The following is a 53,064-nucleotide window of genomic DNA, read 5'->3' as shown; positions in this document are numbered from 1 at the left end:
CCGCCTTCGCCAGCTCCGCACTCGTCATGCCCGGGTGATCCGCCACCGCGCCCGCAGTGACGTTCTGCTGCTGCCGGGTCTTGCCCGACTTGTCGTTGCGCTCAGCGGCTTCCCAGCTGGTCAGCGGGTCACTTGCGCGGGCGGGTAGATGGGTCATTCACTGCTCCCAGGACTTTTGAGTCCCTGAATCGGTACGACTGAGGCCTGCCGTGCCGGTAGGCGGTAGCGCCGGGTCAACTCGGCGTGCGCTGCGTGCATCACTGCTTCTTCAATCGACGAAAGCCCATGGGCCTTCGCGTACTGCTCAAACATCGCGCTCTCAGATGGCTTCAGCGCTATGTCCATAGGACCTCCCCAGGGCCTGCTTTGGCCCTTCAGGCTGCATCTGCTTCCGGCCTACCCTTCTCCATCGACGCGACAGCGGCTAACGCCAGCTCTCGCACGAACGCAGCAGGCTGCCGCCCATTGAAGTTGGCGAGCGCAACGATCAGCGCGTAGTCGGGATCGTTGAAGCGAACCTTGATCGGGTTGTCTCTCAGGTGTGTGGGGTCTGCGTACATCGTCAATTTGAGGAGTCAGTGGAATGGGGTTTTTGAAGAAGGCTGGAACGAACGTCGTTGCGCTCAAGCGGGTCGGTGGAAACTGGTTTGCTGTGCGCTGGACCGGCGAGCGCTACGACATTCGGTTATTGAGACGGGGTGAGTGAGGTGTCGACCTTTGGCAAGGTGCTCGGCTCTTTCAGTGCAAGCACGCGAGCCAGGTGCTTTCTGTCCGCCGCCGCCGCCGCAAATGACTTCGCAAGCTTTTCCTCAGCCCTGCGCTGCAACCACGCATGCGCCTCTTGCCACGTGTCGAAGTAGGGCCGCCAGGTGGAATTGCGCTGGGCATACTTGTCGACCGCGCGGCGGCAGATGCGAGCGGTGCCCACGCTTGGGAAATAGGCCGCTGGGTTCTTCTTGGCCATCTCAAGCCGCCCTCTTCCGCTTCTTGGGGGCCGGGCCGAAGACGTCGGGGCGGAGGGCCTTGGCCTGCCACTGGCGCACCTCCGGCAACGGCTCGTCTTCAGCCCAGTTGCTCACGGCGGCTTTGCCTACTCCAAAAAATCCGGCGAGCTGCCGGTCCAGGGTGAAGCCGAGGGCTTCTCGAACTGCGCGCTTGGTCATGTCCATGGCGCGAGTCTAGACCTATGAACTTACGCCAGTCAATACCTATGAACTGCGATTTTCATAGAGTCGCGCCCATGACAATGGGAACCCGGCTGAAAACCGCGCTTGAGGCTCGCCGCAAGCTGCCTACCGACCTGATCGGGGCGCTTGGGCTGGCGAAAGGCACGGTCTACAACATCCTCAACGACACCACCCGGCCCGAGAAGGTGTGGGCAGAGACGGGCATCCGGATCTGCGAATACCTGCGGATCAGGCTGGAATGGCTGCTGTATGAAAAAGGCGAAATGGAACTCGCGCCGGGCATCGCCGCGGCCAACGATGATGACTACGCCGATGTGATCGGCTACTCCCAGGCGGCCGGCCTCGGCTCGGGCGCCGAAGCGGTCGAGTACGCGGAGACGCACAGTCTGAAGTTCAAGAAGACCAGCCTGCGCCGGCGCGGAATCTTCGGGAAACCGCTTGCCGTCTACTATGGCAAGGGCGATAGCATGGAGCCGACGATCGAGGACGGCGATGCCATCCTGTTCGACACGTCGGATACGCGTGTGGTTGACGGGGTCTTGTACGTGATCCAGGTGGACGGCATGGCCAACCCCGAGTACTACGTGAAGCGAGCCATGGTGATCGACGGCTTGGTCATGTTCCAGAGCGACAACCCGGACGGCGACCACAATTGGAAGCGCCCGCGGCGGATGGACTCAAAGCGCGAGCCAATCACGGTGATCGGGCGCGTCCACTGGATTGGCGGATGGGCCGACTAATGCTGAAATTTATGCTTCTTGCCGTACTCCTGAGTGGGTGCGCCAAGCTGGGTGATCCCAATAGGGCGCCCGTCTACGGCGATAGCGGCCTGCCCAAAAATTGCAGAGCAATTGTCCAAGCGAACATTGATAGCTATCGAAGGCACGAATACAGCGCCGATGAGGTCATGGCCTCGCTGGAGCGAAACTGTGGCGCCAACGGGCACAGCTGGGATCAGTAGTCGCACATCTCGTCGTAATCCTCATCCTCGCATTGCCCGCTTTGGATCCGGTCGCGCTGTAGCTCCTGCGCGTACTCCTGACACCCCTCCACAAACGAGTTGGAATTCCCGCTGCAATCTTCGGGATCCTCAATGCCCCGTTGCTCAGCCCAGCGGGCGCCAGCTTCATGTCCAGAGCAATCGAATGTGCACCCGCTTGCCGAGTAGAACTGCGGAGCAGCGCGTGGCTGCTTCGTCGCCGGCGGTTGCCAGTGATAGTTGATCGTCTTGTAAGGGACGCCAGCCGGTGGCTTGGTGGTGTAATAGCGAACGCCGCCCTTCTCATACGAATAGACCGCGGCTGTCTCGGCGTTGGAAGTTGGCGCCGCGAGGGCGAGAAGTAGCAGCCAAAGGGATTTGCGACTCATCAGCCTGCTCCAGTTGATGCGGTTATCGTCTCACAGTCCGTCCCAAAGTAAACGCAAGCTGAATTTAGTTCATAGCTCCGAACTATTTCGGTTCATAGCTATTGACTCCACAGTTCATAGGTCTAGACTTACCTCGTCGGCCCACACCGGGCCATACGGAACGAGGACGGGGATGGCAAACAAGTCTTGGGAAGATGACGGGGTTGGTCTTGGCGGTTACTACCTTGATAGTCGCGTCCAAGGTGTTCGCGCCGGCGTGCACTCAATCGGCGAGAAAGCCGAATCCCATATCTGGACGCCTGGGTGTGGATTTTCCCCGAGTGTGAAGCTGCACGAGTCGGCGCAGGCCGCAAAGGATTTTGCCGAGCGTCGCCTTGCCGAAATCGCTGGGGAGGCCTGAGCCATGGGCCTCGCACACAACTACCACCAGCACTGCGGCTGTGCCGCCTGCTCCCGCCAGGAACTGGCAGACGAGCGCGCCGATGAGCTGGCGCTGGCGCTGCACAAGTCGGGCGACGTACTGAGCGAAACGCTGGGCGAGCTGACGACCGAGCAGCTGGCCCTGATCGCCGGACACCTGGCACAGGGCAATGATGCAGGTGCCGACGAGATCCTGCGCACTGCGATCAGCGACTACATCGCCAACGAGATCGAGCGGCGCATGGACGAGGTGGGCACCACGAAGCTGGAGACCGTGCAGCGCATGCTCATGGTGTACGAAGCCAAGCCGGCGCCGGTCGCAGTGATGCCGTGGCGGGTGGCGGCATGAGCGCCCCTGTCGATGTGATCACGGTGATGACCCGCAGCGCCAACGCGTTGGCAAATCATGGATCGTCAAAGCTTGCACGAGAGGGGCGCGTGGCATGTGCCGCCATGGCCGAGCTGATCGAGGCTGCAGAGCAGGCGCATGCTTTTTTGTGCGAGAAAGCGCCCGCGACTGCAACCGAATTCCGCCTCCGGACCGCCCTTGCCAGTGTAGGCGGTGCCGCATGAGCGCCGTCATCCCCCCAAGCGCCTGGAGCGAAATGCAGCAGGTTCGCGGATATGCGCGAGAGCTTGGCATCCCGCCGGGCAAGTGCATCAACGAATACATCGAGAGCGGCTACGCGAAATCGTACGTCAGCCACATCGCCGAGGCTGCGCGCCGTGCGCGGATGGGGCGGAATAACAACGGGCCGGAGGCGGAATGAAGATCAACGATTACAAGGTGGGGGACGAGCTATTCCGCTACGTCGATGGGGCTGGGATTTTTCGCTATGTAGTCATTGGTCGCCGTGAACGACCGGATGAGGTGCAGCTGGAGGTTGAGTGCAAGACATGCACGCACGGCTGGCAGTGCCAGTTGCTCCTGGCTCGCGATGACCGAGACCGCATCGTGGCAGTGCACATGCTCAATAACGACGAGGAAGAGGATCAGCGCCGTTGGCACGGCAACGAGGGGTATCACTTCCATGCTGATGCCGGGGCTGCCAAGCAGGAAAAGGTGGAAAAAATGATCAGCGGCGCGAAGGAGAGGCTGGCAAGCGCAAAGGATGCTCTGCGCGCAGCTGAGGATCGGCTCAAGGAATTGCAGGGCTTGGCTGATGGTGTGCAGGCATGAAGACGGCAGAGGAGCAGTTCATCAATGCATTTGCGCGCGACATGGTTCTTGTCGCGGCAGTGGCTTTTATCGCAGGCGTACTTGTTTCTGTGCTTGTGCAGGCGCTCGTCTCGTGATCGAAGACGCCGACTTCATCGAAGCAATGCGCACAGGTTTGCCCACGATCAAGGCACCCGGCATCTACGTGATCGATTGCACCGGAATCCTGCTGGGCAATGTGGATCTTGAGCTTTCCCACATCGAACGAATTGAGGGCGTCTGTGTGATGTCCCTGGAGAGTGGTCATGAGTGAAACGAAGTGGCAATGGGATGGCGACGGTAATCCCTGGGAGGATTACAACACTAAAGAACACGCGCCTTGGATTGTTGATCAAGCTGGGTCCCCGGTTCTGACTGGCGAAATTCATTGCCGCTCAGAATCGGAAGCTAGGTTACTAGCCGCCGCGCCGGAGCTGTATGAGGCGCTGGACCACTGTGAAACCCTGCTGATGCGCTATGAAATCAACCGGGTAGACGGTGACGCAATTGCCGATGAGGCGCTGACCACGATCCGTGCCGCCATGGCAAAAGCCCGAGGTGAAGCATGAGGACTTGGCAGCCGATTGAGACTGCGCCGAAGGATGGCAATCCAATTCTAGCTTGCACCGTGCTGGACGAAGCTGGATACGAAAGTTGGGGCTGGCCATCCACGATTGTTTGGGCGGCATATCACCCCAACGCACGGGGCAAAGAGTGCTGGCGCACATCCCATGTGCGCGGTAACAAGATGGAAGCAGTTACCCACTGGATGCCGCTGCCGGAGCCGCCGAAATGAACAAGGCAATTCCAGCGGAATTCAAGCCCAATAACGAAATTGAGTGCTGTGTGTGCACGCAGACGCCGACGGTGGACATCTACGTAAATGGCAGTTTGGAGAACAGCACGGAACTGTGCGGTGTCTGCACCTGGGGCGAATCTGCTTGTGCTGATCCGGAGAACTGGTGATGCGCCGCTCCTACTCCGCATTCGGCTGGTTGTGCGCAACGGTGGCCGTGCTGACTGCAATCGGCTGCTTCGCCTACTACCGCAACTCTGACCTGATCGGCTCGACGCTCACGACCATCGCGTTTCTGCTGGCGCTGCACATCCCGCAGTCGTATCGCAACGCCAGGCGCAAAGCTGCACAGGCACGTACCGCTCCGATGGTGCGACCGAACCTTCCCAATTTCCCCGAGCAGCCGCGTCGCGGCGTTCGATAACCAACCGCCCAGGAGGGCATCATGGCAACCGCAAAATCTAAGGCTCCGCGCCCCGTCATCGTCACCACCGAACATCGCGGAGTTTTCTTTGGCTACGCCAGCGATACCAAGGGCGAAACCATCGATCTGACAAATGCCCGAATGGCAATCCGGTTTGGCACTACCAAGGGGCTGATGCAGCTGGCCGAGACTGGCCCGACCAGTTCTTCGAAGATCAGCGCCCGCGCGCAAAAGATTGAGATCCGCAAAATCACCGCCGTTTTCGAAGTGGCCCCTGCCGCAGTCGAAGCCTGGGAGAGCGCGTAATGGACACTCACGCGCTGGCTTACCGGCCGCGCGTGACCGTGGTCGATGTGCTCGATTCTGGCGCATGTATTGAGGGCACGCTGGAGTTCATCGAGAAACACGCCGCTGGTCGTATCGAGGGCGATACCGAGATGCTGATGCGCAGTCAGCGCGCTGCCTCTTACATCGCTGCGGCTGCTAATGCTGACGGCAACGGCAACGGCTACGGCGACGGCGACGGCGACGGCGACGGCTACGGCGACGGCTACGGCTACGGCGACGGCTACGGCAACGGCGACGGCGACGGCTACGGCGACGGCAACGGCGACGGCGACGGCTACGGCTACGGCTACGGCGACGGCGACGGCTACGGCGACGGCAACGGCTACGGCTACGGCTACGGCGACGGCGACGGCTACGGCGACGGCTACGGCAACGGCGACGGCTACGGCGACGGCTACGGCAACGGCGACGGCAACGGCTACGGCTACGGCTACGGCGACGGCGACGGCTACGGCGACGGCTACGGCGACGGCTAAAAATCCCCAGAAGGGCCTCCCCGCCCTGCACTTCGCGCTGTGAAGCGCCATGTTTCGCCGCCGATGGCCGATTGGTCCACGTCACGGACTTTCCATAGATCTGCACCTCAATCTCTGACCTGGTGGGTTGAAGGATGTGGTGCCACCTGGGGTGCAGATCTATGGAGGCAAATGCGCAGGCTGATGCGCAGCGGCCGAGAAATCGGAAGCGTATCGCGGGTGGACCTAAGACAGCCCACAAGCCGGAGATCAGCGCCGGCCCCTCCACCAAACGCCGCAGGTCGTCTACCTGCCGCCTTTGCCGGTGCGTCATCGCGGCACGCAGTGAAAGCTCATGCGTAAACGAGTGGTGCTGTTGCAACACAGCTGACAGCCTGGAAAGACAGGCACTAATTCAAAACGCCGGCGCCGCCGGCAGGACGTGAAAGATGTTCCTCCGTAGCGAAATTGAAGAGCGTTCAACCCCAGTTCCTGAAGCGGGTTGCCATCTGTGGCTTGGGTCGCCGGGTGCAAATGGATACGGGCAGATCAAGAAAAATCAGGTCGTTTATTCCGCACATCGCGCTTCATACGAAGCTTTTATTGGCCCTGTCCCAAGTGGCGCTGTTGTCATGCACAAGTGCGATACCCCTCTTTGCGTGAACCCGCTGCACCTTGCTGTCGGGACGCAGGCCCAGAACATGCGAGACCGAGATGCAAAGGGGCGCGCCAGGACACGGAACATTCCTCGCGAGACTATTTTGGCAATCCGCTCTTTCCCAGGAACTCACCGCGAGATAGGTCAAAAATTTCGAGTGAGTGTCGGATGGGTTAGCGCAATCAAAAATAAAAAATGCTACGGAGACATTCAATGAGCAACATCGCCGTCATCGAGCAGGACATCTACGGCACCAAGGACTCGTTTATGTCGGTCCTTGTCGATCGCTCGATCAACTTCGATCGCGAAGCCGAATTCGCCATGCAGGTGCTACAGGGCAACGACTACGCGCTGAAAATCGCATTGAGCAATCGGCAGTCGGTCGTGGCAGCGGTGATCAACATTGCCGCTATCGGTATCAGCTTGAACCCGGCGAAGCGCCAGGCCTATCTGGTCCCGCGTGACGGGAAAATTTGCCTCGACATCAGTTACATGGGCCTGATGGATCTGGCCATCGAATCTGGATCGATCCGCTGGGGGCAAGCCAAACTTGTGCATGAGGCAGACGTCTTTGCACTGAATGGACTCGATCAGGCTCCGCATCACCAGCATGACCCGTTCGGCAAGGATCGCGGCGAAGTGATCGGCGCCTACGTGGTTGTGAAGACGCCTGAAGGAGACTATCTGACCGAGACCATGAGCCGCGATGAAATCGACGGCATTATGCGGCGCTCCCAGTCTGTGAAGTCGGGCAAGTCTTCGCCGTGGAAAAGCGACTGGGGCGAGATGGCGAAAAAGACGGTCGTGAAGCGCGCTTACAAGTACTGGCCGAAGACCGACCGTCTCGATCAAGCCATCCATCACCTCAACACCGAATCCGACGAAGGACTGGCGACGCTGGTCTCGCAGCAACAGCCGCAGCAGCGTGGCGCGCTTCCGCCGCCGGCAGACAGCCCTGAGCGAGACCAGCTGTATGCGAGCCTGCAGGACATCGCCACAGCCGGCCTGATCGCCTACGGCGAGGCGTGGGCGAAGCTGACGAAGGAGCAGCGGACCATGATCGGTCAGGCAGCTCACGCAGGGTTAAAGGCGCAAGCAGAGCAGGCTGATGCAGAGGTGGTCGAGTGATCATCCTGACCTGCGCCCAAGGCAGCGAAGCCTGGCACCGCGCCCGCGCCGGCGTGGTGACGGCTAGCATGTTTACCACCGCGCGCAAGCGCGTTGGCGAGTTGGACGAGCGGCAACAGGCCTACGTGGATGGCGTGCAGTCGGGGCTGGACGAGAAGACGGCGGCCAAGGCGGCCGGCTATGCGGCCGTGCCCAAGGCTGCAGGCATCGCCAAGGCCCTGCGCGGCGAGCCAGTGGGCGACTACAGCGAAGAGGCCAAGAACTATGCCTTTCGCTTGGCCATCGAGCGTATCAGCGGCGAGCCGTTGGATGAGGGCTTCGAGACATTCGCCATGCGTCGCGGTCACGATCTTGAGCCAGACGCACGCGCTGAGCATGAGGTGCAGTCCGGCCTGATAGTGCAGCGTGCCGGCTTCGTGCTGTCGGAAGACGGTTTCGGCTGCTCGGCTGACGGCCTGATCGGCGATGACGGCGGTAGCGAGTACAAGTGCTTTATCAACCCGGAAAAGCTGCGCTCGTTCCACATCGATAACGACGCCAGTGAGGTATTCGAGCAGGCACAGGGATGCATGTGGATCACCGGCAGGAAGTGGTGGCACATCGGCCTGTACTGCCCTGCTCTCGCCCCGGTCGGCAAGCAACTGTGGTGGAAGCGCTTTGAGCGCGACGAGGAATTCATCGAGAAAATGCGCGCCGACCTCTTGGCATTCCGCAGCGTCGTCGATGCCTACGAACAAAACCTAAAGCGCCAAGCCGCCTAAGCCGCGCCAACTATTGGAGAAAGATATGAGCGATTTGAACGAAAGGCTTGAAACAGCCGCGCGAGTTTTGAGCAGCAGCGGGTGGTCCGATTCGGCCGCAGCGGTACGTGATGCAATCGCCTTGCAAGGCGCGCTGTCCGAAGAGGCAGAGGATAACGTATGTCTTCGCGAGCGCGTTTTCCGGCTTGAAGAGCAGCTGCAGCCCGATGCGGGGAGCGGTGGGGATGCGCGGGCGCAGTTTGAGGCTTGGGCAAAAAATAAAGAGATGTCTGTCGTTATCTATCCGGGGAATGTTTTGTACAATCACCCTGTTACCCGTGGCGCATGGATGGCTTGGCGGCACCTCGCTGCACGCCAGCCGGTGGATACGGGCTTTGTTGGCATGCTTCTGAGCGTAATCAACGATGTGCAGGAAGAGCTAGGATTCACAGAAGACGACAAGGAATGTGGGAACGGGAGTGCCGAAATAGTTGGCGCAATTCGTGAGCTGAAAGAGGCCGCCCGCCAGCCGGTAGGGGTGGAGCCGGCGCCTGTAGAAATCCCGCAGGGTGCAATCGTAAACGGCGCTGCATTCGCGGACAGATTGGAGCGCGATTACCAGTTTGAGTGCCCGGCTGGGCCGTTGGTGAATTGCACGGATTACATTGAGTTTCGTCGGTGCTTCGACTATTTGGCGCAATGGGCGTCCAGTCTGCCGCCGCTCTACACCACCCCGCCCGCGCCTGCTGCTGTGCCGGAGCGTGACCAGTTCACAGAAGGTGATTTGCTCTACCGAATTGACACCTACTGCCTGATTGGCGGTATTTCAGATTCTGATTTCAGGAATAATGCCGCCCCTTTGCTGGAAGACCTAAGGGCATATCTCAGTGGGAATGGCAGTTATGAGATCCAGCCAGAAATCGAGCGTGATGTCGATGGCGACCGATATCGCTGGCTGCGAGACGTGCACATTGGCGATGAGCCGCATTACGTCAACCTAGCCAGAGGTCCACAAGATGGACTTGATTCGGCCATCGACGCAGCCATGCTCGCCGCCCACCCCCAGCCGGCAGCGGCGAAGGAGCAGGACGATGCGTGAGCGCCCCATCCTTTTCAACGGCGCCATGGTGCGCGCCATCCTGTCCGGCACAAAGTCGCAGACGCGGCGCGTGGTGAAGATGCCGCCGGGCTTCGATTTCATCGGCGGCTCCGGAGACGACCTCAACGATCCCGCCAACTGGGGCGCAGAAGATGAGGATGCACGGTGGTGGGCGCTGGCCGCTGGCCCGGGCACCGATCATGTGCTGCCCTGCCCCTTCGGCAAGCCCGGCGACCGGCTGTGGGTGCGGGAGACGTGGATGGACCTCACGGGCACGGGGGTCGAGCACTATGACATGGAGACTGGCAAGCGGACGCGGTACGCGTATGGTGCCGAAAGCCCCAAGGGCAGCGCCAGCGACGAAGCACGCAAGGATTTCGGCCTCAAGTGGCGCCCGAGCATCCATATGCCGCGCAAAGCCTGCCGCTTGGTGCTGGATATCACCGACGTGCGCGTCGAGCGCCTGCATGCGATCAGCGAGGCCGATGCACTGGCTGAGGGCGCCATGGAGTGGGCCGGCGAGCAAAACACGCCGATCCGCGACCTCAACACCGGTGACGAGCGCATTGCCTTCAAGGCTCTATGGCGAAGCACCGGCGGCGACTGGGACGCCAACCCCTGGGTGTGGGTCATCGGGTTCAAGGTCGTCGACCAGCACGCCAAGGCGGAGGTGGGTAATGGGGGCAGCTGAGAACCTCAACATCGTCGGAAAGGATTGGCTGACAGTCGACGAAGCCGCCCACTACTGCGGCGTCTCAGAATCCCAGTTCCGCAAGAACGCTGTCGCCTATGGCCTCACGCCGAAGCGATTCATGGGCAAGCAGCTCTACGAGAAGTCGGCGTTGTACGCCGCGATCTACGGATCACAGGAATGGCAAGGGTCACGATCTACTGGCGCAACGGCGTCGCATACCTCAACTGGCGCGAAGGCGGTCAGCGGCATCGTCCGTCAATTGGGCGGGTCAGCGAGCGAGATGCTGAGGAAGTACGAGCAGCGAAGGAAGCGGAGCTAAGGCACGGGGTCAAGATCCTGGCCAGGCTGCCCCTGGTCCGAATCTACTTGGAGTGGTATCTGGACTGGTACGAGGCCGAGCACCCGACCACCGCCGGCAAGGCGCGCAGCGAGATGAAGCGCTTCATCGCTCAGTTCGGACACCGCCCGATCGACACCATTCGGCCCATGGAAATCGAGGGCTACAAGCGCCAGCGACTGGTCACCGACAAAGCAGCGCCGGAGACGGTCGGCAAGGAGATCCGCCGGCTGCATGCAGCGTTCAATCGCGGCGTCGAGTGGAAAGAACTGGACGTCAACCCCTTCGAAGTGGTCAAGGCGCCGCGAGGCGTGCGCAGCGTTGCCGTGCGCTTCTACGACCGCCAGGCGATGCGGCGGCTCTACCGCGCCAACCCTAAGCGCGCGCCGCTGTGGATGTTCCTGGCGCACACGGGCCTGCGTCGTGGCGAGGTGGTCGCCCTGGGCAAGGCGGCGGCCGTGTCGGGACGCCTGCACATCGAGAGCGTGCCCGACGAGACCGGCGCGGGACGGACCAAGTCCGGCAGGTGGCGCGAGGTGCCGCTGAATCGCTACGCTAAGTGGGCGCTGCGAAGGCTTCCCGATCCCATCGTCTCCGTGCACCAGGACACGGTGTCGGACTGGTTCGCCAAGGACGCGGCAAAGGCCGGCATCGGCGGCAGCCTGCACCGGCTCCGGCACACCTTTTGCGCCCACATGGTGATCGCTGGGGTGCCGCTGCGGCGGGTGCAGATCCTGGCCGGCCATGCCGACTATGCGACCACGGAGAAGTACTATGCGCACCTGACGCCAGAGGGTGACGACGGAGCTGTCAGAAAGCTGCGCTTCTAGACTGTGACCACTGTGACCGTTCGGTCCAAAACAGTGCGCACATATGCCAATTGCTTCGCACGGCGAATCGCCTAAGTACCTGATTTCTTGTGACCCCGGCCCGATTCGAACGGGCGACCTTCCCCTTAGGAGGGGGACGCTCTATCCAGCTGAGCTACGGGGCCAAGGGCGGCATTGTCGCATGTTCAGCCGGCTTGCCAAGCCGGCGGGCGGCGGGTGGAGCCTGCTAAAATCGGCGGCTACCCGTGTCGCTGGCTGGCCTTGGCCGTCGGGCGACCGTCCCGACCTCCAGGAGATTCCATGTCCGCTGACCTGCTCAAGGCGCTCGACCTCGCCGCGTCCAATTCCGGCACTTACCTCGGCGAGGCGACCTGGTCGTCGGCCACCGGTGCGGGCGTGCTGCAGCCGCTCAATCCGACGACCAACGCCGTCATCGCCGATGTACAGGCGACCACGCCGGAAGATTACGAACTGATCATCCAGCGCGCGCAGGCGGCCTTCAAGGTGTGGCGGACCACGCCTGCCCCGCGTCGCGGCGAGGCGGTGCGCCTGTGTGGCGAGGCGCTGCGTGCGCACAAGGATGCCCTGGGCTCGCTGGTGGCATTGGAGATGGGCAAGAGCAAGCCGGAAGGCGATGGCGAAGTGCAGGAGATGATCGACATCGCCGACTTCGCCGTGGGCCAGAGCCGCATGCTCTACGGCTACACCATGCATTCGGAGCGTCCCGGCCACCGCATGTATGAGCAGTACCAGCCGCTGGGGCTGGTGGGCATCATCAGCGCATTCAACTTCCCGGTGGCGGTGTGGGCGTGGAATGCGTTCCTTGCGGCCATCTGCGGCGATATCTGCGTCTGGAAGCCGTCCAACAAGACGCCGCTGACCGCAATTGCGACGATGAAGATCTGCAATGCGGCGTTGAAGGACGCCGGCTTCCCGGACATCTTCTTCCTGATCAACGATGCCGGCACGGCGCTGTCGCAGACGCTGGTCGAAGACCGGCGCGTGCCGCTGATCAGCTTCACCGGTTCGACCCAGATCGGCCGCGTGGTCGCCGAAAAGGTCGCCCATCGCCTGGGCCGCTGCCTGCTGGAGCTGGGCGGCAATAACGCGATCATCCTGGATGAAACCGCCGACCTGAAGCTGGCCATCCCGGGCATCGTGTTCGGCGCAGTCGGCACGGCCGGGCAGCGCTGCACCACTACGCGCCGGCTGATCGTGCACGAATCCATCTACGAGAACGTGCTGGCCACCCTGGTCAAGGCGTACAGGCAGCTCGACAGCAAGATCGGCGACCCCACCGACCCGGCAAACCTGATGGGCCCGCTCAACAGCCGTGCTGCGGTGGAGCAATTCCTGGAGTCGATCGCCAAGGCCAAGGCCGCCGGTGGCACCGTCGAAGTGGGCGGCACCGCGATCAATCGCCCCGGCAACTTCGTGTTGCCGGCGATCGTCACCGGGCTGCAGAACAGCGATGAGGTCGTGCAGCATGAGACCTTCGCGCCGATCCTGTACGTGATGAAGTACCGCACGCTGGATGAGGCCATCGACCTGCAGAACGGCGTGCCGCAAGGCCTGTCCTCGTCGATCTTCACCCAGAACCTGAAAGCGGCCGAAAAATTCCTGTCGGCGGCGGGCAGCGATTGCGGCATTGCCAACGTCAACATCGGCACCTCCGGTGCGGAGATCGGTGGCGCCTTTGGCGGCGAGAAGGACACCGGCGGTGGCCGCGAATCCGGCTCGGATGCGTGGAAGGTCTACATGCGTCGCCAGACCAACACCATCAACTACTCCGATTCGCTGCCGCTGGCGCAGGGCATCAAGTTCGATCTTTGATCGATGCCGCAAGGTGCGCCGGGCAGTGGTCCGGCGCGCTTGCGACGCAGCGATGTGAGCGCAGCCGCAGCCTGCTCGGCATCTGCGGCGACGCCGGACACGCCACTGACAACAGCATCGCGGCAATGCCAGGCGGCTGGCTGCCCTGCTCCGATAGGCCCTGCTCTAGCAAGGCACCGCGCGGCGGCCCGGCCTGCTCTTCGGCACGTCAGGACAGGCGAATGACCGGCTGCACAGGGGTTCCTACCGCACACGGCACGCCTTTTCGGCGGCCGCTCTGGGATAATCGCCTCACCAGAGACCGGCTGCCGGCTCACTCTCACGGAGTTCATGATGAACGTTGTCGTTCGACAGACCAGCGCCATGGCCATCGTCAGTCTGGTCGCAGGCATTCTCGGCTGGACGCTGATCCCCTTCCTCGGCAGCATCTGCGCCATCATCACCGGCCATCTGGCGCGCGCCGAAATCCGGCGCAATCCGCAAGGCCTGGAAGGCGACGGGCTGGCCATCGGCGGGCTGATTCTTGGCTGGCTGGCAGTGGCGATGTGGCTGGTCGGCATCGTCATCTTCATCCTGTTCTTCGGTGGCATGGCGTGGCTGGCGGCCTCCAGCAGTTGAGCATGGCTGCGCCCTCCTCTGCCCAGCGCTTCAACGACCGTGTGGCCGCTTACGTGCGCTACCGGCCAGGCTACCCGCCGCAGGTGTTGCGTTGGTTGCATGACGACCTGGGCGTCACCCCCGCCACGCCGGTGGCCGACATCGGCGCCGGCACCGGCATTTCCAGCCGCCTGTTTCTTGAAGCCGGCTACGCGGTCACTGCGGTGGAGCCAAATCCGGCCATGCGCGCGGCCGCCCAGCAATGGCTGGCGGAGTTTCCGGCCTTCCAGGCCACCGACGGCACTGCCGAAGCTACCGGCCTGGCCGATGCCAGCGTGGGTCTGGTGTCGGCGGCGCAGGCCTTCCACTGGTTCGACACGCAGGCAGTGCGCCACGAATGGGCACGCATCCTGCAGCCCGGCGGCCTGGCGGCGGTGTACTGGAACTCGCGCGAACTGGACAGCACCGCGTTCCTGCGCGGCTACGAGCAGCTGCTGCTGGAGTACGGCACCGATTATTCGGCCGTGGCCGAGCGCTACCAGGACGATGCCACGATGCAGGCCTGGTTCGGCGACGGGTTTCGGGCGATGGCGCGCTTTCCCAATGTGCAGCGGCTGGACTTCGATGCGCTGCGCGGCCGGTTGCTGTCGTCTTCGTATGCGCCGCTGGCACACGACCCGCGCAACGCGCCGATGCTGGCCGCGTTGCGCGCCCTGTTCGATGCGCACGCCCGCGACGGACTGATCGACTTCCATTACCAGACCCGCATTTTTGCCGGGAGTTTGAACTGACCCGCATGTATTCGCTTGCCCGCCCCTTCCTGTTTTCCCTCGATGCCGAGCGCGCCCACGCGCTGGCGCTGCGCTCCATCGATACCGCCTACCGCACCGGCACCACGTCGCTGCTGGCCAAGCGCCCGGTGCCGCTGCCGACCCCTGCCTTCGGCCTGATGTTCCCCAACCCGGTCGGACTGGGCGCCGGGTTGGACAAGAATGGCGAGCACATCGACGCCCTGCTGGCGTTGGGGTTCGGCTTTGTCGAGATCGGCACGGTGACCCCGCGCCCGCAGGAGGGCAACCCGAAGCCGCGCATGTTCCGGTTGCCCGAGTACCAGGCGGTGATCAACCGCATGGGCTTCAACAACCTGGGCGTGGATGCGCTGGTGGCCAATGTGCAGCGCGCGCGGCGGCGCGGTGGCCTGCTGGGCATCAACATCGGCAAGAACAAGGACACGCCCAACGAGGATGCCACCAGCGACTACCGCTACTGCATGGAGCGCGTGTATCCGCTGGCCGACTACATCACCGTCAACATCTCTTCGCCCAATACCGCCGGCCTGCGCGAGCTGCAGGAAGAACAATCGCTGCGCCGCTTGATCGCCGACCTGCGCGAGACCCAGGAAGCGCTCGCCGCCCAGCACGGCAAGCGGGTGCCGATGCTGGTGAAGGTGGCGCCGGACCTCAACGACCGCGACATCGACGCCGCCGCACGCGTGTTGGCCGATCTGGCCGTGGATGGCGTGATCGCCACCAACACCACGGTGACCCGCACCTTGATCGCCAATCACCCGTTGGCCGCCGAAGCCGGCGGTTTGTCGGGCGCGCCATTGCTGGGGCAATCCACCCTGGTGCTGCGCCGGCTGCGCGCGCGGCTGCCCGAGTCGATCCCGTTGATCGGCGTGGGTGGCATCAGCTCCGGCGCCGACGCGGTGGCCAAGATGGCCGCCGGTGCGAGCCTGGTGCAGTGCTACAGCGGCCTGGTGTATCGCGGGCCGCCGTTGATCGGCGAATGCGTGGACGCCATCCGTCGCCGCCGCGAAGCGCCGAGCGGCGGTGCGGTGTCGCCGTTATGAGCGAGGCTGTGCAACCGGGCTGGCAGTTGAGCGAACACGCGCCATTGCGTGCACTCAACACCTTTCACGTCGATGCCTGCGCGCGCTGGCTGCTGCGCATCCACACGCCCCAAGCCTTGCCGCAGGCGCTGGCAGCGCCGCAGATCGCGGGCGAACCGCTGCTGGTGCTAGGCAGCGGCAGCAATGTGCTGCTGGCCGGCGACCCGCCCGGCTGCGTGCTGTGTTTCGAGAACCGCGACATTGCGATCATTGCGCACCACGCCGACCACGCCATCGTCCGCGCCGGTGCCGGCGTGAACTGGCATGCGCTGGTGCTGTATTCGCTGCAGCAGGGGCTGTCGGGGCTGGAGAATCTGGCGCTGATTCCCGGCACCGTCGGCGCCTGCCCGATCCAGAACATCGGCGCCTATGGCGCGCAGGTGGGCGACTTCATCCAGGTGGTGGAAGCCTTCGACCGGCACAGCCAGCAGTTCGTGCGGCTGGAGGCAGCGGACTGCGCGTTCGGCTACCGCGACAGCGTGTTCAAGCAGCAGCCCGAGCGTTACCTGATCGTGGCGGTGGAATTCAATCTGCCGCTGCTGCACGAGCTGCGGCTGGACTACGCCGGCATCCGCGAGGAGCTGGCCAGCATGGGCGCCGAGCTGGCGGGCGCGGCCGATGTGGCGCAGGCGGTGATCAACATCCGCCGCCGCAAATTGCCGGACCCGGACGTGCTCGGCAATGCCGGCAGCTTCTTCAAGAATCCGCTGCTGCCGAGCGAACAGATTGCCGCGTTGCAGGCCACCTTCGCCGACATGCCGGTGTATCCGGGCGAGCAGCCTGGCCAGGGCAAGTTGTCGGCCGCCTGGTTGATCGAACAGTGCGGCTGGAAGGGCCAGCGCGAAGGCGACGCCGGCGTGTCGCCGGCGCATGCCTTGGTGCTGGTCAATTACGGCAGCGCAACCGGCGCACAGCTGCTGGACGTTGCGCGACGCATCGCCGAATCGGTGCGCGAGCGCTACTCGGTGATCCTGGAGCCGGAACCCCGCATTATCGGAGCGCATTGGTGACTGCACCCTCGGCGTCCATGCGCGCCGCTGCCTGGATGCTGATCAGCACGCTCGCCTTCGGTCTGATGGCCATCACCATCCGGCTGGCATCCAAGACCGTCGCCACCACCGAGATCGCGTTCTTCCGCAATGCATTCGGCCTGCTGGCGCTGCTGCCGCTGCTCATCGGCCGTGGCAAGACGCTGCCGCGTACCCGTCAGTTGCCGCACTATTTCGCACGCACGCTGATTGGCCTGGCCTCGATGCTGTGCGGGTTCTGGGCGATCGGCCATCTGCCGTTGTCGCAGGCAATTTCGCTCTCCTATTCCACGCCGTTGTTCGTCACCGTGCTGGCCGTGATCTGGCTGCACGAACAGGTGCGCATGCGCCGCTGGCTGGCAGTGGCAGCCGGGTTTATCGGGGTGCTGACGATCCTGCGCCCGGGCTCGTCCACCTTCAGCCCGGGACTGCTGATTGCGCTGCTCGCGGCAGTGATCAGTGCCATCGTGGCAATCCAGATCAAACAGCTTTCGCGTAACGACGATTCGGACACGGTGGTGTTCTACACCTACGTGTTCTGGGTGCCGATGTCGCTGATCCCGGCGCTGTTCCAGTGGACCTGGCCGCAGGGCATCGACTGGCTGTGGCTGGTGGCCACCGGCATCTTCGGCACCGCCGGGCAGTTGTTCTGGACGCGCGCGCTCAAGCTGGGCGAAGTCTCGGCGCTGCAGCCGATCAGCTTCATGCAGCTGCCGCTGGTGGCGCTGCTGGGCTGGTGGCTGTTCGGCGAGGCGATCGAGCGGCATACCGTGATCGGGGCGGCCATCATCATCGGCGCCAACGTCTACATCGCGCATCGCGAAGCGGTACTGGCACGTCGCGCCGCCACGCATGCGCCGGTGGAAGGCGCAAAACCCGGCGAATGAGTCCACCCGGCGCCAACGCGCAGGCATGTCCGGACCACCGAAGCATCCAACCGGCGATCACCGCCACACAGAATCGGCATACCGGTCCAGGCTGCAGGTCGCGCTAGCATGGGATGGCACGCCGCAACCGCCGTGACTGGCAGGCGCGCCACCACCCGCAACAGGACGCAGCTGCATGAACACGCATGACGCTCTTGGCACCGCCGCCGCACACCACCTGACGCGCCGCGACTACAGGACGCTGACCCTGGCCGCGCTGGGCGGCGCATTGGAGTTCTACGACTTCATCATCTTCATCTTTTTCGCGAAGGTGCTGGGCGAACTGTTCTTTCCTCCAGGCATTCCGGAATGGACGCGGCAACTGCAGACCTTCGGCATTTTCGCGGCCGGCTACCTGATCCGTCCGCTGGGCGGCATCGTGATGGCGCACTTCGGCGACCTGCTCGGCCGCAAGCGCATGTTCGCGCTCAGCATCGGCCTGATGGCATTGCCCACGCTGGCCATCGGTGTGCTGCCGACCTACGCGCAGATCGGCCTGACCGCGCCATTGTTGCTGTTGACGATGCGCCTGCTGCAAGGCGCGGCGATCGGTGGCGAGGTGCCCAGTGCCTGGGTGTTCGTCGCAGAACACGTGCCTGCGCAGCGCAGGGGCCTGGCCTGCGGCACATTGACTGCCGGCCTGGCTGCCGGCGTGCTGCTCGGCTCGCTCAGCGCCGCAGCGATCAATCGCGTCTACACCCCGCAGGAGATCGCCGACTACGCCTGGCGTCTGCCGTTCCTGGCGGGCGGGGTCTTCGGCCTGTTGTCGGTATACCTGCGGCGCTGGCTGCACGAGACGCCGGTGTTTGCCGAAATGGTGGCGATGCGTGCATTGGCGCGCGAAACGCCACTGAAGGTGGTGGTGCGCGACCATCCGCGCAGCCTGGCGCTGTCGTTATGGCTGACCTGGGTGGTGGCAGCGGCGGTGCTGGTGGTATCGCTGATGACCCCCACCCTGCTGCAGAGCGCTTATGGCTACCCTGCCGCGGTCGCCTTGCAGGCCAACCTGCTGGCGGTGCTGCTGCAGGCCATCGGCTCGGTGGTGGCCGGCGCGCTGTCGGATCGCTGGGGCAACGGCCGCGTGCTACTGGGTGGGAGCGTACTCCTGGGCGTGAGCGCATGGCTGTTCTATCGCTTCGCCGGCGACCGACAGTTGCTGTTTCCGCTGTATGCGTTGTTGGGCGCGGCGCTTGGCGTGCTGGGCGCAATCCCGCGCGTCATGGTCGAAGCGTTTCCGCCGGTGATCCGTCTGTCTGGCGTGTCGTTCGCCTACAACCTGGGCTACGCCGTGTTTGGCGGCCTGACCCCGCTGGTGGTGGTGATGCTGCTCAAGCAGCATCCGATGGGACCGGCGTATTACGTGATTTTGCTGGCCTCCATCGGAACCATCGTTGGCGCCCGGCTATGGCGACGAGAGCTTCCCCACCGCTCTTAATTTGCGAACGGTAAGCGGCCGGGCTGCTCCGCGACCTCCCGGCTCGGCTTGCGCCAATGCGGCCGCCGTGCGCCGCGGAACATCACCAGATACAGGCCGACCACCCACACCAGCGCGGCCGACCAGCCACCGAGGATGTCGGAGGGGTAATGCACGCCCAGGTAGATGCGCGAGACCCCGACCAGCAGCGCGAATGCGCTGGCCGCAATCGTCACCGGCCAGCGCCAACGGGTGCGCCAGGCCAGCGCGATGACCACCGCCGCGAGCGTCATCGAGCCCATCGCATGACCACTGGGAAAACTGAAGGTGCTCTCCGGGGCGATCGATTCCCACAGGCTCGGCCGGTTGCGCTGAAAGAACTGCTTGGCACCCATGTTCAACAGCGCCGAGCCACCGAAGCCGAGCGCGGCAAAGGTGCCCTCACGCCAGCGCCGCAATACCAGCAGCACCAGCACGATCGCGATATCTGCCGGAATCACGCCGTACTGGTAGCCCACCTTCGATATCACGCCGAACAGCGCATCCAGCGTCGGGGTGGCGATGCTGCGCATGCTCCACAGCAACGGCTCGTCGAAATAGAAATTTTCCAGCTCGTGCACTTCATCGGCCAGATCCACGAACAGGCCCAGCGGCAGCAGCACCCCGACGAACAACAGTCCCATGCGCCACGCATTGCTGCGCAACCACGCCTTGAACCCGGCCGGCGACTCAGCCGGCGCGGCGGACATAGGTGCGTTCGACGTACTGGTCGATCAGGTCGATGAATTCGTAAGCGATGTTTTCGCCGCGCAAGGTGACGCTTTTTTCGCCATCGATGAACACCGGTGCGGACGGCGCCTCGCCCGTGCCCGGCAGCGAGATGCCGATATTGGCGTGGCGCGATTCGCCCGGGCCGTTGACCACGCAGCCCATCACCGCCAGGGTCATGTTCTCGGCACCGGGGTTGGAGATCTTCCACTCCGGCATCTTGGCGCGCACATGGTTCTGCACCACGCCGGCCAGTTCCTGGAAGAACTCGGAGGTGGTGCGCCCGCAGCCGGGGCATGCGGTGACCATCGGGGTGAACGCGCGTTGCCCGGTGGTCTGCAGCAGCTCCTGCGCGACCACCACTTCCTGCGTGCGCGACTGGCCGGGCTCCGGCGTCAGCGAGATGCGGATGGTGTCGCCGATGCCCTCCTGCAGCAGCACGCTCAGCGCCGCAGCCGAGGCGACGATGCCCTTGCTGCCGATGCCGGCTTCGGTCAGGCCCAGATGCAGCGCAAAGTCGCAGCGGCTGGCCATGTCGCGATACACCGCGATCAGTTCCTGCACACCGGACACCTTGGCCGACAGGATGATGCGCTCGCGCGGCAAGCCCAGCTCCACCGCACGCTCGGCCGAATCCACGGCTGAACGGATCAGCGCCTCGCGCAGCACCCGGCCGGCATCCCAGGGCGTTTCGCGCTGCGAGTTTTCATCCATCAGCTGCGCCGCCAGCGACTGGTCCAGCGAGCCCCAATTCGCGCCGATGCGCACCGGCTTGTCGTACTTGATGGCGAACTCGATCAGCTGACCGAACTGCAGATCCTTCTTCTTGCCGAAGCCGACATTGCCCGGGTTGATGCGGTATTTGGCCAGCGCCTCGGCACAGGCCGGCTCGGCGGCAAGCAACTGGTGCCCGTTGTAGTGGAAGTCGCCGATCAACGGGACTTCAATCCCCATCATGCGCAGCTTGTCCACGATGCGCGGAATGGCGGCAGCGGACTCGGCGTTGTTGACGGTCAGCCGTACCATCTCCGAGCCGGCGCGCCACAGTTCGGACACCTGTTTGACGCTGCCGGCGATGTCGGCGGTGTCGGTGTTGGTCATCGACTGGACGACCACCGGGTGGCCTCCGCCCACGATCACGCTGCCGATCTTGACGGCCTGGGTGATGCGGCGCGGCCAGGCGGTGGCGTCGGCGGGAGGGGTTGGGCGGGTCACGGCGTCATGCATCGCGCTATTTTAGCCTGTCCGCCGTCGGCTCACAGCTGAAGCGACGCGCGGGCCGCCGCCGGCACCGATGCGACGGTTTGTCGCAGGCCACCATTCTCCTGAGCGCATAGCATTGCCGTGATGAACAGCTCCGACGCCTCCTTCCTGCGGACCCTGTGCAGCCTGCGCTGGCTCGCCACCGCCGGCCAGGCCGCCACCATCCTGGTCGCCACCGGCCTGATGGGCTTGAACCTGCCGCAACAGCCGCTGTGGGCCGGCGTCGCCGCACTGGCGGTGTTCAACCTGTACGCCCAGCTGCGTGTGGCCCACCGTGGCGCGGTGAGCCCGGCCACCGAATTCGGCCACATCTTGGTCGATGTGACAGTGCTGACCTGGATGGTGGGCTGGAGCGGCGGCATCGCCAATCCGTTCGGCTCGCTGTTCCTGGTGCTGATCGCGCTGGCCGCGTTGGCGCTGCCGCTGGGCTGGGCGATGGCGGTGGCGGCGTCGTGCGTGGCCGGCTACGTGATCAGCGCGGCGTTCGGGCTGCCGCTGCCCTACGGCAGCTTCGACCCGCTCAGCCTGCACATGTGGGGCATGGCGGCCAACTTCCTGCTCTCCACGGTGGTGGTGCTGGCCTTCGCCACCCGGCTGGCGTTGTCCATGCGCGAACGCGAGCGCGAGATCTCCACCCTGCGCGAGCGCTTCGCCCGTAATGAAGGCATCGTCGCGCTGGCCACGCATGCGGCCTCGGTGGCGCATGAATTGAATACGCCATTGGCGACGATGACCCTGCTGGTGGACGACATTGCCGACCAGTGCGACCAGGCCGAACTGCGCGAAGACCTGGACACCTTGCGCGAGCTGCTGGTGCAATGCCACGAGCGCGTGCTGGCCTTGGCGGCGCCGGCCGACAACGGCCACCTGAGCCGGGAGGTGGCGGTGAAGGAGGTGCTGGAACAATGGCGCCTGGTGCGCCCCACCATCGAGTTGCGCCGCAACGACGACGCACCGATGCGGCTGATGCTGCAGCCGGGCGTCAGCCACCTGCTGATGGTGCTGCTCAATAACGCCGCCGATGCCGGCGAACGGGCCGGGCGCCCGCAGATCGACCTTACCTTGCGCGTGGAGCACGACCATCTCAGCGGCGAAGTGCGCGATTACGGCCCCGGCTTCGACACCGCGCAAGCCATGTTGCCGGGCACCTTGTTCAACAGCGGCAAACACGACGGCATGGGCGTGGGCCTGGCGCTGTCGCATGCCACCGTCGAACGCCTGCAGGGCGAATTGTGGATGCTGCCCGCCGAAGGCAGCGGCGCCCGCGTCGGTTTCCGTCTGCCGCTCTCCGAACACGAGGCACTCGCATGACAAGCACTCCCATCCGCACCGGCCTGCTGGTCGACGACGACACCTTGTACCTGCGCACGCTGCAGCGCAGCCTGGCACGGCGCGGGGTGGAAACGCTGACCGCCACCGACGCGGCCAGCGCGCTGTCCACCGCGCGTAGCGCCTTGCCGGATTTCGCCTTGATCGATCTCAAGCTCGGTCACGATTCCGGCCTGAGCCTGATCCAGCCGCTGCGCGAGATCCGCGCCGACATGCGCATCCTGCTGGTCACCGGCTATGCCAGCATCGCCACCGCGGTGGAAGCGATCAAGCTCGGCGCCGACGACTACCTGCCCAAGCCGGCCAATATCCCCACGATCATGCGGGCGCTGGGCGAAGAAGACGACGAGCTTCCCGAGCCGGACGAAGAGGAAACCGCGCAGGAAATGATGACCCCGCTCAGCCGCCTGCAGTGGGAGCACATCCAGCAGGCCCTGCACGAGACCGGTGGCAACGTCTCCGCGGCCGCACGCCTGCTCGGCATGCATCGGCGCTCGCTGCAGCGCAAGCTGACCAAGCGCCCCAGCCCGGGTCCATTGCGCGAACCCGGGCGCTGATCGCACCCGGGTCGCACGCACGTCTGGTCAGCCTCCCCGCTACGTCAACGCTGTCGGGCAGCAAACACGCTGGCCCGGCGCGAGGTGGCACGGATGCCGTCGGAGCCTTCAATCAATGTGCGGCCCCAGCTGCTCAGACGCGTCGGGTCCCAGCCAAGCACGATATCCAGCGACTGGGTGCTGCTGTCGTTGCCCGACCACGACCAGCCCATGTAGCCCACGTTGTACTGGCGCGCGCGCCGCATGATGGCCGCCTCGTCCACCTGCGCGCCGCGATGGTCGGCACCGAATTCGCCCACCACCAGCGCCAGGCGGTTGCTCTGGAATGCACGCAGGTACGTATCCACCGTGGCATCGTTGCCGAACACTTCGTACATGTGCACGCTGAAGACCAGGTTGCGACGGCTGTCGAGCGCCAGTAACGCAGCCGCGTTGTCGCGCATGTAGAACTGCCAGTCCTGGCCCCAGTTGGGCGCGTCCACCATCAGCGCGTGGGTCAAACCGGCGTTGCGCAAGGTGGCGATCGCACGGGCATGGCCGTTGACCCACTCGCTGGCACTGAGGCGGTTACCGTACGGCTCGTTGCCGACATTGATGATGACGTAGTTCTCCTGTCCCACCAGCGCGCCACGGATGCTGGTCCAGTAGTTGGCCGCGTCGGCCAGGGTCCCGGCGGCGCCGTCCTCGCCGTAACCGGTGGTGTCGTGCACTTCCAGCACGGCGATCAGGCCCAGGCTCTTGCAGCGCGCGATGATGCGCGCCACCTCTGCTTCGGGCGTGCGGTTCCAGCGATACCCGCTGCTCAGCACCACGCGCACGCTATTGGCGCCGGTGGCGGCAATCTGCGCCAGCGCCGCATCGGTACGGTCGGCAAACCAGGCATGTGGCAGGTTGATGCCGCGCAGGACCAGCGCGTTGCCGTTGCTCTCCCGCAACTGCGTCCCCGATACGGACAAACCAGCATGTGCGGCGGACGCCAGCGCAAGGCCGGCCACCAGCAGCAGGGCGCGCTGCGCCAGACGAGTGAAGATCTTCATGGTCGCTCCAAGGTGGGTGCCGTGGACGCCTCGGCACGCAGTCGCATGTCCGGCCCACGTGCGCCCACCGTGCCCACCGTGGGCATGCGCAATCGGCGGCCAGGTCACAGAACCGACAAAAACCGCAGATGCGGACCGAGCGCGCAGACCGCGACGCCGGCCGCTGGTAACGTTAACTTCCGTGCGTTCACGGCAGTTACCGGTGTCTTCTGCAAGGCGCATCCAGCCTTGCAGAATGACGCGCGCGCGGCCTGCCGCGCTGCGCACTACGGTGCTGCAACGCGAAACCGCCGCCAGCATGCGGGCCGGTGCCGGGGCCATGCGCGCGCCACGCCTTGCGCTGCAGCACGCCACAGCGCTGCTGCCAGCTGAATAAGCCGGAGCGCACACGTCAAGAGGTGGCGGCCTGGGCCGATAGAGGCACATGCAACCCTCGCCCGCCCCCAACTCCCTGCCGTCCTCCATGACCGACGAAGCCACCCGTCTGGCCGTCTTGCGCGGTCTCTGCCTGCTGGATTCGCCGCCGGACCCGGTATTCGAGACCATTGCCGCGATGGCCTCGCGCAGCCTGGGCGCGGAAATCGCGCTGGTGTCGCTGGTGGACGAACATCGCCAGTGGTTCAAGGCACGCGTCGGCCTGGACGCGTCGGAGACCCCGCGCGACCAGGCGTTCTGCGCCCACGCGATCCGCTCCGACGAGGTGATGGTGGTGCCGGATGCGCAGCTGGACCCGCGCTTTTGCGACAACCCGCTGGTGCTGGGCCCGCCGTATATCCGCTTCTACGCCGGCGCACCGCTGAAATTGCGCGAGGGCCACAGCATCGGCACGCTGTGCGTGATCGGCACCAGCCCGCGCGATGGCCTGGATGCAGAGGCATTGACCCGTCTGGAAGGTCTGCGCGACCTGGCCGTACTGCGGGTGGAAAACCTGCGCAGCACCACCTACCGCGATGGTGCCACCGGCCTGCCGAACCGTTCGCGTTTCAGCGAAGACCTGGATACCTGGCTGTCGCAGCGCGACACCGCACCGGCCACCACCGCGGTGGCCATCGATGTCTGCGGCAGCGATTATTTTCGCGACATGGTCAAGGCACTGGGCTGGGACTACGCCGATGGCTATGTCGCGCTGGCACAGCGTCGCCTGGCCGCCTACCTGCCCGGCGGCACCCTGCTGTACCGGCTGGACCCGACTACCTTCGGGTTCATGACACCCACCGAGAACCAGCGGCTGTCCAGCCTGTGCAACAAGGTCTCCAAGGCCTTTGCCGAACCGCTGGATCATCAGGGCATCCCGCATACCGCGGTGGCCTCGATCGGCGCGGTATCGCTGCAGACCAGCTACGGCGCCGCCGACACCATCCGCTCGCTCACCACCGCTGTGGACGTCTCGCGCGAGCGCGGGCTGCCATGGAGCATGTACGAGCGCAAGCATGACGTGGCGCAACGCAATACCTTCCGCCTGCTTGCCGCCCTGCCCGCCGCACTGGACAGCGCCAGCCAGTTGCGCCTGCACTACCAGCCACGCGTAGACCTGCACGACCACCGCTGCGTGGCGGTGGAGGCCCTGCTGCGCTGGCAGCACCCGATGATCGGCCCGGTGTTGCCGTCCGATTTCGTGCCGATGGCCGAGAAGACCGCCCTGATCAACCGCATCACCGCCTGGGTCATCGACAACGGCATCGCCCAGGCCGCGCGCTGGCAGCAGCAGGGACTGGATTTCAATCTCGCCCTGAACGTGTCGGCGGCCGACCTGGACCGCCGCGGGTTTGCCGGCCTGTTGCGGCGCGGCCTGGAACGCCACAAGCTGGACCCGCGCCGGCTGGAGATCGAATTCACCGAAAGCGCGATGATCCGCCACCCCGACCACCTGGCCGAGGAGCTGGCGGCGGTGGCCGCGTTGGGCGTGCACATCGCCATCGACGACTTCGGCACCGGCTACAGCAATTTCAGCTATCTCAAGCAGTTGCCGGCCAGCTCGTTGAAGATCGATCAGTCGTTCATCCGCTCGCTGCCCGACAACCGCACCGACCGCACGCTGGTGCCGGCAATGATCCAGCTCGGCCACAGCCTGGGCCAGCGCGTGGTGGCAGAAGGCATTGAGTCGGCCGAGGCCTACGCGCAGCTGCGCGCCTGGGGCTGCGACGAAGGCCAGGGCTACTGGATCGCCAAGCCGATGCCGGCCGCCGCGCTGGAAACCTGGCTGCAGACCCCGTGGCACGAACCGCTCGCGGCACCGGTGGATCTGCTCGCAGCCAGCCTGGCTGCGGCGCGGGTCTGAGGCACGGCCATCGACAATGACGATGTCGTTGGCGGGAATCGGGAATCGGGAATCGGTGGGAGCTGAGGCGACCGCGCGCTGCACTGCAACGCTGAAACGCAGTGCGGCGCGACACCGGGGTGCCGCGCCGCACTGCGTATATGGAGTGAGCGGCTGACGCACGAGGCGTCAGCCACTTTTTTAACTGCCGCTTACCAGAACACCGCGTACAGCACGACCAGGATCGCGATCACGCCGGCGGCGCCGACCTTGAAGCCCAGCGTGGTGCCATAGGCCACATCGTCGGTGCGGATCAGATCGCGTGCCTGGGTGGCCGGCGTCATCAACGACACCAGGATAGCCAGCACCAGCGCGGCCAGGAACACCACGCCGATGCGGTCCATGAACGGCAGTTCCGGCCAGGCGAACTTGAGCGCGAACGACAGCACCACCGAACCGATCGCCGCGGTCAGTGCGCCGGCTTCGTTGGCGCGCTTCCAGAACAGGCCGAGCATGAAGATCACCACCACGCCCGGCGTAAAGAAGCCGGTGAATTCCTGGATGAACTGGAAGCCCTGATCGAAGTTGCCCAACAAAGGCCGCGCGGTGAGGATGCCGATCAGCACCGACACCGCCGCCACGATGCGGCCCACGCGCACCAGCAGCTTCTGCTCGGTCTGGGGGCGGAACTTGGCGTAGAAATCCAGGGTGAAGATCGTCGCCACCGAATTGATCTTGGAGGCCAGCGAGGCCACGATCGCCGCCACCAGCGCCGCGAACACCAACCCTAAAATACCGGTCGGCAGCAACTGCATCATGGTCGGATAGGCCTGGTCGGGCTTGGCCAGGTCCGGCGCCAGCACCACCGCGGCAATGCCCGGCACCACGATCACCAATGGCATCAGCAGTTTCAGGAACGCCGCAAACACCATGCCCTTCTGCGCCTCGCCGATGTTCTTGGCCGCCAGTGCGCGCTGGATGATGTACTGGTTGAAGCCCCAGTAGCTGATGTTCATGATCCACAGCCCGCCCAGCAGCACGCTCAGGCCGGGCAGATCCTTGTAGAACGGGTTGTCCTTGGTCAGGATCATGTGGAAGTGCTCGGGGTGCGCGCTCCACAGGTGCTTGAAGCCGGCCAGCACGCCGGCGCCATCGCCGATCCGCGCCAGGGTCAACCCGGCCACCAGCAGGCCGCCCAGCACCAGCAGCGTGACCTGCACGATGTCGGTCAGCGCGACAGCTTTGAGACCGCCGTACAGCTGATAGACCAGCGCGAACACGCCGATCAGCGCCAGCGCCAGGGTCTGGTCCATGCCGGTGACCTGGCTCACTGCAATCGACCCGAGCCACAGGATCGAGGTGAGATTGACGAACACGTACAACAGCAGCCAGAACACCGCCATCAACGTGCGGATCCACTTGCCGTAACGCTGCTCCAGGAACTGCGGCATGGTGTAGATGCCGTTGCGCAGGAAGATCGGCAGGAAGAACTTGCCTACGATCAGCAGCGTCAGCGCTGCCATCCATTCGTAGGAGGCAATCGCAAGACCGATGGCATAGCCCGAACCAGCCATGCCGATGATCTGCTCGGCCGAAATGTTCGCGGCAATCAGCGATGCGCCGATCGCCCACCACGGCAACGACTTGCTGGCCAGGAAGTAATCCTCGGCGCTCTTGCTGTGGCCTGCCTTCTCGCGCGACACCCACTGCGCAAGTACGAAGATGCCGGTCAGGTAGACCAGCACGATCACGATATCCAACGTCGCCAAACCCACTGCACTCTCCTGTCTGGCTCTGGGGTATGCGCCGACGGTCGGGCAGGACTGCAGAGAGCCACCGCCGCGCACCGGGTGCACGATGGCAGCGCGGCGAACCGCAGCTGCAGGCCATCCCGGCCGATCGACAACACCGCCCCCGCGGCGGCTGATGACACCACCGCGATCGGTGGCCGCTGTAATGCGTTGCCGATGGCGGCAACGCGCTTGTTGCATGCGTTAGGTCATGCCCGGCGGCCTGCCGCCAGGCATGCGCCTTACTTGACCGGGCAGTCCACCGTGGCTTCGGCCTCGTTGAGCGCGCCCAACGCCACCCTGGACACCGACAGGTTCAGTGCCGCAGCGCTTTCGATGCTGGCCACCTGGGTCAGCTTGGTCACGTCGGCACCGGCCACTGCGAAGCACTTCAACGGCACGCCGACCACCTTCCACTGACCTTGCGGCAGTGCGGCCAGGGTCTTCTGTGCATCGACCCGGCCACTACACTTGTCGCCGCAGCCCACGCCCAGCCACACCGGTGCGGTCACGGCACTGTCGCGGCGCACGGTCAGCTGCAGTTGCACGTCGCCGTTGCTCTCACGCGACACATCCACCGGCTTGCCGGACACCAGCAGCACGCTGGCGGCCTTGTCGCCGGACCACACCAGGCGGCGTGCGTCTTCCTGCGCCTTGTGATCGACCGCGCTCATCTTCAGGCTGCCATCGGACAAACCCACCGGCAGCGTGGTCGCCGGCATGTTGGCCTGGCCCGCATTGGAGAGCTGCATGGCAATCCCCAGTGCCGGCTTGCCGCGCACGAAGTACACCCCGCCCACCGACTGCTCGCCGGACACGCCCGATTCTTCCGGCAGCGCCGCCAGGTCGCCCTTGTCGGCGTAGGTCAGGCCGAAGCCGAACTTGAACTGCGGGTCGTAATCCTTCTGGCCGACGTTGTTGGCGAACTGCATCGCGTTCTTGGGCCAGGAAAAGCTGAGCTTGCCCTTGAAGTCGTTCTGCACGCTGCCATCTGCCTTGCGCAGCAACACATCGGCAATGCCTTCGCCTTCCGAACCCGGCAACCACGCAGCCACGAACGCGTCGGAGGCATTGATGTACTGGTTCATCCACAGCGGACGGCCGCTCAGGAACACCGCCACCACCGGGATGCCTTCGGCCTTGAGCTTCTTGATCAGCGCCAGCTCGCTCTCGTCGCCCGGCTTGTACAGCAGGGTGGCGATATCGCCCTGGAACTCGGCGTACGGGTTTTCACCGAACACCACCACCGCCACGTCGGGCTTGGTCTTGTAGGCGCCGTCCACGGCCAGCTCGGCACTGCCGCCGGCCGCCTTGATCTGCTTGTCCAGGCCTTCCCAGATGGTGTTGCCGTTGGGGTAGTCGCTGCGCTTGGTACCGGTGCCCTGCCAGTTCAGCGTCCAGCCGCCGGACTGCTTGCCCATGTCGTTGGCGCCATCGCCCAGCACCAGTACGCGCTTCTTGGGATCCAGCGGCAGGATGCCGGCCTGGTTCTTCAGCAGCACCAGCGACTCGCGCACCGCCTGGCGGGCGATGGCGCGGTGTTCCGGTGCGCCCAGCAATTCGTACTTGCCACCGAGCGGACGCTTGGACGGCTTGCCGGCCTCGAACAGGCCCAGACGCAGCTTGACGCGCAGGATGCGGCGCACCGCATCGTCCAGGCGCTCGGCCGAGATCTGGCCGGACTTCACTGCTGCCAGTTCGGTTTCGTAGATACCCTTCCAGCTATCTGCGGCCATCGCCATGTCGACGCCGGCAATGAACGAGGCCGGGCAGTTGTCGTTGGTGCAGCCCTTGACCTGGCCCTGGCCATTCCAGTCGCCGACCACGAAGCCGCCGAAGTTCATGCGGCCCTTCAGCACGTCGGTCAGCATGACCTTGTTGCCGTGCATCTTCTCGCCGTTGAAGCTGTTGAACGAGGCCATCACCGTCTGCGCACCGGCCGCAATCGCCGGCGGATACCCGGCGGCGTGGATGTCGCGCATGGTGGCTTCGGACACCTTGGTGTCGCCCTGGTCCTTGCCGTCAGTGGTGCCGCCGTCGCCGACGAAGTGCTTCACCGAGGAAATCACGTGGCTGCCGTCCAGGAACTGCGGCGTGCCCGGGGTGCCCTGCACGCCTTCGACCATCTTGCCGGCGAAGCTGGCCACCACATCCGGCGACTCGGAATAGCCTTCGTAGCTGCGGCCCCAACGGTCGTCCTGCGGCACTGCCACGGTAGGCGCGAAGGTCCACTCCATGCCGGTGACGCGGGTTTCGGCAGCGGTGACTTCGCCGATCTTCTTGATCAGGTCAGGGTTGCGCGTGGCCCCTAAGCCGATGTTGTGCGGAAACAGGGTGGCGCCGACGATGTTGCTCTGGCCGTGCACCGCATCGATGCCGAAGATGATCGGAATCGCGTTGCCGCCCTTGGAGGTGTCCATCGACGCTTCATAGAACGCGTCGGCCAGCTTCAGCCATTCGGCCGGGCTGGCGTTGTACTTGCCGCCGGGATCGGAATTGCCGCCGGCCAGCACCGAGCCGATGCGGTACTTGCGCACATCGTCCGGGGTCAGGCTGGCGATGTCGCCCTGGACGGTCTGGGCGACCTTTTCTTCCACGCTCATCTTGGCCATCACGTCGGTGATGCGCTGCTCCAGCGCCGCGTCCTGCGCGAACGGCCACTTCGGCGAGGGCCACTGGTCCGGATGGATGGCAGTGGACGCCTCGGCCGGTGCTGCGGCCGGCGCGGCCTTGCTCGCCTCGGCGGTGGTGTCCTTGCCTTGGCAGGCGGCCAGCATCAGCACCGCCGCAGCGGTTGCCAGAGAGAGGGCACGCCGCGCGACGGGCGCGGCGGTACGACGAAGCAGCTTGTCCAAGATCCGGGTCTCCAGGGTGGTTCTCCCACGGCGATGCGTTGCGCCGCAGGCCATTAGGCGGCGTACGCTTGCGTGATTCCCCTACCCTGTCAACAACGCGCGACCGTATGCCAAATGACGGCCAACTTATTGACCGGGGCTATAGCGTTGGAATACCGGCAGCACCTGTGAAACCACGGAAAACTGCCGAATCCGCTGCCGCGCTTGGCATTCCGCGCAGCTGCACTTTGCTGCAATGCACCACCCACAGGTCCTGGCAGTGCGCAGCCGCCGCCTGTGCCGGCCTGCTGCAGCGATCGCTTGTGCGGGCGCGTCCGAACGCACGCCAACGGGTGAGCTTGCCGTCAAACAACTGTCATACCGCCGGCCTAGCGTGACCGGCTTGCCGATGTGCCATCGCCATCGTTGATCGTTGCCTTTGCCTGGAGTTTCGATGTCCGCCTCCCCCGATCCCTCCCGCCGTCGCCTCATGCAATTGCTGGCGGCCGTTCCCCTGTTGCCGCTCGGCAATGTCAGCGCCGCCGCGTTCCAGCAACTTGGCAGCGCCGCACTGGCCGCGCGCCCGTTGCGACCATCGGAAACCCCAACCCGGCTGGTCTCGGCCACCTTCCACGGCATGCCCGCGCCTAGCCTGGCCAACCCGGCGGCCATGGCCACCACCACGGTCGGCTCGGCACTCACCGTGGCGCGCAGCGACGGCAGCACGCAGCGCTACGCATTGGCGTATCACCCGTTCTTCGTCACCGGTGATCAGGTGCCCGACGGCAAGGGCGGCACCGTGCTGGCCGGCGGTTACTACGACATCCAGCATCGCCCGATCATCGACCGTTCGAAACCCGGTGCCGAGCGGCCGTTCTTTTCCGACTGCCCGGACGGCTCTTCGCTGCTGACCCTGCCCGATGCCAAGGTGCCCGGCGTCAAGGGCAACCACGTCTTCGCGGTGGTGCAGTTCGAATACACCACCCGCGACCAGGCCGGCAACGACACCAACCGCCACTTGCCCGCGCCAATCGCCGTGCTGACGCTGGATCAGGACCCGGCCACCGGCAAGCTGTCGCTGGTGAAGTACCACAATGTCGACACCGCGCCGGTGCACGGGCTGTGGACCACCTGCGGGGCCAGCCTATCGCCGTGGAATACCCATCTGTCCAGCGAAGAGTACGAACCCGACGCCACCGCGCTGACCGGCAATACCCAGTTCCGCAGCTACAGCACGCATCTGTATGGCGACCCGGAAAAGGCCAACCCGTATCACTACGGCCATCTGCCCGAGATCACCGTGCACCCGGACGGAACCGGGAGCGTGCGCAAGCACTATTGCCTGGGCCGCATCTCGCACGAACTGGTGCAGGTGATGCCCGACCAGCGCACCGTGCTGATGGGCGACGACGCCACCAATGGCGGTCTTTTCATGTTCATTGCCGATCGCAAGGCCGACCTGTCGGCCGGCACCTTGTACGTCGGCAAGTGGCAGCAGACCTCGGGCATCGGCCCGGGCGCGGCCACGCTGCGCTGGATCAAGCTTGGCCATGCCACCAGTGCCGAAGTCCAGGCCATGGCCGACCGCCTCACCGCTGCCGACATCCTCGACGTGCATCTGAGCGACCCGGGCGATGCCTCGTTCACCAAGATCCCGTTCAACGGCACCTTCAACTGGATCCGCATCAAGCCGGGCATGGAAAAGGCCGCCGCCTATCTGGAAACCCACCGCTACGCAGCGCTGGCCGGCGGCAGCCTGGGCTTCACCAAGCTCGAAGGCACCACGGTCAATGCCAAGGACAAGGTCGCCTACATGGCCATGTCCTACATCGTCACCAGCATGCTCAACGGCTCGGGAGATGTAAAAGTACAGGGTCCGGAAGCCGGGGCGGTGTATGCCCTGAACCTGCGCGGCGGCCAACGCGACAGCCACGGCGCACCGATCCACAGCGAGTGGGTGCCAATCGACATGGCCGCCCCGGCCGCCCTCACCGGCCACAATCTGGACAGGCCCGATGCGCTCGGCAATCTTGCCGACCCCGAGCGCCTGGCCAACCCGGACAACCTCAAGTTCTCCGAGTCGCTGCGTACCCTGTTCATCGGCGAAGACAGCAGCCTGCACGTCAACAACTTCCTGTGGGCCTACAACGTGGACAGCGGCGCGCTGACGCGTGTGCTGTCGGTGCCGGCGGGTGCGGAATCGACCGGTCTGCACGCGGTCGACGAGATCCACGGTTGGACCTACGTGATGAGCAATTTCCAGCATCCCGGCGATTGGGAAAGCCCGCTGCACGACACCGTCAAGCCGGTGCTGGACCCGCTGATCCGCGCCAACTACAAAAATCGCTTCGGCGCCGCGGTGGGCTATCTCACCGGCGACCCGGTGGCCGTGCAGCTGGGCAAGGCGTGAGCGCAAGGTGTCGTCGCTCGCAGCGCAGGCAACGCGCTGCGGTCGGCATCTTCGTCGGTCACCTCGACTGCGCGACAGTCGCTTGCATGAGGGCGCGCTGATGTATGGCCATCGCGCAACGTCGAGTGCGCGGTGCGCTGACCAGACTGTTGGCTGGTGGCTTTATTGAAGAACGAAATCAACGCACCAGACATTTGCTGGTGACTTCATTGAAGAACGGAATCAGCGCAGCAGACAGTTTGCCGGCTGTTTTATTGAAAGCTCTGCGCACCGACCAACTTGACTGGTCCTTGCCCGCTCACCGTCGCGGGACCTTGAGCGGCATGGATGCCGCGCCAGAGCCTTATCTGTTCGGAATGTGGCAGCGTAGGTGTCGAGAGCCGGCGTGGGCTGCCGTATGAGCCTGGATCTAAGCGATCGCCTTGGAGCTTGGCACCCACGCCGGAATCTCCCTTGTTTCGCCCGAACAGTTGCCCGAGGTGACACTCGAAACGATAAGACTGGGCAGGCGAGGGAGCTCTCGACATTTCCAGCCTAGCGGAGATCTCCCATGAGCGGAATCGGGATCGATGTGTGCAAGAAGTCCCTGGATGCGGCTGTCTTTCAAGGTGAGGCCCGCCAGTTCAGCAACACGGCAAGCGGGCACTGCAAGCTCGTCCATTGGCTGAGGACACTGCCAGTTAGGCAGGTGGTGCTGGAGGCGACCGGTGGCTACGAGCTGGCCGCGCTGGACGCGCTGCATCAGGCGGGAATCCCGGTGGCACGCGCCAATGCGTCTCGGGCGCGTCACTTGGCCAACGGCTTGGGACTGGCAAAAACCGATCGGCTGGACGCGGGCATGCTGGCGTGTATGGCCGAGAAGATGGAGCTTCATCCCTATGTTCCACTGCCGCCGTGGCAGCGTCATCTGGGCGAGCATGTCCGCGCCCGCCGCCAGCTCATCGATCTGCTGAAGACGGCCAAACAACAGCTGTTGCAGGTGGCGGACAAACCGCTACGCAAGCTGCTGCAGGCCAACGTGAACCAGCTCGTGCGCAGTGTGGCGCGGCTGGATGAACTGATCGCCGGGCAGCTAAAGACGCTGCTCATCGAGCAACCGCACCTGGCGGCGTTGAAGACGCTCAAAGGGGTCGGTCCGGTATTGCTGGCCGTGTTGGCGTGCCGGTTGCCGGAGCTTGGGACGCTCAACGGAAAGCAGATCTCCCGATTGGTGGGGGTTGCCCCGCTATCGCGCGACAGCGGCAAGATGCGTGGGAAACGAGGGATCGGCGGAGGCCGTGCCGATATCCGGCAAGCGCTGTACATGGCGGCGATGTCCTCGGCGCGTCACGAGCCCCGCCTGCGTGATTTTTATAGAGCGTTACGGACACGCGGCAAGGAAGGCAAGGTCGCGATCGTGGCGGTGATGCGCAAGATGCTGGTCATCCTCAATGCGCGCGTGCGCGATGAAAGAGCCGCCACGCAGCCAGCCTGAGCATGCTCGATGGCCATGAGCAGACGCAAAAGCGTGCCGGCCAGCGGCCGCCACCTATGGATGAACACGTCTGAAGGAAACCGATCAGAGCTCGCGGATCGAGATCCTGATCAACACAGTTGCTCCAGGGACGGGTTCACGGCGTGTCCCGCGATGGTGGGCGGGCAAGGACCCTGCAGCAAAATGCAGCTGTATCGCTTCGCAGCTGATCTTCTGCGCTCTTCAACCACTTAATAACGGTAATCGGCATTCGCGTCGTAGCTTCGTTGGTGATGGCAAATGCTGAGTTGGTCGAGGGGGCGGTGCCCTCACCGCTCGCGGGACACGCCGTTAACCCGTCCATGGGGGCTCGGTGGCGGCATCCATGCCGCCAACGGTCCCGCAATCGGTAAGGACACCGCACCAGACAGTTGGCTGGTGGCTTTATTGAAGAATGAAATCACCGTACCAGACAGTTTGCTGGCTACGTTTTTGGAAACTGTACGCACCGACCATCTCGACTGGTCCTTGCCCGCTCACCGTCGCGGGACCTTGAGCGGCATGGATGCCGCGCCAGAGCCTTATCTGTTCGGAATGTGGCAGCGTAGGTGTCGAGAGCCGGCGTGGGCTGCCGTATGAGCCTGGATCTAAGCGATCGCCTTGGAGCTTGGCACCCACGCCGGAATCTCCCTTGTTTCGCCCGAACAGTTGCCCGAGGTGACACTCGAAACGATAAGACTGGGCAGGCGAGGGAGCTCTCGACATTTCCAGCCTAGCGGAGATCTCCCATGAGCGGAATCGGGATCGATGTGTGCAAGAAGTCCCTGGATGCGGCTGTCTTTCAAGGTGAGGCCCGCCAGTTCAGCAACACGGCAAGCGGGCACTGCAAGCTCGTCCATTGGCTGAGGACACTGCCAGTTAGGCAGGTGGTGCTGGAGGCGACCGGTGGCTACGAGCTGGCCGCGCTGGACGCGCTGCATCAGGCGGGAATCCCGGTGGCACGCGCCAATGCGTCTCGGGCGCGTCACTTGGCCAACGGCTTGGGACTGGCAAAAACCGATCGGCTGGACGCGGGCATGCTGGCGTGTATGGCCGAGAAGATGGAGCTTCATCCCTATGTTCCACTGCCGCCGTGGCAGCGTCATCTGGGCGAGCATGTCCGCGCCCGCCGCCAGCTCATCGATCTGCTGAAGACGGCCAAACAACAGCTGTTGCAGGTGGCGGACAAACCGCTACGCAAGCTGCTGCAGGCCAACGTGAACCAGCTCGTGCGCAGTGTGGCGCGGCTGGATGAACTGATCGCCGGGCAGCTAAAGACGCTGCTCATCGAGCAACCGCACCTGGCGGCGTTGAAGACGCTCAAAGGGGTCGGTCCGGTATTGCTGGCCGTGTTGGCGTGCCGGTTGCCGGAGCTTGGGACGCTCAACGGAAAGCAGATCTCCCGATTGGTGGGGGTTGCCCCGCTATCGCGCGACAGCGGCAAGATGCGTGGGAAACGAGGGATCGGCGGAGGCCGTGCCGATATCCGGCAAGCGCTGTACATGGCGGCGATGTCCTCGGCGCGTCACGAGCCCCGCCTGCGTGATTTTTATAGAGCGTTACGGACACGCGGCAAGGAAGGCAAGGTCGCGATCGTGGCGGTGATGCGCAAGATGCTGGTCATCCTCAATGCGCGCGTGCGCGATGAAAGAGCCGCCACGCAGCCAGCCTGAGCATGCTCGATGGCCATGAGCAGACGCAAAAGCGTGCCGGCCAGCGGCCGCCACCTATGGATGAACACGTCTGAAGGAAACCGATCAGAGCTCGCGGATCGAGATCCTGATCAACACAGTTGCTCCAGGGACGGATTCACGGCGTGTCCCGCGATGGTGAGCGGGCAAGGGCCCTGCAGCAAAGGCGCAGATGATCCGCTCTCCGCCTGATCTGCCAGGATTGAGCAATCAGGTAGCGAGGCCTGCATCGTGCGTATCGCGCGCGCTTGGCGATCTTCAATTCTAGTCGAGGGCGCGGTGCCCTCACCGCTCACGGGACACGCCGTAAACTCGTCCATGAAGTGCCCCCCCCCCCCGAAAGTTGGACACCGCACCAGGCAGTTGGCTGGCCGTTCTTATTAAAGGGATGCATATCCGGTCGCGATAGGCCGGCATGGAGGCGTTTTACTAGCTGCTCCTATCTTCAACGCGGTGCGAATCAGGCAGCGACTCCCGGAGGCCAGCCCGGATGTGCAGCTCAAGACACGCGGCGCGTCTCCAATGCCGCCATCACGATGGGCTTGGCCCAATCGGGCACCTGCGCCAATTCTGCAGGTGTTTGCGGGTAGTGCAGGCCGCCGCGGTCCAGTTCCAGCACCAGCATCGGTGCCGCCTGACCCGCCGCGTCGGCCGGCGCGCTGTTGTCGTAGACATGCAGCACTGCCAGATGCGGCAGCAATGCGATCAGGTTGGCACGCGATGTGTCGTAACGCTCGCGGATCTTGTGCTCGGGAATGGCATGGCCGCCGGCAGCGACCCGTGCTGCCACGCGCTGGACGTGCAGGTCCACCGTTGCCAACCCGCAGAACCAGACTGCCACCGTGTGTTGCGCGCTGGCCTCGCGCAGCAGACGCGGAATGGTGGTGGCGCCCAACGTTGTTTCGAATGCGAAATCGCTGCCGTCCGCCATCGCCTGGCGCAGCCGTCGCACGCCTTCCTGCCACGCCTGGGCATTGGCCTCTTCCAGTGTCCAGCCCTGCTGCACCAGTTGCCGGGTGAAGGCATCCGGGTTGAACCAGCTGGCGCCGTCTTCCTGCAGCAAGGTGCCCAGCAATGAACTTTTGCCGGCGCCGTTGACGCCAGCCAGTACCAGGATATTTCCCATCGATCAGAGCGACGGGCCCAAGGCGATCTTGCGGCCACGGCGTGCAGGCTTGGCGATCACCCGAGCCAGCACCGCGCCATCGGTGACCGCGGCAAGATGCGCGTCGAGTTTGGCCTGCAAGGCCTGCAGCGACTGCGCGCGCGTGGCCGCATCGGCAAGCGCACTGGCCTGCCGCACGAGATGCCGGTATTCCTCTGCATCCACCACCACCGCTTCGGGGTGGTTGTGATTGGTGATGACCACTGCGCCGTGGGTGCGCACCTTGCGCATCAGGCTGGGCCAACCCTTGATCTTGATGTCGGCCGCTGGCGCTTTTTCAAGCTCGGGCAAGTCCTGATGACGGGACATGGGGCGGTCCTGCGATGTGGGTGACGTCAGCCTACGTCAAAACGTCCATTTTGGGAAATTTGTCCATTTTAGACGTGGTGAAAAAAGATGCCGAACAAGTACGGCTGATTGATACGCAGCAGACAGTTGTCAGATGGACGCAGCCGCCCTCAGACCCAAACGCACGCCTGGTGCATGCCGCCCCAAGCATCGGCCTCGCCCGCCTGGGGTGAGCGCACGCGTTTCGTTGGGCTGCTCCAAACGGAAACGGGGCCCGCAGGCCCCGTTCCTTGTCACGCACGCTGCGCCAGGCTCAGCCGCGCAGCTTGCCCAGCAGCTCGCGGGTCACCGGGTCGGCCACCTCGGCCGCCTCGCCTTTCAGCGCCGGCAGCAACTGGCTCGCCAGCTGCTTGCCCAGCTCCACGCCGAACTGGTCGAACGCGTTGATGCCCCACATCACCGACTGCACGTACACGCTGTGCTCGTACATCGAGATCAGCGCTCCCAGCGCCTGCGGGGTGAGCGCGTCGAGCAGGATCACTGTGCTCGGGCGGCCGCCCGGATAGCTGCGGTGCGGGTCGCTGCTGTCCTGGCCATTGGCCAGCGCCTCGGTCTGCGCCAGCACGTTGGCCATCAGTGCGACATGGTTTTCCGCATACGGATCGTCGTTGTGCACGGTGCCGATGAAATCGGCCGGCACCACGCTGGTGCCCTGGTGCAGCGCCTGGAAGAAACTGTGCTGCACATCGGTGCCCGCACCGCCCCACCACACCGACACGGTGTCGCTGTCCACCGCCGAGCCGTCGAGTTTGACCCGCTTGCCCAGGCTCTCCATCACCAGCTGCTGCAGATACGCCGGCAGCAGTGCCAGGCGCTGGTCGTAGGTCATCACTGCATGCGTGGCGCTACCGAGCAGGTTGCGGTTCCACACCGCGGTCAGCCCGTGCAACACCGCGACGTTTTCTTCCAGCGGCGTGTTGAGCACGTGCGCATCGAACTGCGCGGCACCTTCCAGCAATTGTTCGAAACGCTCGAAGCCGATCGCCAGCGCAATCGGAAAGCCCACTGCCGACCACAACGAGTAGCGCCCACCCACCCAATCCCACATCGGCAGCACGCGGCCGGGTGCGATATCGAAGGCCTTGGCGGCGCGCTCGGGGTTGGCGCTCACCGCATACAGGCGCTCGCTGCCACCGAGCCAGGCATGCAGGATGCCGCCATTGAGCAGCGTTTCCTGGGTGCCGAAGGTCTTGGAAATCAGGATGCCGGCGGTGCGTGCCGGGTCCAGCGTCGCCAAGGTACGCTGCATCGCTGCGCCATCGACGTTGGACACGAAATGCACGCGGAAACGCGCACCGGTGACCGGGCGCAGCGCATCGGCCACCAGGCGCGGGCCAAGGTCCGATCCGCCGATGCCGACACTGACGATGTCGGTGACCTCGGTGGCTTCCAGCTGCTGGATCAAATCGCCCATGCGCTGGCGCACTTGCGCAGCGGTGGCATATGCCTCGGAGGCAACCGGCGCATCGGTCAGATCGCCGCGCAACGCGGTGTGCAAGGCCGCGCGTTGTTCGGTGACATTGACCTGCTCGCCACGAAACAGGCGCTGGAACGCACCGGCCAGATCGCGCTCGCGCGCGATGGCAAACAGTGAATCGAGCGCGGCGCGGTCGTACTTCTGGCGCGCGAAATTGAAATACAACGGACCGACGTGCCTGGCGTACTGCGTCGGCCGTTCCGGCTCGGCGGCAAGCAATGCGGGGATGGCAGCGCCGCGCAGGCGCTGGGCGTGGGCGTGGAGCGCGTCGAATCCGTTGGTCTGTGTCATGCGGCCTGGGTGGGGATGCTGTGGTTGGTGTGGGAGATCGCGTTGTGCGCGTTCACGTATACCAGATTGGGCTTGAAGGTCTTGGCTTCGTCTTCGCTCATGCTGGCGAACGCCGCCACGATGATCAGATCGCCCACTTGCACGTGACGCGCAGCGCCACCGTTGAGCGACATGATGCCGCTGCCGTCTTCGGCGCGGATGGCATAGGTGCTGAAACGCGCACCGTTGGTGACGTCCCAGATATGCACCTGTTCGAATTCGCGGATGCCGGTCGCTTCCAGCAGCAGGCCGTCGATGGCGATCGAGCCTTCGTAGTTGAGCTCGGAGTGGGTGACGGTGGCGCGGTGGATCTTGGCTTTGAGCAGGGACAGGTGCATGGACGCAGGCAACAACGAAAGGAAAGCCGGCATTTTAGCGGAAAGCGCCAGCGCCCACCGGTTTGCCGCACGCCCGGTCGTGAGGGCTTCAGGCCGGCCGCGACGCCAGCGCCCGCATGCGGGTCGCGCATGCCCGGCGCCGGCGTCGATCCGGCTGTCTGCGCGATGCGGCGGCTCAGAATTCCAGATTGTCGATCAGACGCGTCGTGCCCAGCCGCGCGGCAATCAGCGCCACGCGGGCGCCGGCATCGCTCTCGCCCGGCTCGTTCAGGTCGGGCAACCGCACCACCGCGTAGTCGACACGGAACCCGGCATGCTCCAGCGCCTGATGCGCGGCCTGCTCGACCTGCGCACGCGGCGTGCCAGCCGCGAAGCTGTCGCGCATCTGCAGCAGCACCTTGCGAATCTGCGCGGCGATCGGGCGATCGTCCGCCGACAGATACTGGTTGCGCGAACTCATCGCCAGGCCATCGGCCTCGCGCACGATGCTGCCGCCGAGGATCTCGATCGGAAACGCCAGGTCGGCCGCCATCTGCCGGATCACCGCCAGCTGCTGGTAATCCTTCTTGCCGAAGGCCGCCACGTCCGGCTGCACCTGATTGAACAGCCGCGCCACCACCGTGCAGACCCCATCGAAATGCCCCGGCCGGCACACGCCTTCCAGCACGTCGCTGACGCCGGGCGCATGGACCGGCGTGGCCAGTGCGGTGCCGAGCGGATACATGGTCTCCACGTCAGGCAGCCACAACGCGTCGCACCCGGCATCCTCCAGGCCGCGCAGGTCGGCCTCGGGTGTGCGCGGGTAGCGCGCGAAGTCTTCGTTGGGACCAAACTGGGTCGGGTTGACGAACACGCTGGACACCACGCGGTCGGCGTACTGGCGCGCCAGCATCACCAGCGAGTAATGCCCGGCATGCAGGTTGCCCATGGTGGGCACCAACGCCACGCGCAGGCCTTCGCGCTTCCAGCCGGTGACCAGGGCGCGCAACGCGGAAAGATCGGTCAGGGTCTGGATCATGCGGCGTACGCGTGCTCTGCATCGGGGAAGCTGCCATCGCGCACGGCCTGCGCGTAGGCGCGCACTGCGCCGGCGACCGAGCCGCCTTCAGCCAGGAAATCCTTGACGAACTTCGGCCGGCGGTGGCCGCTGTCCAGGCCCAGCATGTCGTGCATCACCAGCACCTGGCCGTCGCAGCCGGGGCCCGCGCCAATGCCGATGGTGGGCACGCTGAGTTCGGCACTGATCTGTGCGGCGATCGGTGTGGGCACGCACTCCAGCACCACCAGGCTGGCGCCGGCCTCGACCACCGCCTGTGCATCGCGGCGCAGCTGCTCGCCGGCTTCGCCGCGGCCCTGCACCTTGTAGCCGCCGAACCGCAGCACCGACTGCGGGGTCAGCCCCAGGTGCGAACACACCGGGATCTCGCGCTCGACCAGGTAACGGATGACCTCGAGCTTGTGCCCGGCGCCTTCGATCTTGACCATTTCCGCACCGGCCTGCAGCAGCTGCGTGGCGGCATCGAGCGCGCGTGCCGGCGTGGCATCGGCCTGGAACGACAGGTCGGCCACCAGCAAGGCCTGCTGCAGCGCCCGCGCCACCGAGGCGGTGTGGTAGACCATGTCGGCGGTAGTCACCGGCAGGGTCGAATCATGCCCCTGTACCACCATGCCCAGCGAGTCGCCGACCAGGATCAGGTCCACGCCATTGGCATCGAAGGTGCGCGCAAAGCCGGCGTCGTAGGCGGTCAACATGACCAGTTTTCGACCCGCCCGCTTGGCCTCGGCCAGGGCGGGCACGGTCCAGGGCTTGCTGTCGCTATGGCTGCTCATGAACTCATTACGTGGGGTGATAAGCCGGCCATTATCTACCCAATCGGCTCCAGCCCGCAGCGATCGATGGCTTGCAGAGCGTGCCGCACTGTTCCATGGCCTGGAATGATGGCGTCCGGCGCCAGCTCGGCCAGCGGCAGCAACGCAAAGCCGCGCACGTGCAGATGCGGGTGCGGCACCTGCAGGCGTGGCAGGTCGATCACCTGATCGGCATACAGCAGCAGGTCCAGATCCAGCGTGCGCGGCCCCCAGCGCTCGCCGGCCCGACGCTCACGACCGAAGGCCTGTTCGATGCCGAGCAAGGCCTCCAGCAGCGGCAGTGGCGCCAGATCGGTGCGCAGCTGCGCGACGGCGTTGATGAAGTCCGGCTGGTCTTCGCGGCCCCAGGCGGGCGTGCGGTACAGACGCGAGGCGGCCACCAGGGTGGTCTGCGGCAGCGCGTCCAGCGCGGCAATGGCCGCGCGCACGCTGGCCTCGGCCGGGCCCAGGTTGGCACCCAGGCCGACAAAGGCGATCTGCATGGCTTATTCGCCTGCCGGGGCGCCGGGGCGGCGGCGACGGCGACGACGCTTGCGTGGCGCGCCCTCTTCGCCCTCGTGGTCGGACTGCGCCGATTCGATCGCATCCACCAGCTCCTGGCCGGAGGACTTCTGCGCCTCGCGCCAGAACTCGACGTCGGCAGCATGATCGGGCGATGCAAATTGACGCAGCACCAGGAAATCGAACGCCGCACGGAAGCGCGGATGCGACAGGGTGCGGAACACGCGCTTGCGCTGACGCGAGGAGAAGCGCGTCTGCAACAACCAGATTTCCTGCATCGGCAGCGAGAACCGGCGCGGCAATGCCACGCGCTCCAACTGATGCAAGGTGACGCGGTCGGCGGCACGGCGCTGCGCATCTTCCGGTTGCACGCCCTGCGCCTGCAGCCCCATCAAGGTGCGGCAGAACGCCGGCCACAGCAACAGCGCGAACAGGAATGCCGGCGACACCGGCTCGTCGTTGGCAACGCGCGCGTCGGTATTGCGCAGGCCTTCCAGCACCATCGCGCGCAACGCGCCGCTGCGGTTGGACTTCAGTGCGGCCGCACTCTCGGGGAACAAGGCGCCGAGCAGGCCGTAACGCTCCAGGCCCTGGAAACTGGCCACGCCATGCCCGGACAGGAACAGCTTGAGGATCTCTTCGAACAGGCGCGCCGGCGCTGCCTCGGACAACAGACCGGCCAGGCGCGGGATCGGCTCGGCAGTGCTGGCTTCGATGTCGAAATTCAACTTGGCCGCCAGCCGCACCGCGCGCAGCATGCGCACCGGGTCTTCCTGGTAGCGCAGCTCCGGGTCGCCAATCAACTTCATCAGCCGTGCCTGCACATCCTCGAAACCGCCGCAGTAATCACGCACCGAAAAATCCTCGATCGCGTAGTACAGGGCGTTGCAGGTGAAGTCGCGGCGGATCGCGTCGTCTTCGATGGTGCCGTAAACGTTGTCGCGCACCAGGCGGCCGTTATCCAGCTCGCGGTCGCCGCTGCCGTCGTCGACGTTGGCGCGGAAGGTGGCAACCTCGATGATCTCGCGGCCGAACACCACATGCGCCAGCCGAAAACGGCGGCCGATCAGGCGACAGTTGCGAAACAGCGCCTTGACCTCTTCGGGCGTGGCGCTGGTGGCGACGTCGAAATCCTTCGGGTGGCCGCCGACCAGCAGGTCGCGGACCGCGCCGCCGACCAGATAGGCGCCAAAGCCCGATTCGCGCAGGCGGTACAACACGCGCAGCGCGTTGGGGCTGATGTCCTTGCGCGAAATGGTGTGCTGATCGCGTGGAATGACGCGCAGCGTGAACGGGGATGTAACTGAGGGTTCGATGATGGCGCTTCCGTCTTGTGTTGCAGGATTGCCCAACGGCTATTACCTCACTATACTAGCGCGCTGCACAAGACGCGACAAAAACGCTCCCTTCGTCTAATGGTTAGGACGTGGCCCTCTCAAGGCTAAAACAGGGGTTCGAGTCCCCTAGGGAGCACCACGTTGGTCCTGCTGCAGATCACGCCAAGACCCCGCATTGCGGGGTTTTTGCGTTGTGGTGCAGGCAGTCTGCATGTGGTGTGGGCTGCGCCGCTGTGCGGCAGGCAGCGACGGCCTTCGCGCGCATGCCTGGATCCGGACGATGTGGCCCCGGGCACCATGTGGTCGAGGTTGGTTGCCGTCCTGCGCTGCCGGATTGGTCGCGTTGAACGTGAGCCCCGTGCGGCCGTATTGATCGATATGTGATGCGCCGCGACCACCACCGCAATGTGGTTCAAGCGCATGCGCGCTTCGCAGGCCTCGTGCGGCAGATGCCAGACGCCACATCGATCACCGTCGCGTCGCTCACATCAGCCACAACAACACAAAACACACAGACGGGTCGAACAGCGATGCGTCACGCATGCCGCGTTCGTCGCGCCTTGCCGGGGCGGTCGCGACATGTGATTTGCGCACCGTTAGCGCCCGGCGCTTCGGCAATTTGCAGTGCATGGCCTCAGCTCACACGGCAGCTAGAGAAGGTGAGTCGTCGTCGCTGCCGGTTTCGGCGACGGCGTCGTGGGCATGCAGGCTTTCCAGATGGCGCACTGCCACATGAAAGGTCGCGTAGTGCTGTGCCAGCGCCTTGCGCAGGCGTCGCGCTGCGTCTTCGACATACATCAGGTTTGCGCCATTCAAACGCGCAAATTCCTGCTCGTCGGTCCGCCGCACCGCGGCCTGCACCGGCGTTGCCAACGCCCGCTCGCAGAGATCGAGCAGCTCACGGATCGCAAAGCGCTGCGTCTCCGCGCCCAGCTCAACGCGCACTTGCGCCACGCTGCGTTGGCTATGCGGTGTGGCGTAGGAACCGTGCTCCTGCAGCCATTGCGCAACCTCCTGCAGCGGCAGCGCGTCGCGCCCGGCGTGCTGCTGCACGAACGCATCGCTCAACAACTGCCGCGACAACGCCGCCGAACATGGGCAGGTGGACGCGTACAGCACATCGACCTGTAGCTGGATTGTGGTGTGCCCTGCCCTGCAGTGCGCGACGATGTACACCGGATAGGCACGCCAGCCACTCAGTCCTTCGCTGCGCAACGCCGGCATGCGCAGCAGCAGTTCAAAGCGCAGCGTCAGCCGCGCCGCGTGGCTCCCGCAATCGGCATGACTGGCGACCAGCGCCTGTAGCAGCTGCGACAGCATGGCCGGCGACACCGGCTGCTGCAGATGCAGGTCCAGCAGGCGATACAGCCGCGACATGTGGATGCCCTTGAGCTCGAGCCGCGGCAAATCGACCTGCACGCTGGCGCGCGCGGCGAGCCCGGCGCCGCCAGCTTCCAGATACACGGGGATGGCGATGTCCTGCATGCCCACCCAGCGCAAGGGCGCACTCAGGGCGGAGAGTTCGGTAACGGCAACATCGGGAAGCGTGGCGGACATCGGGTGCTCGTCGAAGGGTAAAGGTGGCGATCGCGGCTCAGGCGCGACCGGGAAAGGCATCGACGTAGTCGTCGATGCCCGCATGCAGCGTCTGCGCCAGTTCGTCCTGATGCGTATCGCCACACAGGCGCCGGCAATCGTTGCGATTGCTCATGAAGCCGGTTTCCACCAGCAACGAGGGAATATCCGGCGATTTCAGCACCGCAAAGCCGGCCTGCCCGACCTGGTGTTGGTGAAGGTGCGTCACCTGCTGCAGGCGCGCCAGCATCAACGTGCCAAACGCAAGGCTGCTGGCGATGGTGCCGCTCAGCGACAGGTCGGCCAGTACCTGCGACAGCACCGGGTTGCTCGGCACCCGCAGCCGGCGCGCGGTGTCGCCCATGTCGTCGGCCGCGTTCTCGCTGTCGGCGATCCAGCGCGCCAGTGCCGAACTGGCACCGGTCTGCGAGAGCGCAAACACCGAAGCGCCGCGCGCTTCGCGTGTTGGCGCGGCATCGGCATGGATGGAGACGAACAGATCCGCGCTGTGGCGATGCGCAATCAAGACGCGCTCATGCAACGGCACGAAGCGGTCGTCGCTGCGGATCATGGTGGGCCGGTAGCGTGCATCGGCAGACAGGCGCTGGTGCAGCCGTCCGGCCACCGCCATGGCGACATGTTTTTCGTAACGCGCATCGGCACTGACCGCGCCCGGATCCTTGCCGCCGTGGCCGGCATCGATGGCGATGATGTAGGGATGCAGGGGCGAGCAGGCCGGGTCTACGGGCGCTGGCGCTGTAGCATCGCCGCTGACTGTCAGGGCCGCGCCACCGGGCATGGCGGCAAGCTCCAGCACCAACGCACTGCCATCCCGGCGCACGTTGACCGTACAGGGCTGCCGCAGATCCAGCACGACGCGCAGACCATCGAGATGCGGCGCGCTGCGTATGCGGGTCACCGCAACGCCGGCGGGCATCGGATCGATGCGAGGCGACTGCGGCGACACGCCAGAAAGATCGATGACCACACGCTCAGGATCGGACAACCTGAAACTACGGTAGGCCACCTGCGCGCCCAGCTCCAGCCGCACGCGAAGCAACTCGCCCTGCTGTTGCACGCGGCACCCCCGCAAGGCCGGGAGCCCCTGCGCAGCCCCGAACGTCGGCGCAAGCATCAAGGCAGCAGCTCCACCCCGTAATAGGTGCCGACGCTGCATCACGCCCTGCCCTCACAACTCAGGCAATCGACCCGCCACAGCAAACGGCAGCGCAGAGCGCAGTGCGATTCCGGACGGCAGCTAAAACATAGAAGAAGGCAGAACACGGGAGGCAAGACTGCGCGGCAAAGATGAGGTGTTATAAAGTAACATTAATTCAGCAAAAGCAAGCCGGTTGCCGCCTTCGTTCAGCTCCTCGTCCAGAAGCCGCCCATGTCCCACCATATCCCCGAGACCTACGACGCCTGGCGTCGCTGCATTGAGATCGACTGCGCCCAGCCCCTGACCGCAGCCTTCATTGCCCAACGCCTCACAGCGCTCCAGGACCCTGCCGATCACCACACTCAGCAGTTCCTGCGTCGCTGGGGGCCTGTTCATCACCAGCAGGTGCTTGAGTGGTTTGGGCGTGCTGACAACGAACTCAAGCTGAGTCGGTGAGTTGGCCCGTCTGGAGCGCTACACAGCCTCGGAAGATAGATAGGTCTAGGGCCTAAGCAACACGTTCCAAGTGGCTTTTTAATCGCCGTCTTGCTAACCAGGTATTACTTAACGATTTTCTGCGACAAACAATCAACAAAACCTCTTCGTCAGGACGTAACGTACAAGAGCCTGAATCGCAGGCGGAGTTGCCCCGCGCAGGGGGAAGGCAAATCATGAAAAAAGTAAACAATTGGCTTAAGGGTTTTTGTTTAATCGCCGGGCTCTTCGCATCAAGCGCGGCGATGGCTGACTGCTGTCCCAGTGGCGGCGTCGGCGCACCTGCCACCGGGCTCGGAGATAGCAATCCCAAGGCAGCCAACCTCGCCATGGACTCCTCGCTTGCCATCTACGAGTTCCATCGTGATGGCGTGACATACTTGCAAATCAACGATGTCACCGGCGTCGTCCACGCGGTGGTCGCTAGGGTGGACGACGCGCTATGGACCCTACCAATGGGCAAGGACGTGGATCGCGTTGTCTTGCCTAAGAAAAATAGAATCTCCTCAGACCCAGGCGTGAGCGAGCCCACTACAAGCGATGCAGCCAGGCGCAATCAAGCCCAACTCGTCTATAAGACAAGAAATTTCATAGTGCTCACACGGCGCGAAGCAAACGGGGATCAGTGGTTCGTGTCTCCCTGATCAGCACGGGATTGGCCTCAGCGACGAGAAATGTCAGAACCAATGCATGGCGGCGATGAAACATACCGCCATGCACTCTCAATCTTGCTTTTAGCTCAGCTTCCACGTCATTCAAGTCGCGCCGGACCGCCTCCGCCGATGAGGAATCAGCAATGACACGCACCGCCACGCCGCGAGTCTCCCTTGCTGCCCATGCGCGCACCTGGATGAAATGCCTGCCAGCCGTAGGCAGAATTTCGACGCAATTGAGAACACAGCGATATGCGCTCAACTGCATCTCCAAAGACAAGCTCCTACAGTCGCCACGAAACACACACTGAAACTGAGAAGCGCAGAAGCGCTCAAGCGCCGGCGAACGTAGTGCTTGATATAACCCATGCGTTTCTATTTCTAACGGATACAACGCGGCCACGTATTGCTGCAATAGTTGCGATTCGATGACACCCACTCGTGTCATCTCCATGGCTAGCGAATGCTGCCCTTTTGCCCTCAAATCAGCCACTACATCTTTGCGCATTCTATTAATCTGTACATTAATGTCGGAGTATTCAAGCACACGATTGCGCAGCAAACGCTCGGCGCTGGCGTAGCTTGTGCGGGCAAAAGCGTAGGCATCGTTATTGGATTGATTCGATCTATTGTCGAGGACAGGCTCACGTAGACGGGCATCGAAAATAAACAGGATCGTCGTCACAACCGCATAGAGCAGCTGGAGATTGAAAACATTCTGATCAAAAAAACCGACCTGATATACCTTAGGCATTGAAAACTCAAGCGAAAAGCTCGCCAACAACGCGCCTAAAGCATTCCCTCTCCAACCATGCCTGAAAGTCAGTACAACCATCGGCACTAACATCGCGACCATCAAAACGTTTCGAATCGATGGGTCATTCAAGACACCAAGAATGAAGAAGAGGCCGAGGATGACAACCACAGCGACGGCAACATCCCGTGGAAAGCTGGAACGCACTGGACTGCGATTCCAATTGACCCACAACATCACTGGCAACAACAGGGTAATCACGCCAAGGTAGCTGCCCGCCCCATATCGCAACAGCAGGTCGATTACAGGGTAAATCTGCGGCCCACCAAGCAGCCCGTTCAATAACAGACTGCATAAAGCATTCCAAAGTGCTAACGCGAGAGCAGCGGGAATAAGCCACTGCTCTCTCTTGACGATGTTAGGAGCGCGGTAACGCAGAAGGCCAATCGCACAGGCGATCAAGGGAGCATGCAATAGGGGGCTCAAGTACGACCACAGCGGACTGAACCCCTGCAGCTCGCCCAGAGGAATCCGCAAGAACAACATCGCCGCAGCGTCACCCACCAACAGGAACGGCCATTCTCGATATGGTCGATAGAGCAAGGTAACGACCCGCAAGCCAACTGGCAGATACCACTGGTCAAGGGAAAAACGCCAGAGAATCAGAAACACCAAGCAGTAGCACACGCTGATCAGCATGCCTCTGACAAGGTCTTTAGCTACCGCCATACCACCACTCCTTGGTTTCACGATGCGTCCTAGTCTGGAGGGAACTGCTCAACGGAGTATAGCGATGGCGCACACATTGCGATAAAGGCGTGTACGTTCTGGCGCGTAGCGTGTGCGTTTAACGACGCGCATTGCACTTTGCTGGTGCATTAGCCCCATACATGGATGCGCGCTGAGCTCGGTAGCAAGCGATAGCAGCGCTATCCGACGATTCATTGGAGAGGAACACAAGCGCGCAATGCTGATGACGCGAACCAGGCCTTGCTGCCTGGTTCGGCTTGCTGATGCGGCTTATGCAAGCGTGCATAGCGTTTGGCCATAAGAAATCATCCCAAGAAAAAAGGCCGCGCAGTGCGCGGCCTTCTTCGTTTTCCATGCCGATATCGGCATACAGAGCGATCAGCCCTCCATCTGTTCCAGTTCCTTGCCCTTGGTCTCGTAGACGTACTTGAGGACGAAGAACACCGAGATGAACGCGGCGACGGTGTAGATGCCGTAGGCGCCGGCCAAGCCAATGCTGCCGAGCAGGATCGGGAAGCTGACGGTGATGGCGAAGTTGGAGGTCCACTGCGCGGCGCCAGCGATCGCCAGGCCCGAGCCGCGGATCTGGTTGGGGAACATCTCGCCCAGCATCACCCACATCACCGGACCCCAGGAGGCGTTGAAGAACACCACGTAGACATTGGCGGCCACCAGCGCGAGCATGCCCATGGCATCGGACATGGCCAGCTTGCCATTGGCGTCCAGCGAAGCGGTGGCGAACGCGTAGGTCACCAGCGCCAGCGACACGGCCATGCCGGCCGAGCCGATCCACAACAGCGGCTTGCGGCCGATCTTGTCGACCAGCATCACCGTGACCAGGCAGGCGCCGATGCTGAGGCCGCCGGAGAGCACGTTGATCAGCAAGGCGTCCTGCTCGGAGAAGCCCACCGCCTGCCACAGCACCGCGCCGTAGTAGAACACCACGTTGATGCCGACCAACTGCTGGAACACCGCCAGGCCAATACCGATCCAGACGATCGGGCGGATCTTGCCGGTGGTCTTGTTGATCAGGTCGGAGAACTTGGGCTTGTGCTGGTCGGCCGCCATCGAGGCGGAAATCTCGCTCAGCTTGGTCTGCGCGGCGGCATTGCCGTACAGGCGCTTGAGCACTACCATCGCCTGCTCACGGCGGCCCTTGACCACCAGGAAGCGCGGGCTCTCGGGGATGACCAGCAGCAGTAACAGGAACAGGATCGAGGGAACCGCCTGCATCCAGAACATCCAGCGCCAGGCGGCCTGCCCGGCCCACAACGGCTCGGTAGAGGCACCGGCGGCGTTGGCCAGCAGGTAATTGCTCAGGAACGCGCAGAACAGCCCGCTGATGATGGCGATCTGCTGCATCGTCGCCAGCCGGCCGCGGTAACGTGCGGAGGCAACCTCGGCGATATACGCCGGTGAAATGACACTCGCCGCGCCGACGGCAAAGCCGCCCATCACGCGCGCAAAGATGAAGAAGCCGGAGCTGTGCGAGGCACCGGCACCGATGGCCGAGAGCAGGAACAGCGCCGCAGAAATGATCAGGACCGCGCGGCGGCCCCAGCGGTCGGCCAGGCGGCCGGCAAAGAAGGCGCCGATGGCGCAACCCAGCAGCATCGAGGCGACTTCGAACCCGGTCTCGGCGGCACTGGAATTGAAGGTCTGCTTCAGGCCATCGACAGTGCCGTTGATCACGCCGCTATCGAAACCGAACAAGAATCCGCCGATCGTGGCTACGCAACTGATCAGGACGATAAAACGGGTGTTCTCACCGGCATCGGGGGCGCCGTTTACGGAGACACTGGACATGGGTTCACCTGGAAGCATGCAAAGGAGCGGCCACGGGGGTGGCCGACATCGGCCGGCGACGCGCAGTGCGCCGCCGGCCACGGGACATCAACGCGTCAGATACTGATTGATCAGGTTTTCGTAGGCTTCCTGACGGCCGCTGATCTGCTTGGGCGCATTGCCGGCGGCGTACTTGGCGAGATCCGCCAGCGTGCTGGTGCCGTTGGCAAAATCGGCACCGGCGCCGCTGTCGAAGCTGGCGTAACGCTCGGCGCGCCAGGTCTCCAACGGCGAAGACGTCAGCAATGCGTTGGCAACCTCAAGACCACGTGCAAACGCGTCCATGCCACCGATATGCGCCAGGAACAGGTCCTGCGGATCGGACGATTCGCGACGCACCTTGGCATCGAAATTCAGGCCGCCCGGTGCCAGCCCGCCCTGGCGCAGCACCACCAGCATCGCGCCGACGGTGTCGTACAGGTCGGTCGGGAACTGGTCGGTGTCCCAGCCATTCTGCGGGTTGCCGCGGTTGGCATCGATGCTGCCGAGCAGGCCGGCATCGCTGGCAACCTGCAGATCGTGCTCGAAGCTGTGACCGGACAGGGTGGCGTGGTTGGCCTCGATATTGAGCTTGAAATCCTGGTCCAGGCCATGCTGACGCAGGAAGCCGATCACCGTGGCGCTGTCGAAGTCGTATTGGTGCTTCATCGGCTCCATGGGCTTGGGCTCGATCAGGAAGTTGCCGGTGAAGCCGATCGCGCGGCCGTAGTCGCGTGCCAGGGTGAGGAAGCGCGCCATATTGTCCTGCTCGCGCTTCATCTGGGTGTTGTGCAGGCAGGCATAGCCTTCGCGGCCGCCCCAGAACACGTAGGTTTCGCCGCCGAGTTCAACAGTGGCATCGATCGCGGCCTTGACCTGCACCGCCGCACGCGCCACCACGTTGAAGTCGGGGTTGGTGGATGCACCATTCATGTAGCGCGGGTGCGAGAACAGGTTGGCGGTGCCCCACAGCAGCTTGATGCCGGTGTCGGCCTGGCGCTGCTTGGCGATGCCCACCATGTGCTTGAGGTTGCTTTCGTACTCGCCGATATCGTCGGCGTCCGGCGACAGGTCGACATCGTGGAAGCAGTAATACGGCACGCCGAGCTTGGTGAAGAATTCGAACGCGGCATCGGCCTTGGCTTCGGCACGATCGAGCGCGCTGTTGCCGATGTCCCAGGGATACGCACGCGTGCCCGGGCCGAACGGATCGGCGCCGTTGCCGCAGAAGCTGTGCCAGTAGGCCACGGCAAAGCGCAGATGCTCGGCCATGGTCTTGTCGCCGATCTTCTTGTTGGCGTCATAGACCTTGAACGCGAGCGGGTTGTCGGAGTCGCGGCCTTCGAAGCCGATCTTGCCGATGCCGGGGAAATATTCCTTCGCGCCGATGAAAACGGTGTTGCTCATGGGGTGTGATGTCCTTGCTGCTGGGGGAGTTGTAGAAAAAGGCGTGTCGCTCAGCCGGCGTAGAGCGGGCTGACGACCTGCAGGTGCTTGAGAAAGGTCTGGTAGTGCTGCTGGTATTGGGCCACGCGCTGCGGGTCGGGCCGCGCGGCAAGTGCGTCGTCCACCTGCAGGTGCTCCAGCACCACGTCCGACAGCGCGGCGTCGCCACCATCGGCGCGGTCGCACGCCCACAGGGCCTGCAGCGCGGCACCGAAGGCCGCGCCTTCGGGCTGGGTCGGCACCA

The 53,064-nt window shown here is 64.2% G+C and carries 59 protein-coding genes and 2 tRNA genes (2 of these 61 only partly in view); 36 read left to right on the top strand and 25 right to left on the bottom strand.

Going from position 1 to position 53,064, the window contains the following annotated elements; genetic code table 11:
* From ACCQ10_RS09275 to ACCQ10_RS09260, 4 genes are all read right to left on the bottom strand, one after another.
* Positions 1–157, bottom strand: partial view of a winged helix-turn-helix domain-containing protein gene (locus ACCQ10_RS09275; protein ID WP_372362875.1) — the 5' portion only. 131 nt of this gene lie to the left of the window's left edge; the window shows 157 of its 288 coding nt (coding positions 1–157); its start codon is at positions 155–157; the stop codon falls past the left edge of the window.
* Positions 158–374: 217 nt separating this feature from the next.
* The gene (locus tag ACCQ10_RS09270) at positions 375–560 is read right to left on the bottom strand and encodes a hypothetical protein (protein WP_044750564.1); all 186 of its coding nucleotides are present in this window, start codon (positions 558–560) and stop codon (positions 375–377) included.
* A 125-nt stretch (positions 561–685) separates the two neighbouring features.
* Positions 686–964: a hypothetical protein gene (locus ACCQ10_RS09265; protein ID WP_372362874.1), complete on the bottom strand. Its 279-nt coding sequence runs from the start codon at positions 962–964 to the stop codon at positions 686–688.
* Position 965: 1 nt separating this feature from the next.
* Positions 966–1,169 carry a helix-turn-helix domain-containing protein gene (locus ACCQ10_RS09260; RefSeq protein ID WP_372362873.1) on the bottom strand — a complete coding sequence of 68 codons (204 nt, stop codon included), beginning with the start codon at positions 1,167–1,169 and terminating at the stop codon, positions 966–968.
* A gap of 71 nt (positions 1,170–1,240) precedes the next feature.
* Here ACCQ10_RS09260 and ACCQ10_RS09255 point away from each other — a divergent pair, with 71 nt between their 5' ends.
* Positions 1,241–1,927 carry a S24 family peptidase gene (locus tag ACCQ10_RS09255; protein ID WP_372362872.1) on the top strand — a complete coding sequence of 229 codons (687 nt, stop codon included), beginning with the start codon at positions 1,241–1,243 and terminating at the stop codon, positions 1,925–1,927.
* 214 nt (positions 1,928–2,141) lie between these two features.
* Here the strand turns inward: ACCQ10_RS09255 and ACCQ10_RS09250 are convergent, their stop codons facing one another.
* The gene (locus ACCQ10_RS09250) at positions 2,142–2,555 is read right to left on the bottom strand and encodes a hypothetical protein (RefSeq protein ID WP_372362871.1); all 414 of its coding nucleotides are present in this window, start codon (positions 2,553–2,555) and stop codon (positions 2,142–2,144) included.
* A gap of 172 nt (positions 2,556–2,727) precedes the next feature.
* Between ACCQ10_RS09250 and ACCQ10_RS09245 the strand changes: the two genes are divergently transcribed.
* From ACCQ10_RS09245 to ACCQ10_RS09160, 18 genes are all read left to right on the top strand, one after another.
* Positions 2,728–2,955 carry a hypothetical protein gene (locus ACCQ10_RS09245; RefSeq protein WP_372362870.1) on the top strand — a complete coding sequence of 76 codons (228 nt, stop codon included), beginning with the start codon at positions 2,728–2,730 and terminating at the stop codon, positions 2,953–2,955.
* Positions 2,956–2,958: 3 nt separating this feature from the next.
* On the top strand, positions 2,959–3,324 hold the full coding sequence (locus tag ACCQ10_RS09240) for a hypothetical protein (RefSeq protein ID WP_372362869.1): 366 nt from the start codon (positions 2,959–2,961) through the stop codon (positions 3,322–3,324).
* Complete coding sequence (locus ACCQ10_RS09235) at positions 3,321–3,548, top strand: hypothetical protein (protein WP_372362868.1); 228 nt, start codon at positions 3,321–3,323, stop codon at positions 3,546–3,548. The genes ACCQ10_RS09240 and ACCQ10_RS09235 overlap by 4 nt, the downstream gene beginning before the upstream one ends.
* Positions 3,545–3,745, top strand: a complete 201-nt coding sequence (locus tag ACCQ10_RS09230; protein WP_372362867.1) for an adenine nucleotide alpha hydrolase family protein — start codon at positions 3,545–3,547, stop codon at positions 3,743–3,745. Before ACCQ10_RS09235 ends, ACCQ10_RS09230 begins: the two co-directional genes overlap by 4 nt.
* Positions 3,742–4,155, top strand: coding sequence for a hypothetical protein (locus ACCQ10_RS09225; RefSeq protein WP_372362866.1), 414 nt, complete (start codon positions 3,742–3,744; stop codon positions 4,153–4,155). Before ACCQ10_RS09230 ends, ACCQ10_RS09225 begins: the two co-directional genes overlap by 4 nt.
* Positions 4,156–4,267: 112 nt before the next feature.
* Positions 4,268–4,447, top strand: a complete 180-nt coding sequence (locus ACCQ10_RS09220) for a hypothetical protein (RefSeq protein ID WP_372362865.1) — start codon at positions 4,268–4,270, stop codon at positions 4,445–4,447.
* On the top strand, positions 4,440–4,742 hold the full coding sequence (locus ACCQ10_RS09215; RefSeq protein WP_372362864.1) for an XkdD/Y8K6 family phage-associated protein: 303 nt from the start codon (positions 4,440–4,442) through the stop codon (positions 4,740–4,742). Before ACCQ10_RS09220 ends, ACCQ10_RS09215 begins: the two co-directional genes overlap by 8 nt.
* Positions 4,739–4,969 (top strand): DUF551 domain-containing protein, encoded by a 231-nt coding sequence (locus ACCQ10_RS09210; protein WP_372362863.1) that lies wholly within the window; start codon positions 4,739–4,741, stop codon positions 4,967–4,969. Before ACCQ10_RS09215 ends, ACCQ10_RS09210 begins: the two co-directional genes overlap by 4 nt.
* The gene (locus tag ACCQ10_RS09205) at positions 4,966–5,139 is read left to right on the top strand and encodes a hypothetical protein (RefSeq protein WP_372362862.1); all 174 of its coding nucleotides are present in this window, start codon (positions 4,966–4,968) and stop codon (positions 5,137–5,139) included. The genes ACCQ10_RS09210 and ACCQ10_RS09205 overlap by 4 nt, the downstream gene beginning before the upstream one ends.
* Positions 5,139–5,393 (top strand): hypothetical protein, encoded by a 255-nt coding sequence (locus tag ACCQ10_RS09200; RefSeq protein ID WP_372362861.1) that lies wholly within the window; start codon positions 5,139–5,141, stop codon positions 5,391–5,393. The genes ACCQ10_RS09205 and ACCQ10_RS09200 overlap by 1 nt, the downstream gene beginning before the upstream one ends.
* 21 nt (positions 5,394–5,414) lie before the next feature.
* Complete coding sequence (locus tag ACCQ10_RS09195; RefSeq protein WP_372362860.1) at positions 5,415–5,699, top strand: DUF6948 domain-containing protein; 285 nt, start codon at positions 5,415–5,417, stop codon at positions 5,697–5,699.
* Positions 5,699–6,217 (top strand): hypothetical protein, encoded by a 519-nt coding sequence (locus ACCQ10_RS09190; protein WP_372362859.1) that lies wholly within the window; start codon positions 5,699–5,701, stop codon positions 6,215–6,217. Before ACCQ10_RS09195 ends, ACCQ10_RS09190 begins: the two co-directional genes overlap by 1 nt.
* 428 nt (positions 6,218–6,645) lie before the next feature.
* Positions 6,646–7,071 carry an HNH endonuclease signature motif containing protein gene (locus ACCQ10_RS09185; protein WP_372362858.1) on the top strand — a complete coding sequence of 142 codons (426 nt, stop codon included), beginning with the start codon at positions 6,646–6,648 and terminating at the stop codon, positions 7,069–7,071.
* Positions 7,068–7,982: a recombinase RecT gene (locus tag ACCQ10_RS09180; protein ID WP_372362857.1), complete on the top strand. Its 915-nt coding sequence runs from the start codon at positions 7,068–7,070 to the stop codon at positions 7,980–7,982. Before ACCQ10_RS09185 ends, ACCQ10_RS09180 begins: the two co-directional genes overlap by 4 nt.
* Positions 7,979–8,743: a lambda exonuclease family protein gene (locus ACCQ10_RS09175; protein WP_372362856.1), complete on the top strand. Its 765-nt coding sequence runs from the start codon at positions 7,979–7,981 to the stop codon at positions 8,741–8,743. Before ACCQ10_RS09180 ends, ACCQ10_RS09175 begins: the two co-directional genes overlap by 4 nt.
* A gap of 25 nt (positions 8,744–8,768) precedes the next feature.
* Complete coding sequence (locus tag ACCQ10_RS09170; protein WP_372362855.1) at positions 8,769–9,821, top strand: hypothetical protein; 1,053 nt, start codon at positions 8,769–8,771, stop codon at positions 9,819–9,821.
* Positions 9,814–10,512, top strand: a complete 699-nt coding sequence (locus tag ACCQ10_RS09165) for an ASCH domain-containing protein (protein ID WP_372362854.1) — start codon at positions 9,814–9,816, stop codon at positions 10,510–10,512. Before ACCQ10_RS09170 ends, ACCQ10_RS09165 begins: the two co-directional genes overlap by 8 nt.
* Before the next feature lie 180 nt (positions 10,513–10,692).
* The gene (locus ACCQ10_RS09160) at positions 10,693–11,682 is read left to right on the top strand and encodes a tyrosine-type recombinase/integrase (protein ID WP_372362853.1); all 990 of its coding nucleotides are present in this window, start codon (positions 10,693–10,695) and stop codon (positions 11,680–11,682) included.
* A gap of 90 nt (positions 11,683–11,772) precedes the next feature.
* Here ACCQ10_RS09160 and ACCQ10_RS09155 read toward each other — a convergent pair.
* Positions 11,773–11,846, bottom strand: a tRNA-Arg gene (locus tag ACCQ10_RS09155).
* A 136-nt stretch (positions 11,847–11,982) separates the two neighbouring features.
* On the opposite strand from ACCQ10_RS09155, the gene amaB reads away from it, so the two are divergent.
* From amaB to ACCQ10_RS09120, 7 genes are all read left to right on the top strand, one after another.
* Positions 11,983–13,515, top strand: a complete 1,533-nt coding sequence (amaB, locus tag ACCQ10_RS09150; protein ID WP_372362852.1) for an L-piperidine-6-carboxylate dehydrogenase — start codon at positions 11,983–11,985, stop codon at positions 13,513–13,515.
* A gap of 333 nt (positions 13,516–13,848) precedes the next feature.
* The gene (locus tag ACCQ10_RS09145; protein WP_039404416.1) at positions 13,849–14,133 is read left to right on the top strand and encodes a DUF4190 domain-containing protein; all 285 of its coding nucleotides are present in this window, start codon (positions 13,849–13,851) and stop codon (positions 14,131–14,133) included.
* 2 nt (positions 14,134–14,135) lie between these two features.
* On the top strand, positions 14,136–14,903 hold the full coding sequence (locus ACCQ10_RS09140; protein ID WP_372362851.1) for a class I SAM-dependent methyltransferase: 768 nt from the start codon (positions 14,136–14,138) through the stop codon (positions 14,901–14,903).
* 5 nt (positions 14,904–14,908) lie between these two features.
* Positions 14,909–15,964, top strand: coding sequence for a quinone-dependent dihydroorotate dehydrogenase (locus ACCQ10_RS09135; RefSeq protein ID WP_047697863.1), 1,056 nt, complete (start codon positions 14,909–14,911; stop codon positions 15,962–15,964).
* Complete coding sequence (gene murB / locus ACCQ10_RS09130) at positions 15,961–17,013, top strand: UDP-N-acetylmuramate dehydrogenase (RefSeq protein ID WP_372362850.1); 1,053 nt, start codon at positions 15,961–15,963, stop codon at positions 17,011–17,013. The genes ACCQ10_RS09135 and murB overlap by 4 nt, the downstream gene beginning before the upstream one ends.
* Positions 17,007–17,918, top strand: coding sequence for a DMT family transporter (locus tag ACCQ10_RS09125; protein WP_372362849.1), 912 nt, complete (start codon positions 17,007–17,009; stop codon positions 17,916–17,918). Before murB ends, ACCQ10_RS09125 begins: the two co-directional genes overlap by 7 nt.
* Positions 17,919–18,093: 175 nt before the next feature.
* Positions 18,094–19,392, top strand: coding sequence for an MFS transporter (locus ACCQ10_RS09120; protein ID WP_372362848.1), 1,299 nt, complete (start codon positions 18,094–18,096; stop codon positions 19,390–19,392).
* On the opposite strand, the gene ACCQ10_RS09115 is transcribed toward ACCQ10_RS09120, so the two are convergent.
* On the bottom strand, positions 19,389–20,120 hold the full coding sequence (locus ACCQ10_RS09115) for a phosphatase PAP2 family protein (protein ID WP_228891077.1): 732 nt from the start codon (positions 20,118–20,120) through the stop codon (positions 19,389–19,391). The genes ACCQ10_RS09120 and ACCQ10_RS09115 overlap by 4 nt on opposite strands.
* Positions 20,101–21,366: a flavodoxin-dependent (E)-4-hydroxy-3-methylbut-2-enyl-diphosphate synthase gene (gene ispG / locus ACCQ10_RS09110; RefSeq protein WP_166745220.1), complete on the bottom strand. Its 1,266-nt coding sequence runs from the start codon at positions 21,364–21,366 to the stop codon at positions 20,101–20,103. The genes ACCQ10_RS09115 and ispG overlap by 20 nt, the downstream gene beginning before the upstream one ends.
* Positions 21,367–21,486: 120 nt before the next feature.
* Here ispG and ACCQ10_RS09105 point away from each other — a divergent pair, with 120 nt between their 5' ends.
* Together ACCQ10_RS09105 and ACCQ10_RS09100 are read left to right on the top strand one after the other, a co-directional pair.
* On the top strand, positions 21,487–22,713 hold the full coding sequence (locus ACCQ10_RS09105; RefSeq protein ID WP_372362847.1) for an ATP-binding protein: 1,227 nt from the start codon (positions 21,487–21,489) through the stop codon (positions 22,711–22,713).
* Positions 22,710–23,288 (top strand): response regulator transcription factor, encoded by a 579-nt coding sequence (locus ACCQ10_RS09100; RefSeq protein WP_039415020.1) that lies wholly within the window; start codon positions 22,710–22,712, stop codon positions 23,286–23,288. Before ACCQ10_RS09105 ends, ACCQ10_RS09100 begins: the two co-directional genes overlap by 4 nt.
* Positions 23,289–23,332: 44 nt before the next feature.
* On the opposite strand, the gene ACCQ10_RS09095 is transcribed toward ACCQ10_RS09100, so the two are convergent.
* Positions 23,333–24,325 carry a glycoside hydrolase family 5 protein gene (locus ACCQ10_RS09095; protein ID WP_372362846.1) on the bottom strand — a complete coding sequence of 331 codons (993 nt, stop codon included), beginning with the start codon at positions 24,323–24,325 and terminating at the stop codon, positions 23,333–23,335.
* A gap of 424 nt (positions 24,326–24,749) precedes the next feature.
* Between ACCQ10_RS09095 and ACCQ10_RS09090 the strand changes: the two genes are divergently transcribed.
* Positions 24,750–26,603, top strand: coding sequence for a putative bifunctional diguanylate cyclase/phosphodiesterase (locus ACCQ10_RS09090; RefSeq protein ID WP_372362845.1), 1,854 nt, complete (start codon positions 24,750–24,752; stop codon positions 26,601–26,603).
* A gap of 191 nt (positions 26,604–26,794) precedes the next feature.
* On the opposite strand, the gene ACCQ10_RS09085 is transcribed toward ACCQ10_RS09090, so the two are convergent.
* Together ACCQ10_RS09085 and ACCQ10_RS09080 are read right to left on the bottom strand one after the other, a co-directional pair.
* Positions 26,795–28,357: a sodium/sugar symporter gene (locus tag ACCQ10_RS09085; protein ID WP_372362844.1), complete on the bottom strand. Its 1,563-nt coding sequence runs from the start codon at positions 28,355–28,357 to the stop codon at positions 26,795–26,797.
* Positions 28,358–28,614: 257 nt separating this feature from the next.
* Positions 28,615–31,227, bottom strand: coding sequence for a glycoside hydrolase family 3 protein (locus tag ACCQ10_RS09080; protein WP_372362843.1), 2,613 nt, complete (start codon positions 31,225–31,227; stop codon positions 28,615–28,617).
* Between the two features lie 433 nt (positions 31,228–31,660).
* Between ACCQ10_RS09080 and ACCQ10_RS09075 the strand changes: the two genes are divergently transcribed.
* From ACCQ10_RS09075 to ACCQ10_RS09060, 4 genes are all read left to right on the top strand, one after another.
* A complete protein-coding gene (locus tag ACCQ10_RS09075) occupies positions 31,661–33,616 on the top strand; it encodes a PhoX family protein (RefSeq protein ID WP_372362842.1) in 1,956 nt (651 codons plus the stop codon).
* Positions 33,617–33,720: 104 nt separating this feature from the next.
* The gene (locus ACCQ10_RS09070) at positions 33,721–34,017 is read left to right on the top strand and encodes a hypothetical protein (protein WP_372362841.1); all 297 of its coding nucleotides are present in this window, start codon (positions 33,721–33,723) and stop codon (positions 34,015–34,017) included.
* Between the two features lie 149 nt (positions 34,018–34,166).
* On the top strand, positions 34,167–35,090 hold the full coding sequence (locus tag ACCQ10_RS09065; RefSeq protein ID WP_184386145.1) for an IS110 family RNA-guided transposase: 924 nt from the start codon (positions 34,167–34,169) through the stop codon (positions 35,088–35,090).
* 767 nt (positions 35,091–35,857) lie between these two features.
* Entirely contained in the window at positions 35,858–36,781 is a 924-nt protein-coding gene (locus ACCQ10_RS09060) for an IS110 family RNA-guided transposase (RefSeq protein WP_184386145.1), read from the top strand.
* A 517-nt stretch (positions 36,782–37,298) separates the two neighbouring features.
* On the opposite strand, the gene ACCQ10_RS09055 is transcribed toward ACCQ10_RS09060, so the two are convergent.
* The 8 genes from ACCQ10_RS09055 to pcnB all read right to left on the bottom strand — a co-directional run bounded on the left by ACCQ10_RS09055 (position 37,299) and on the right by pcnB (position 44,179).
* Positions 37,299–37,925, bottom strand: a complete 627-nt coding sequence (locus ACCQ10_RS09055) for an ATPase (RefSeq protein WP_372362840.1) — start codon at positions 37,923–37,925, stop codon at positions 37,299–37,301.
* Positions 37,926–37,928: 3 nt separating this feature from the next.
* Positions 37,929–38,273: a type II toxin-antitoxin system prevent-host-death family antitoxin gene (locus tag ACCQ10_RS09050; RefSeq protein ID WP_372362839.1), complete on the bottom strand. Its 345-nt coding sequence runs from the start codon at positions 38,271–38,273 to the stop codon at positions 37,929–37,931.
* A gap of 292 nt (positions 38,274–38,565) precedes the next feature.
* On the bottom strand, positions 38,566–40,080 hold the full coding sequence (pgi, locus tag ACCQ10_RS09045) for a glucose-6-phosphate isomerase (protein WP_372362838.1): 1,515 nt from the start codon (positions 40,078–40,080) through the stop codon (positions 38,566–38,568).
* Positions 40,077–40,457 carry an aspartate 1-decarboxylase gene (gene panD / locus ACCQ10_RS09040; RefSeq protein WP_003481969.1) on the bottom strand — a complete coding sequence of 127 codons (381 nt, stop codon included), beginning with the start codon at positions 40,455–40,457 and terminating at the stop codon, positions 40,077–40,079. Before panD ends, pgi begins: the two co-directional genes overlap by 4 nt.
* Positions 40,458–40,632: 175 nt before the next feature.
* The gene (gene panC / locus ACCQ10_RS09035) at positions 40,633–41,475 is read right to left on the bottom strand and encodes a pantoate--beta-alanine ligase (protein WP_372362837.1); all 843 of its coding nucleotides are present in this window, start codon (positions 41,473–41,475) and stop codon (positions 40,633–40,635) included.
* Positions 41,472–42,287 (bottom strand): 3-methyl-2-oxobutanoate hydroxymethyltransferase, encoded by an 816-nt coding sequence (gene panB / locus ACCQ10_RS09030; protein WP_047696111.1) that lies wholly within the window; start codon positions 42,285–42,287, stop codon positions 41,472–41,474. The genes panC and panB overlap by 4 nt, the downstream gene beginning before the upstream one ends.
* A 35-nt stretch (positions 42,288–42,322) precedes the next feature.
* Positions 42,323–42,808 (bottom strand): 2-amino-4-hydroxy-6-hydroxymethyldihydropteridine diphosphokinase, encoded by a 486-nt coding sequence (folK, locus tag ACCQ10_RS09025; protein WP_166752797.1) that lies wholly within the window; start codon positions 42,806–42,808, stop codon positions 42,323–42,325.
* 3 nt (positions 42,809–42,811) lie between these two features.
* The gene (gene pcnB, locus ACCQ10_RS09020; RefSeq protein WP_039413126.1) at positions 42,812–44,179 is read right to left on the bottom strand and encodes a polynucleotide adenylyltransferase PcnB; all 1,368 of its coding nucleotides are present in this window, start codon (positions 44,177–44,179) and stop codon (positions 42,812–42,814) included.
* Between the two features lie 49 nt (positions 44,180–44,228).
* On the opposite strand from pcnB, the gene ACCQ10_RS09015 reads away from it, so the two are divergent.
* A tRNA-Glu gene (locus tag ACCQ10_RS09015) sits at positions 44,229–44,303 on the top strand.
* A gap of 500 nt (positions 44,304–44,803) precedes the next feature.
* Here the strand turns inward: ACCQ10_RS09015 and folE2 are convergent.
* A complete protein-coding gene (folE2, locus tag ACCQ10_RS09010) occupies positions 44,804–45,721 on the bottom strand; it encodes a GTP cyclohydrolase FolE2 (RefSeq protein ID WP_372363087.1) in 918 nt (305 codons plus the stop codon).
* A gap of 37 nt (positions 45,722–45,758) precedes the next feature.
* Positions 45,759–46,916: an N-acetylmuramoyl-L-alanine amidase gene (locus tag ACCQ10_RS09005; protein WP_372362836.1), complete on the bottom strand. Its 1,158-nt coding sequence runs from the start codon at positions 46,914–46,916 to the stop codon at positions 45,759–45,761.
* Between the two features lie 213 nt (positions 46,917–47,129).
* On the opposite strand from ACCQ10_RS09005, the gene ACCQ10_RS09000 reads away from it, so the two are divergent.
* Positions 47,130–47,354, top strand: coding sequence for a hypothetical protein (locus ACCQ10_RS09000; protein WP_372362835.1), 225 nt, complete (start codon positions 47,130–47,132; stop codon positions 47,352–47,354).
* Positions 47,355–47,569: 215 nt separating this feature from the next.
* Entirely contained in the window at positions 47,570–48,037 is a 468-nt protein-coding gene (locus tag ACCQ10_RS08995; RefSeq protein WP_372362834.1) for a hypothetical protein, read from the top strand.
* Here the strand turns inward: ACCQ10_RS08995 and ACCQ10_RS08990 are convergent.
* The 4 genes from ACCQ10_RS08990 to xylB all read right to left on the bottom strand — a co-directional run.
* The gene (locus ACCQ10_RS08990; RefSeq protein ID WP_372362833.1) at positions 47,991–49,529 is read right to left on the bottom strand and encodes an MASE1 domain-containing protein; all 1,539 of its coding nucleotides are present in this window, start codon (positions 49,527–49,529) and stop codon (positions 47,991–47,993) included. The two genes, ACCQ10_RS08995 and ACCQ10_RS08990, sit on opposite strands and share 47 nt — an antisense overlap.
* Positions 49,530–49,928: 399 nt before the next feature.
* Entirely contained in the window at positions 49,929–51,356 is a 1,428-nt protein-coding gene (locus ACCQ10_RS08985; RefSeq protein ID WP_372362832.1) for a sugar porter family MFS transporter, read from the bottom strand.
* 87 nt (positions 51,357–51,443) lie between these two features.
* Entirely contained in the window at positions 51,444–52,781 is a 1,338-nt protein-coding gene (xylA, locus tag ACCQ10_RS08980; RefSeq protein WP_372362831.1) for a xylose isomerase, read from the bottom strand.
* Positions 52,782–52,831: 50 nt separating this feature from the next.
* Positions 52,832–53,064, bottom strand: partial view of a xylulokinase gene (gene xylB / locus ACCQ10_RS08975; RefSeq protein ID WP_372362830.1) — the end only. 1,261 nt of this gene lie beyond the right edge of the window; 233 of the gene's 1,494 nt are visible here — the last part of the coding sequence; its start codon lies beyond the right edge, outside the window; the stop codon is at positions 52,832–52,834.

The organism is Xanthomonas sp. NCPPB 1325, from assembly GCF_041477645.2.
Taxonomy (GTDB): Bacteria; Pseudomonadota; Gammaproteobacteria; order Xanthomonadales; family Xanthomonadaceae; genus Xanthomonas; species Xanthomonas cannabis.
The sequence above is the reverse complement of the archived record's forward strand: the minus strand, read 5'-3'. Positions and strand labels throughout refer to the sequence as shown.

Excerpts from the sequence above, each read along its gene's own strand:
- ACCQ10_RS09060 (WP_184386145.1), top strand. The coding sequence starts at position 35,858 with ATGAGCGGAATCGGGATCGATGTGTGCAAGAAGTCCCTGGATGCGGCT.
- ACCQ10_RS09185 (WP_372362858.1), top strand. The coding sequence starts at position 6,646 with ATGTTCCTCCGTAGCGAAATTGAAGAGCGTTCAACCCCAGTTCCTGAA.
- ACCQ10_RS09265 (WP_372362874.1), bottom strand. The coding sequence starts at position 964 with ATGGCCAAGAAGAACCCAGCGGCCTATTTCCCAAGCGTGGGCACCGCT.
- ACCQ10_RS09135 (WP_047697863.1), top strand. The coding sequence starts at position 14,909 with ATGTATTCGCTTGCCCGCCCCTTCCTGTTTTCCCTCGATGCCGAGCGC.
- ACCQ10_RS09180 (WP_372362857.1), top strand. The coding sequence starts at position 7,068 with ATGAGCAACATCGCCGTCATCGAGCAGGACATCTACGGCACCAAGGAC.
- ACCQ10_RS08995 (WP_372362834.1), top strand. The coding sequence starts at position 47,570 with ATGAAAAAAGTAAACAATTGGCTTAAGGGTTTTTGTTTAATCGCCGGG.
- ispG (WP_166745220.1), bottom strand. The coding sequence starts at position 21,366 with ATGCATGACGCCGTGACCCGCCCAACCCCTCCCGCCGACGCCACCGCC.
- ACCQ10_RS09095 (WP_372362846.1), bottom strand. The coding sequence starts at position 24,325 with ATGAAGATCTTCACTCGTCTGGCGCAGCGCGCCCTGCTGCTGGTGGCC.
- ACCQ10_RS09050 (WP_372362839.1), bottom strand. The coding sequence starts at position 38,273 with ATGTCCCGTCATCAGGACTTGCCCGAGCTTGAAAAAGCGCCAGCGGCC.
- ACCQ10_RS09205 (WP_372362862.1), top strand. The coding sequence starts at position 4,966 with ATGAACAAGGCAATTCCAGCGGAATTCAAGCCCAATAACGAAATTGAG.
- ACCQ10_RS09000 (WP_372362835.1), top strand. The coding sequence starts at position 47,130 with ATGTCCCACCATATCCCCGAGACCTACGACGCCTGGCGTCGCTGCATT.
- ACCQ10_RS09115 (WP_228891077.1), bottom strand. The coding sequence starts at position 20,120 with ATGTCCGCCGCGCCGGCTGAGTCGCCGGCCGGGTTCAAGGCGTGGTTG.
- ACCQ10_RS09225 (WP_372362866.1), top strand. The coding sequence starts at position 3,742 with ATGAAGATCAACGATTACAAGGTGGGGGACGAGCTATTCCGCTACGTC.
- ACCQ10_RS09190 (WP_372362859.1), top strand. The coding sequence starts at position 5,699 with ATGGACACTCACGCGCTGGCTTACCGGCCGCGCGTGACCGTGGTCGAT.
- ACCQ10_RS09140 (WP_372362851.1), top strand. The coding sequence starts at position 14,136 with ATGGCTGCGCCCTCCTCTGCCCAGCGCTTCAACGACCGTGTGGCCGCT.
- ACCQ10_RS09235 (WP_372362868.1), top strand. The coding sequence starts at position 3,321 with ATGAGCGCCCCTGTCGATGTGATCACGGTGATGACCCGCAGCGCCAAC.
- ACCQ10_RS09215 (WP_372362864.1), top strand. The coding sequence starts at position 4,440 with ATGAGTGAAACGAAGTGGCAATGGGATGGCGACGGTAATCCCTGGGAG.
- ACCQ10_RS09245 (WP_372362870.1), top strand. The coding sequence starts at position 2,728 with ATGGCAAACAAGTCTTGGGAAGATGACGGGGTTGGTCTTGGCGGTTAC.
- ACCQ10_RS08990 (WP_372362833.1), bottom strand. The coding sequence starts at position 49,529 with ATGGCGGTAGCTAAAGACCTTGTCAGAGGCATGCTGATCAGCGTGTGC.
- ACCQ10_RS09195 (WP_372362860.1), top strand. The coding sequence starts at position 5,415 with ATGGCAACCGCAAAATCTAAGGCTCCGCGCCCCGTCATCGTCACCACC.
- panB (WP_047696111.1), bottom strand. The coding sequence starts at position 42,287 with ATGAGCAGCCATAGCGACAGCAAGCCCTGGACCGTGCCCGCCCTGGCC.
- ACCQ10_RS09200 (WP_372362861.1), top strand. The coding sequence starts at position 5,139 with ATGCGCCGCTCCTACTCCGCATTCGGCTGGTTGTGCGCAACGGTGGCC.
- murB (WP_372362850.1), top strand. The coding sequence starts at position 15,961 with ATGAGCGAGGCTGTGCAACCGGGCTGGCAGTTGAGCGAACACGCGCCA.
- ACCQ10_RS09100 (WP_039415020.1), top strand. The coding sequence starts at position 22,710 with ATGACAAGCACTCCCATCCGCACCGGCCTGCTGGTCGACGACGACACC.
- ACCQ10_RS09090 (WP_372362845.1), top strand. The coding sequence starts at position 24,750 with ATGCAACCCTCGCCCGCCCCCAACTCCCTGCCGTCCTCCATGACCGAC.
- ACCQ10_RS09270 (WP_044750564.1), bottom strand. The coding sequence starts at position 560 with ATGTACGCAGACCCCACACACCTGAGAGACAACCCGATCAAGGTTCGC.
- ACCQ10_RS08985 (WP_372362832.1), bottom strand. The coding sequence starts at position 51,356 with ATGTCCAGTGTCTCCGTAAACGGCGCCCCCGATGCCGGTGAGAACACC.
- ACCQ10_RS09070 (WP_372362841.1), top strand. The coding sequence starts at position 33,721 with ATGGCCATCGCGCAACGTCGAGTGCGCGGTGCGCTGACCAGACTGTTG.
- ACCQ10_RS09005 (WP_372362836.1), bottom strand. The coding sequence starts at position 46,916 with ATGCAGCGTCGGCACCTATTACGGGGTGGAGCTGCTGCCTTGATGCTT.
- ACCQ10_RS09255 (WP_372362872.1), top strand. The coding sequence starts at position 1,241 with ATGACAATGGGAACCCGGCTGAAAACCGCGCTTGAGGCTCGCCGCAAG.
- amaB (WP_372362852.1), top strand. The coding sequence starts at position 11,983 with ATGTCCGCTGACCTGCTCAAGGCGCTCGACCTCGCCGCGTCCAATTCC.
- ACCQ10_RS09075 (WP_372362842.1), top strand. The coding sequence starts at position 31,661 with ATGTCCGCCTCCCCCGATCCCTCCCGCCGTCGCCTCATGCAATTGCTG.
- folE2 (WP_372363087.1), bottom strand. The coding sequence starts at position 45,721 with ATGTCCGCCACGCTTCCCGATGTTGCCGTTACCGAACTCTCCGCCCTG.
- ACCQ10_RS09065 (WP_184386145.1), top strand. The coding sequence starts at position 34,167 with ATGAGCGGAATCGGGATCGATGTGTGCAAGAAGTCCCTGGATGCGGCT.
- ACCQ10_RS09230 (WP_372362867.1), top strand. The coding sequence starts at position 3,545 with ATGAGCGCCGTCATCCCCCCAAGCGCCTGGAGCGAAATGCAGCAGGTT.
- ACCQ10_RS09210 (WP_372362863.1), top strand. The coding sequence starts at position 4,739 with ATGAGGACTTGGCAGCCGATTGAGACTGCGCCGAAGGATGGCAATCCA.
- folK (WP_166752797.1), bottom strand. The coding sequence starts at position 42,808 with ATGCAGATCGCCTTTGTCGGCCTGGGTGCCAACCTGGGCCCGGCCGAG.
- xylA (WP_372362831.1), bottom strand. The coding sequence starts at position 52,781 with ATGAGCAACACCGTTTTCATCGGCGCGAAGGAATATTTCCCCGGCATC.
- ACCQ10_RS09105 (WP_372362847.1), top strand. The coding sequence starts at position 21,487 with ATGAACAGCTCCGACGCCTCCTTCCTGCGGACCCTGTGCAGCCTGCGC.
- ACCQ10_RS09170 (WP_372362855.1), top strand. The coding sequence starts at position 8,769 with ATGAGCGATTTGAACGAAAGGCTTGAAACAGCCGCGCGAGTTTTGAGC.
- ACCQ10_RS09055 (WP_372362840.1), bottom strand. The coding sequence starts at position 37,925 with ATGGGAAATATCCTGGTACTGGCTGGCGTCAACGGCGCCGGCAAAAGT.
- ACCQ10_RS09165 (WP_372362854.1), top strand. The coding sequence starts at position 9,814 with ATGCGTGAGCGCCCCATCCTTTTCAACGGCGCCATGGTGCGCGCCATC.
- ACCQ10_RS09260 (WP_372362873.1), bottom strand. The coding sequence starts at position 1,169 with ATGGACATGACCAAGCGCGCAGTTCGAGAAGCCCTCGGCTTCACCCTG.
- ACCQ10_RS09145 (WP_039404416.1), top strand. The coding sequence starts at position 13,849 with ATGAACGTTGTCGTTCGACAGACCAGCGCCATGGCCATCGTCAGTCTG.
- pgi (WP_372362838.1), bottom strand. The coding sequence starts at position 40,080 with ATGACACAGACCAACGGATTCGACGCGCTCCACGCCCACGCCCAGCGC.
- ACCQ10_RS09240 (WP_372362869.1), top strand. The coding sequence starts at position 2,959 with ATGGGCCTCGCACACAACTACCACCAGCACTGCGGCTGTGCCGCCTGC.
- ACCQ10_RS09160 (WP_372362853.1), top strand. The coding sequence starts at position 10,693 with ATGGCAAGGGTCACGATCTACTGGCGCAACGGCGTCGCATACCTCAAC.
- ACCQ10_RS09120 (WP_372362848.1), top strand. The coding sequence starts at position 18,094 with ATGAACACGCATGACGCTCTTGGCACCGCCGCCGCACACCACCTGACG.
- panD (WP_003481969.1), bottom strand. The coding sequence starts at position 40,457 with ATGCACCTGTCCCTGCTCAAAGCCAAGATCCACCGCGCCACCGTCACC.
- panC (WP_372362837.1), bottom strand. The coding sequence starts at position 41,475 with ATGATCCAGACCCTGACCGATCTTTCCGCGTTGCGCGCCCTGGTCACC.
- ACCQ10_RS09250 (WP_372362871.1), bottom strand. The coding sequence starts at position 2,555 with ATGAGTCGCAAATCCCTTTGGCTGCTACTTCTCGCCCTCGCGGCGCCA.